At 66.7% G+C, this 55541-nt stretch carries 53 protein-coding genes (1 of these 53 cut by a window edge); 21 read left to right on the top strand and 32 right to left on the bottom strand.

From position 1 onward, the window contains the following. The 3 genes from BLU29_RS04665 to BLU29_RS04655 all read right to left on the bottom strand — a co-directional run. On the bottom strand, positions 1–896 hold the 5' portion of the coding sequence (locus tag BLU29_RS04665) for an ABC transporter substrate-binding protein (protein WP_231962312.1). It extends 199 nt beyond the left edge of the window; the window shows 896 of its 1095 coding nt (coding positions 1–896); the start codon lies at positions 894–896; the stop codon falls past the left edge of the window. A gap of 115 nt (positions 897–1011) precedes the next feature. Beyond that, on the bottom strand, positions 1012–2127 hold the full coding sequence (locus tag BLU29_RS04660) for an ABC transporter substrate-binding protein (RefSeq protein ID WP_091055523.1): 1116 nt from the start codon (positions 2125–2127) through the stop codon (positions 1012–1014). A 13-nt stretch (positions 2128–2140) separates the two neighbouring features. Then, positions 2141–3274 carry an ABC transporter substrate-binding protein gene (locus BLU29_RS04655; RefSeq protein ID WP_091055522.1) on the bottom strand — a complete coding sequence of 378 codons (1134 nt, stop codon included), beginning with the start codon at positions 3272–3274 and terminating at the stop codon, positions 2141–2143. Between the two features lie 229 nt (positions 3275–3503). On the opposite strand from BLU29_RS04655, the gene BLU29_RS04650 reads away from it, so the two are divergent. Next, on the top strand, positions 3504–4616 hold the full coding sequence (locus tag BLU29_RS04650) for an LptF/LptG family permease (RefSeq protein WP_091055520.1): 1113 nt from the start codon (positions 3504–3506) through the stop codon (positions 4614–4616). 6 nt (positions 4617–4622) lie between these two features. Here BLU29_RS04650 and BLU29_RS04645 read toward each other — a convergent pair whose 3' ends face one another. Then, positions 4623–5060 (bottom strand): diacylglycerol kinase, encoded by a 438-nt coding sequence (locus tag BLU29_RS04645; RefSeq protein ID WP_157693623.1) that lies wholly within the window; start codon positions 5058–5060, stop codon positions 4623–4625. 87 nt (positions 5061–5147) lie between these two features. Then, positions 5148–5651 carry a hypothetical protein gene (locus tag BLU29_RS04640; protein WP_091055516.1) on the bottom strand — a complete coding sequence of 168 codons (504 nt, stop codon included), beginning with the start codon at positions 5649–5651 and terminating at the stop codon, positions 5148–5150. A 162-nt stretch (positions 5652–5813) separates the two neighbouring features. Between BLU29_RS04640 and BLU29_RS04635 the strand changes: the two genes are divergently transcribed. Beyond that, on the top strand, positions 5814–6482 hold the full coding sequence (locus BLU29_RS04635) for an NAD(P)H-binding protein (RefSeq protein WP_091055514.1): 669 nt from the start codon (positions 5814–5816) through the stop codon (positions 6480–6482). On the opposite strand, the gene BLU29_RS18370 is transcribed toward BLU29_RS04635, so the two are convergent. Further along, complete coding sequence (locus BLU29_RS18370) at positions 6455–7237, bottom strand: hypothetical protein (RefSeq protein WP_091055513.1); 783 nt, start codon at positions 7235–7237, stop codon at positions 6455–6457. The genes BLU29_RS04635 and BLU29_RS18370 overlap by 28 nt on opposite strands. Before the next feature lie 126 nt (positions 7238–7363). Continuing rightward, on the bottom strand, positions 7364–7981 hold the full coding sequence (locus BLU29_RS04625) for a TIGR02466 family protein (RefSeq protein ID WP_091055511.1): 618 nt from the start codon (positions 7979–7981) through the stop codon (positions 7364–7366). Positions 7982–8083: 102 nt separating this feature from the next. On the opposite strand from BLU29_RS04625, the gene BLU29_RS04620 reads away from it, so the two are divergent. Further along, entirely contained in the window at positions 8084–9139 is a 1056-nt protein-coding gene (locus BLU29_RS04620; RefSeq protein WP_091055510.1) for a DUF481 domain-containing protein, read from the top strand. A 200-nt stretch (positions 9140–9339) separates the two neighbouring features. On the opposite strand, the gene BLU29_RS04615 is transcribed toward BLU29_RS04620, so the two are convergent. Further along, the gene (locus BLU29_RS04615; protein ID WP_157693622.1) at positions 9340–10782 is read right to left on the bottom strand and encodes a hypothetical protein; all 1443 of its coding nucleotides are present in this window, start codon (positions 10780–10782) and stop codon (positions 9340–9342) included. 372 nt (positions 10783–11154) lie between these two features. On the opposite strand from BLU29_RS04615, the gene BLU29_RS04610 reads away from it, so the two are divergent. Further along, entirely contained in the window at positions 11155–12213 is a 1059-nt protein-coding gene (locus BLU29_RS04610) for a DUF481 domain-containing protein (RefSeq protein WP_091055507.1), read from the top strand. A 72-nt stretch (positions 12214–12285) separates the two neighbouring features. On the opposite strand, the gene BLU29_RS04605 is transcribed toward BLU29_RS04610, so the two are convergent. The 5 genes from BLU29_RS04605 to BLU29_RS04585 form a co-directional block, all read right to left on the bottom strand. Next, on the bottom strand, positions 12286–13584 hold the full coding sequence (locus BLU29_RS04605) for a toll/interleukin-1 receptor domain-containing protein (RefSeq protein WP_091055505.1): 1299 nt from the start codon (positions 13582–13584) through the stop codon (positions 12286–12288). A 146-nt stretch (positions 13585–13730) separates the two neighbouring features. Next, on the bottom strand, positions 13731–14630 hold the full coding sequence (locus tag BLU29_RS04600) for an EamA family transporter (RefSeq protein WP_091055504.1): 900 nt from the start codon (positions 14628–14630) through the stop codon (positions 13731–13733). Between the two features lie 210 nt (positions 14631–14840). Continuing rightward, positions 14841–15950 (bottom strand): WD40 repeat domain-containing protein, encoded by a 1110-nt coding sequence (locus BLU29_RS04595; protein ID WP_091055502.1) that lies wholly within the window; start codon positions 15948–15950, stop codon positions 14841–14843. Between the two features lie 86 nt (positions 15951–16036). Beyond that, a complete protein-coding gene (locus BLU29_RS04590; protein ID WP_091055500.1) occupies positions 16037–17518 on the bottom strand; it encodes a GTP-binding protein in 1482 nt (493 codons plus the stop codon). A gap of 282 nt (positions 17519–17800) precedes the next feature. Continuing rightward, on the bottom strand, positions 17801–18301 hold the full coding sequence (locus BLU29_RS04585; RefSeq protein WP_091055499.1) for a UPF0158 family protein: 501 nt from the start codon (positions 18299–18301) through the stop codon (positions 17801–17803). An 83-nt stretch (positions 18302–18384) separates the two neighbouring features. Here BLU29_RS04585 and BLU29_RS04580 point away from each other — a divergent pair, with 83 nt between their 5' ends. Continuing rightward, the gene (locus BLU29_RS04580) at positions 18385–18873 is read left to right on the top strand and encodes a hypothetical protein (RefSeq protein WP_091055497.1); all 489 of its coding nucleotides are present in this window, start codon (positions 18385–18387) and stop codon (positions 18871–18873) included. Between the two features lie 101 nt (positions 18874–18974). Here the strand turns inward: BLU29_RS04580 and BLU29_RS04575 are convergent, their stop codons facing one another. From BLU29_RS04575 to chrA, 3 genes are all read right to left on the bottom strand, one after another. Beyond that, entirely contained in the window at positions 18975–20285 is a 1311-nt protein-coding gene (locus BLU29_RS04575) for a HipA domain-containing protein (protein WP_091055496.1), read from the bottom strand. Further along, complete coding sequence (locus tag BLU29_RS04570) at positions 20282–20659, bottom strand: helix-turn-helix transcriptional regulator (protein ID WP_091055494.1); 378 nt, start codon at positions 20657–20659, stop codon at positions 20282–20284. Before BLU29_RS04570 ends, BLU29_RS04575 begins: the two co-directional genes overlap by 4 nt. 144 nt (positions 20660–20803) lie before the next feature. Continuing rightward, positions 20804–22132: a chromate efflux transporter gene (gene chrA, locus BLU29_RS04565; protein ID WP_091055493.1), complete on the bottom strand. Its 1329-nt coding sequence runs from the start codon at positions 22130–22132 to the stop codon at positions 20804–20806. Between the two features lie 128 nt (positions 22133–22260). Between chrA and BLU29_RS04560 the strand changes: the two genes are divergently transcribed. Then, on the top strand, positions 22261–22497 hold the full coding sequence (locus BLU29_RS04560) for a DUF1653 domain-containing protein (protein WP_091055491.1): 237 nt from the start codon (positions 22261–22263) through the stop codon (positions 22495–22497). A 3-nt stretch (positions 22498–22500) separates the two neighbouring features. Here BLU29_RS04560 and BLU29_RS04555 read toward each other — a convergent pair whose 3' ends face one another. Further along, a complete protein-coding gene (locus BLU29_RS04555) occupies positions 22501–23070 on the bottom strand; it encodes a class I SAM-dependent methyltransferase (protein WP_091055489.1) in 570 nt (189 codons plus the stop codon). Between the two features lie 101 nt (positions 23071–23171). Here BLU29_RS04555 and BLU29_RS04550 point away from each other — a divergent pair, with 101 nt between their 5' ends. Beyond that, a complete protein-coding gene (locus BLU29_RS04550) occupies positions 23172–24056 on the top strand; it encodes an LppY/LpqO family protein (RefSeq protein WP_091055487.1) in 885 nt (294 codons plus the stop codon). 75 nt (positions 24057–24131) lie between these two features. On the opposite strand, the gene BLU29_RS04545 is transcribed toward BLU29_RS04550, so the two are convergent. From BLU29_RS04545 to BLU29_RS04515, 7 genes are all read right to left on the bottom strand, one after another. Continuing rightward, positions 24132–26435 carry a copper-translocating P-type ATPase gene (locus tag BLU29_RS04545; protein WP_231962311.1) on the bottom strand — a complete coding sequence of 768 codons (2304 nt, stop codon included), beginning with the start codon at positions 26433–26435 and terminating at the stop codon, positions 24132–24134. A 21-nt stretch (positions 26436–26456) separates the two neighbouring features. Beyond that, positions 26457–29702, bottom strand: coding sequence for a CusA/CzcA family heavy metal efflux RND transporter (locus tag BLU29_RS04540; RefSeq protein ID WP_091055486.1), 3246 nt, complete (start codon positions 29700–29702; stop codon positions 26457–26459). A gap of 10 nt (positions 29703–29712) precedes the next feature. After that, positions 29713–31344, bottom strand: coding sequence for an efflux RND transporter periplasmic adaptor subunit (locus BLU29_RS04535; RefSeq protein ID WP_091055484.1), 1632 nt, complete (start codon positions 31342–31344; stop codon positions 29713–29715). 116 nt (positions 31345–31460) lie between these two features. Next, positions 31461–31826, bottom strand: coding sequence for a hypothetical protein (locus tag BLU29_RS04530; RefSeq protein WP_091055482.1), 366 nt, complete (start codon positions 31824–31826; stop codon positions 31461–31463). A 103-nt stretch (positions 31827–31929) separates the two neighbouring features. After that, complete coding sequence (locus BLU29_RS04525) at positions 31930–32637, bottom strand: phosphatase PAP2 family protein (protein WP_091055480.1); 708 nt, start codon at positions 32635–32637, stop codon at positions 31930–31932. Between the two features lie 18 nt (positions 32638–32655). Then, positions 32656–34077: a pyruvate kinase gene (gene pyk / locus BLU29_RS04520; protein WP_091055478.1), complete on the bottom strand. Its 1422-nt coding sequence runs from the start codon at positions 34075–34077 to the stop codon at positions 32656–32658. Between the two features lie 5 nt (positions 34078–34082). Then, positions 34083–34877, bottom strand: a complete 795-nt coding sequence (locus BLU29_RS04515; RefSeq protein WP_091055477.1) for an MBL fold metallo-hydrolase — start codon at positions 34875–34877, stop codon at positions 34083–34085. Between the two features lie 181 nt (positions 34878–35058). On the opposite strand from BLU29_RS04515, the gene BLU29_RS04510 reads away from it, so the two are divergent. From BLU29_RS04510 to BLU29_RS04490, 5 genes are all read left to right on the top strand, one after another. Beyond that, entirely contained in the window at positions 35059–35565 is a 507-nt protein-coding gene (locus BLU29_RS04510) for a 6-carboxytetrahydropterin synthase (protein ID WP_091055475.1), read from the top strand. Positions 35566–35633: 68 nt separating this feature from the next. Next, complete coding sequence (gene folE2, locus BLU29_RS04505) at positions 35634–36605, top strand: GTP cyclohydrolase FolE2 (RefSeq protein WP_091055474.1); 972 nt, start codon at positions 35634–35636, stop codon at positions 36603–36605. A 49-nt stretch (positions 36606–36654) separates the two neighbouring features. Next, positions 36655–37029, top strand: a complete 375-nt coding sequence (locus tag BLU29_RS04500; RefSeq protein ID WP_091055472.1) for a GxxExxY protein — start codon at positions 36655–36657, stop codon at positions 37027–37029. Next, positions 37022–37768: an SDR family oxidoreductase gene (locus BLU29_RS04495; protein WP_091055471.1), complete on the top strand. Its 747-nt coding sequence runs from the start codon at positions 37022–37024 to the stop codon at positions 37766–37768. The genes BLU29_RS04500 and BLU29_RS04495 overlap by 8 nt, the downstream gene beginning before the upstream one ends. A gap of 177 nt (positions 37769–37945) precedes the next feature. Beyond that, a complete protein-coding gene (locus BLU29_RS04490) occupies positions 37946–38233 on the top strand; it encodes a hypothetical protein (protein WP_157693621.1) in 288 nt (95 codons plus the stop codon). Positions 38234–38240: 7 nt separating this feature from the next. Here BLU29_RS04490 and BLU29_RS04485 read toward each other — a convergent pair whose 3' ends face one another. Continuing rightward, complete coding sequence (locus BLU29_RS04485; RefSeq protein ID WP_091055468.1) at positions 38241–40340, bottom strand: HAD-IIB family hydrolase; 2100 nt, start codon at positions 40338–40340, stop codon at positions 38241–38243. 2 nt (positions 40341–40342) lie between these two features. After that, positions 40343–41638, bottom strand: a complete 1296-nt coding sequence (locus BLU29_RS04480) for a glycosyltransferase (RefSeq protein WP_231962310.1) — start codon at positions 41636–41638, stop codon at positions 40343–40345. A 297-nt stretch (positions 41639–41935) separates the two neighbouring features. On the opposite strand from BLU29_RS04480, the gene creB reads away from it, so the two are divergent. The 5 genes from creB to BLU29_RS04455 all read left to right on the top strand — a co-directional run bounded on the left by creB (position 41936) and on the right by BLU29_RS04455 (position 45755). After that, on the top strand, positions 41936–42625 hold the full coding sequence (gene creB / locus BLU29_RS04475) for a two-component system response regulator CreB (RefSeq protein ID WP_091055465.1): 690 nt from the start codon (positions 41936–41938) through the stop codon (positions 42623–42625). A 129-nt stretch (positions 42626–42754) separates the two neighbouring features. Beyond that, a complete protein-coding gene (gene creC, locus BLU29_RS04470; protein WP_091055463.1) occupies positions 42755–44119 on the top strand; it encodes a two-component system sensor histidine kinase CreC in 1365 nt (454 codons plus the stop codon). A gap of 193 nt (positions 44120–44312) precedes the next feature. Further along, complete coding sequence (locus BLU29_RS04465) at positions 44313–44567, top strand: hypothetical protein (protein WP_157693620.1); 255 nt, start codon at positions 44313–44315, stop codon at positions 44565–44567. Beyond that, positions 44564–45274 (top strand): inner membrane CreD family protein, encoded by a 711-nt coding sequence (locus BLU29_RS04460; protein ID WP_091055460.1) that lies wholly within the window; start codon positions 44564–44566, stop codon positions 45272–45274. The genes BLU29_RS04465 and BLU29_RS04460 overlap by 4 nt, the downstream gene beginning before the upstream one ends. 94 nt (positions 45275–45368) lie before the next feature. Next, positions 45369–45755 (top strand): hypothetical protein, encoded by a 387-nt coding sequence (locus tag BLU29_RS04455; protein WP_091055459.1) that lies wholly within the window; start codon positions 45369–45371, stop codon positions 45753–45755. A 72-nt stretch (positions 45756–45827) separates the two neighbouring features. Here BLU29_RS04455 and BLU29_RS17875 read toward each other — a convergent pair whose 3' ends face one another. The 4 genes from BLU29_RS17875 to BLU29_RS04440 form a co-directional block, all read right to left on the bottom strand. Beyond that, positions 45828–46628 carry a hypothetical protein gene (locus BLU29_RS17875; protein WP_157693619.1) on the bottom strand — a complete coding sequence of 267 codons (801 nt, stop codon included), beginning with the start codon at positions 46626–46628 and terminating at the stop codon, positions 45828–45830. Further along, complete coding sequence (gene ruvB, locus BLU29_RS04450) at positions 46625–47668, bottom strand: Holliday junction branch migration DNA helicase RuvB (protein ID WP_091055457.1); 1044 nt, start codon at positions 47666–47668, stop codon at positions 46625–46627. Before ruvB ends, BLU29_RS17875 begins: the two co-directional genes overlap by 4 nt. A gap of 172 nt (positions 47669–47840) precedes the next feature. After that, complete coding sequence (locus BLU29_RS04445; protein WP_091055456.1) at positions 47841–49130, bottom strand: UDP-N-acetylglucosamine 1-carboxyvinyltransferase; 1290 nt, start codon at positions 49128–49130, stop codon at positions 47841–47843. Between the two features lie 162 nt (positions 49131–49292). Beyond that, positions 49293–50288 carry a hypothetical protein gene (locus BLU29_RS04440; protein ID WP_091055454.1) on the bottom strand — a complete coding sequence of 332 codons (996 nt, stop codon included), beginning with the start codon at positions 50286–50288 and terminating at the stop codon, positions 49293–49295. Positions 50289–50484: 196 nt separating this feature from the next. Here BLU29_RS04440 and BLU29_RS04435 point away from each other — a divergent pair, with 196 nt between their 5' ends. Beyond that, positions 50485–50856 (top strand): dUTPase, encoded by a 372-nt coding sequence (locus BLU29_RS04435; RefSeq protein WP_091055453.1) that lies wholly within the window; start codon positions 50485–50487, stop codon positions 50854–50856. 494 nt (positions 50857–51350) lie between these two features. Here BLU29_RS04435 and BLU29_RS04430 read toward each other — a convergent pair whose 3' ends face one another. Together BLU29_RS04430 and BLU29_RS04425 are read right to left on the bottom strand one after the other, a co-directional pair. Then, positions 51351–52151: a tetratricopeptide repeat protein gene (locus BLU29_RS04430; RefSeq protein WP_091055451.1), complete on the bottom strand. Its 801-nt coding sequence runs from the start codon at positions 52149–52151 to the stop codon at positions 51351–51353. Positions 52152–52161: 10 nt separating this feature from the next. Then, entirely contained in the window at positions 52162–52629 is a 468-nt protein-coding gene (locus tag BLU29_RS04425; RefSeq protein WP_197677764.1) for a YiiD C-terminal domain-containing protein, read from the bottom strand. Between the two features lie 254 nt (positions 52630–52883). Here BLU29_RS04425 and BLU29_RS04420 point away from each other — a divergent pair, with 254 nt between their 5' ends. From BLU29_RS04420 to BLU29_RS04410, 3 genes are all read left to right on the top strand, one after another. After that, positions 52884–53234, top strand: a complete 351-nt coding sequence (locus BLU29_RS04420) for a YciI family protein (protein WP_091055447.1) — start codon at positions 52884–52886, stop codon at positions 53232–53234. A gap of 96 nt (positions 53235–53330) precedes the next feature. After that, positions 53331–53600, top strand: a complete 270-nt coding sequence (locus BLU29_RS18790; protein WP_091055446.1) for a YkgJ family cysteine cluster protein — start codon at positions 53331–53333, stop codon at positions 53598–53600. A 167-nt stretch (positions 53601–53767) separates the two neighbouring features. Then, the gene (locus BLU29_RS04410) at positions 53768–55162 is read left to right on the top strand and encodes a patatin-like phospholipase family protein (protein ID WP_157693618.1); all 1395 of its coding nucleotides are present in this window, start codon (positions 53768–53770) and stop codon (positions 55160–55162) included. Positions 55163–55541 lie beyond the last annotated feature (379 nt).

Here is a 55541-nt window from a genome sequence, read left to right as displayed (position 1 = left end):
GCGGCGTCGTAGCCGAGGGCGGCGATGCTGTCCGGGGTCTCGCCGTCCCAGCGGGCGCGGAACTTCCTGATGAAATTCTGCATCACGGGGGCGGTGGACTCGGGCGAGGCGTGGGTGGAATAGTAGGTGCCCTCGACGGCCGCGCCGCCGATCTCGATGAGCTGCGGGGCCTCCCAGGCGTCGCCGCCGAAGATGGGGCCGGTAAAGCCGAACTGTCGGGCCTGGATGCAGATGAGCGCGCCCTCGGTGTAGTTGCTCGAGTGGAAGATGCAGTCGACGCCCGCGGCCTTGATGGCGGTGAGCTGGGCGCGGAAGTCCTTGTCGCCCTCGCTGTGCTTCTGCTCGATCACGACCTCGCCGCCGGCCGCGGTGAATTTCTCGCGGAACACCTTCGAGATGCCGACGCTGTAGGCGTTGTTGACGGAGGTGATGATGGCGGCGCGTTTGGCGTGCAGAGTGTCCTTGGCGAACTTCGCCAGCACGGCACCCTGGAACGGGTCGATGAAGCAGACGCGGAAGATGTAGTTGCCGGTCTCGGTGACACGCGGGTTGGTCGACGAGATCGCGATCATCGGGATCTTCGCGTTCTGCAGGATGGGCGCGGCCTCGAGCGAATTGCTGGAGGGGTTGCCGCCGAGGACGGCGATGACCTTGTCGCGGGAGACGAACTTCTTGGCGATGGTGGCCGACTCGCCGGCCTTGGACTGGTTGTCCTCGGTGAGCAGCTCGACCTTGCGGCCGAGGACGCCACCGGTGGCGTTGGCCTCCTCGAAGGCGAGGATGGCGCCCTTGCGGGCGGCGATCCCGAACGCGGCCTCCTTGCCGGAGAACGCGCCGTATTCGCCGATCTTGATGGGGCCCTCATCGGCTGCGACTGCCGAAGCAGTGGCGGCCAAACTCCAAATGCCAAACTGCCAGAGGCCAAACAAAGGGGAAGAACGGAATTTAAACATAAGGGACGGACCTGGCTGCTTTGGCGTTTGGACTTCTGGCGTTTGAAAATTGGTGCCGTTACGGCGCGACGGTCTTGAAGAACTTCGCCTTGCCGTCCTTGATGGCGATGATCGTGGCGGACTTGGAGGCGTTGCGGTCCTTGTCGATCGTGGTCGTGCCGCTGATGCCGGGGAAATCCTTGGTGGCGGCGAGGGCGTCGCGGAGTTTGGGGCCGTCGGTGCCGCCGGCGCGCTTGATGGCGTCGGCGATGACGTAGACGGCGTCGTAGCCGAGGGCGGAGAAGGCGCCGGGGGACTCGTTGTTCCAGCGCGCCTTGTATTTGGCGGTAAAGGCCGCGACAACCGGGTCGGTGTTCTCGGCCGAGAAGTGGGTGGAGTAGAAGCAGCCGTTCATCGCCTCGCCGCCGATCTTGAGGAGCTGTTCGTCCTCCCAACCGTCGCCGCCGAAGAACGGCATGGTCAGGCCGAGGTCGCGGGCCTGGCGGACGATGAGGGCGGCCTCGGTATAGTAGCAGGGGACATAGACGGCGTCGACGCCCGCGGCCTTGACGGCGGTGAGCTGGGCACGGAAGTCCTTGTCGCCCTCGGCGAGGTTCTTCTCGGTGACGATTTCGCCGCCGCCGGCGGTGAAGGTTTCCTTGAAGAACTTGGCGAGGCCGAGGCTGTAGGCGTTGGAGACGCTGGAGAGGATGGCGACGCGCTTCACCTTCAGGTCCTGCTTGGCGAACTTCGCCATGACGGTGCCCTGGAAGGGATCGATGAAGCAGACGCGGAAGATGTAGTTGCCGGTCTGGGTGACCTTCGGGTTGGTGGCGGCGGGGGCGACCATCGGAATCTTCGCCTGCTGGGCGATGGGCGCGGCCTCGAGCGAGCGGCCGGAGGAGACCTCGCCGATGAGGGCGACGACCTTGTCGCGGGAGATAAGTTTCTTCACGACGGTGGCGGACTCGCCGGGCTTGGTCTGGTTGTCCTCGGTGGTGAGTTCGAGCGGGCGGCCGAGGACGCCGCCGGCGGCGTTGATCTCCTCGATGGCGAGGACGACGCCCTGGTGCGAGGTCTGGCCGAAGCCGGCCTCCTTGCCGGTGAGCGAGGCATATTCGCCAAGCTTGATGGGATCGGCGGCGGAGAGCGCGGCGGTGGCGGCGAGGGCGAGGAGCAGGGCGGGTGTTTTCATAGGGGAAAGGGGATCAGGGATGGACGTCCTGGACGAAGGCGTAGCGGCCATTTTTCACGGTGAGGACGACGGCCGACTTGGTGGGGTTGCGCTGGGCGTCGAAGGTGATGCGGCCGGTGGCGCCGGCGAAGTCCTTGGTGACGGCGAGGGCGTCGCGCAGCTTCGGGCCGTCGGTCGTGCCGGCACGCTTGATCGCGTCGATCAGGACCAGGGCGGAATCGTAGCCGAGGGCGGAGAGAGCGTTGGTCTCGAGGCCCCAGCGCTGCCTGAAGCGGGCGTTGAAGGCGACGACGGCGGGCGACTGGTTCTCCGGCGAGTAGTGGGTGGAGAAATAGGCACCCTCGACGGCCGCGCCGCCGATCTGGATGAGCTCGGGCGATTCCCAACCGTCCACGCCGAAGAGCGGCACCGTCAGGCCGAGCTCGCGGGCCTGCTTGCAGATCAGGGCGGCCTCGGCGTAGTAGCCCGGCACGAAGACGCCGTCGGCGCCGGCGGCCTTGATGGCGGTGAGCTGGGCGCGGAAATCCTTGTCGCCCTCGCCGTATTTCGGCTCGGCCGCGATCGCGCCGCCGTCGGCGGTGAAACGCTCCCGGAAGTATTTGGCCAGGCCGACGGCCTGGGCGGAGGAGACCGACGAAAGGATGGCCACCTGGTTGAGCTTCAGGGTCTCGTGGGCGAACTTCGCCATGACCGTGCCTTGGAAGTCGTCGATGAAGCAGACGCGGAAGATGTAGTTGCCCTTGGTCGTGACGGACACGTTGGTGGCGCCGGGGGAGACCAGGGGGATCCTGGCGTTCTGGCAGATCGGCGCGGCCTCCAGCGTGCGGCCCGAGGTGATCTCGCCGAGCACGGCGACGACGTTGTCGCGGGAGATGAGCTTCTTGACGACGGTGGCGGACTCGCCGGGCTTGGACTGGTCGTCCTCGGTGATCAGCTCGAGCCTGCGGCCGAGGACGCCGCCGGCGGCGTTGGCTTCCTCGATGGCGAGCAGGGTGCCCTTGTGGGCGTTCTGGCCGAAGACGGCCTCCTTGCCGGTGAGCGAGGCGAATTCGCCGATCTTGATGGTTTCCTGGGCGGCGAGGCTTGCGGCCAGGGTCCCGGCGCCGAGGGCCAGCCGGAACAAAAGGGACAGGGGACGGACGGACATAGGGGATGAGAGGATGTGACCTAAAAGAAGCCGGCGGGGGCTTTCAACCCGCAACTGCCAGGAATATGAGAGGGGCGGGAAGCAGGTCTTGTTCCCGGGGCGGAGTGAAGGTGGAACGCGGCCTCCGGACGCGTTTCAGGACTTCCGCTTTGAAAAACCCGTCCGGAGGCCGGGTTCCACCCTACAATATGTTGCGCCCCGGGCCGGCCTTGCTTGACTGCCCGCCGTCTTGAATCTCCTCGACCGCTACCTCCTCCGCGAATGGCTGAAGATGCTCGGGCTGCTGCTCGGCGCCACGCTGGGTCTCCTGCTCATGGCGGCGCTCTACGACAATTTCCACGAGCTGATCGAGGTGAATGCCGGCGCCGGGGACATGCTGCTCTATTACGCCACGCTGATGCCGAGCAACCTGTCGATCGTGCTGCCGCTCTCGATGCTGCTCTCGCTGCTTTTCGTGCTGGGCAAGCTGCATCGCAACAACGAGCTCACGGCGGTGCGCGCGGCGGGGCTGAACATCTTCGCCACGACGCGCGTGCTGTGGCTGGCCGGCGTGGTGCTCTGCGGCGTGTCCCTCCTGCTCAACGCCCGCGTGGTGCCGTGGTCGGTCGAGGCCTCGCGCAGCCTGCTCGAGGGCTTCGAGTTCCGGGCCGAGGCCAAGGCCCTGCCCGGCGGCACGCTCGGCGTGGTCTCGAGCGTGACCTTCGACAACCAGCGCGAGGGCCGCATGTGGTTCATCAACCGCTACAGCCGCTACTCCGGCATCGCCTACGGTGTCAGCGTGTCGGAACTCGACCAGGCGCACCGGGAGAAATCCCGCATCATGGCGCGCGAGGGGGCCTATGACGCCATCCGCCGGGAGTGGACGTTCACGGACGGGCGCGAAATGACGTTCGACCCCGAGCAGGGCGAGCTGATGCACCCGGTGGCCTTCGCCACCAAGACCAAGCCGCAGTTCACCGAAGACCCGACCCTCATGCTGCTCATCGACCGCAAGCCGGTCGACCTGTCGTTCAACGAGCTGCGGCGCATCGTCGAATATTTCTCCGCCGAGCACAACCCGAAGCTCATTCCCTACGAGGTGCGCTACTACGGGCTGCTGGCCGACACCCTCGGGCCGCTCATCATCCTGGCCATTGCCATCCCTTTCGCCGCCTCGGGCGTGCGGGTGAGCCCGGCGGTCGGCGTGTCGAAGTCGATCGGCTTTTTCTTCCTCTATTATGTCCTGTCCAACCTGGCCATCATGCTCGGGGGCCGCGGCTACCTCGAGCCGATGTGGGCGGCGCTGATGCCCAACCTGGCGATGACCGGCCTGGCGGCCTACTTCTTCGGCCGCATGCGCTGAGCGCGGCTATTGCAGGAATTCCGGCGGCCACCTGAGAAACTCAAGGGTCGCGATGCGGTGCCAGTTGGAATAGAAGATGACGCCCCAGACGACGGCGCAGTTGATGTAGGCGAGGAAGACCGCCGCGCTGCCCATGTCCTTCGCCCGCTTGGCGAACGGCCTTTTCTCGAGCGAGATGTCGTCGATCGTCCACTCGACGGCGGAGTTGAGCAGCTCGGCGATGATGATGATGGACAGGGAGGACAGCATCACGGCCGTGGACACGGCCTTGACCGGCAGGATGATGGCGAACGGGGTCAGGATGGCCACGAAGAGCAGATCCTCGCGGAAGGACGGCTCATGCCGCACCGCCGCCCAGAAGCCCTCGACCGCATACTTGATCGACGAGAGGAAATTCCGGAAATCGCGGCGCTTGTTTTCGGGCTGAGGAATGGGCTCGCTCACACCGGCAGTCTCGCCGACCCCGGCACCGCGGACAAATCTTTTTTGGAGGGCCGGACGCGGGCCCTCCACGCGGAATCCAGAAACGGCCTAGGCGCTCAGCAGGCGGAAGCCCGTCGGCTCGGTGAAGCCGAGGGAGCGGCAGGCCTGGACCACGGTCTCGTCATGGCAGCCGATGAACTCCAGCAACCGGCAGACAAAGCGGCGGCGGGTGGCGTCGTCGATCGTCAGGACGGCCCAGAATTGGGTGCCGTCGATCTGGCGGGCGTGGTTGCGGGCGCGCACCTCGTTGATCTCGTCGCGGTTGAGCATCAGGTAGCGCAGCCCGCTTTCCTGATGCGAGATGAAGTCGGCGAAATCCGTGGCGTAGTTTGTCGCGCACCACGCGAGCAGGGCGAGGTAGCGCTCGACCGGGTCGGCGGCGGCCGGAAAGTCGGCGCCGGTGAGATAGAACAGCAGGTGGTCGCCGCCGAGGGGCGGCCGGCCTTCATTCACCATGGCGGCGATGACCTCGGCGGGAGACAGGTTCTTGGCCACCGCGAGCCGCTGCAGGGCCGCGTAGGTCTCATCGTTCAACTCGACGAGCTTTTTCATGGGCGCAATCTACGCGGCAAACGCGCCCGTGCAACCCCGGAACGACGAATTCCCAAAGATTGGGACGAAAAAGCGGCGGCATGCGGCCGGCCACTTTTTCCCAAAACCGGGACGCGATTCTTTGGCGTGCCTTTTCCCGCCGCTCCACCAGTCTGCAATGGCATGGGCACGGCACTGATGGCGGGCGCAAGCGGACTGGTGGGCGGGTTGCTGCTGGAGCAATTGCTCGCCGCGGCGGAATATGACCGCGTGATCGCCATCGGCCGCCGGCCGCTCGCCGTGGCGCACCCGAAGCTCGTGCCGGTGACCGCGGACTTCGGATCGCTGGACCAGGTGACGGCCGATCTGCGCTGCGCCGACGCCTTCTGCTGCCTCGGCACCACCCTCAAGGCGGCGGGATCACGCGAGGCCTTCCGCGCGGTGGACCACGCGGCGGTGCTGGCCTTTGCCTGGGCGGCGCAGCGCGCGGGCGCGCAACGTTTCTTCGTCGTGTCGGCTCTCGGGGCGGACGCGAAGTCGCGCTTCTTCTACAACCAGGTGAAGGGGGAAACGGAGGAGGCGCTGGAAGTGCTCGGGTTTTCCACGCTGGCGATCTTCCGGCCGGGCCTGCTGCTCGGGCGGCGCGCCCGGCCGCGGACCGGCGAGCGGGTGATGGCGGCGGTGCTGTGGCTGGCCGAGCCGCTGCTGTTCGGCCGGCTGCGCAAATACCGGGCGATCGAGGCCGGGGTCGTGGCGCGCGCGATGTTGCGCTGCTCGTTCGGCCGGCCGGGACAGGGTGTGCTGGTCTTCCCGTCCGACGAGATTCAGGACTTGGGCGGGTTCGGCACCTGAGGCTCCACCGTTTCCTTGGGGGCGTCCGCGGGTGGCTTCACGACACCGAGATGAAAGGTCTTTTTCTCGCCCTTGGCGCCGATCCGGAGGACCAGGGTGGCGTCGGCCTCGCTCAGGGCGCCGGCGAGCTGCGAAGTCATCGGGTCGGTCTCCAGCGACTGGCCGGGGGCCAGGGTCAGCTGCTCGGGCCGGACGGCAAAATTGCCGAGCGGCGAGACAAAGTCGTCGATGACCAGCGTGACGGGTGCCGGGCCCTGGTTGGTGAAGCGCAGGTGGATCATCACCGGCCGGCCATGAGCCATCATGCCCGCGCGCGGGCCGGCGCCCGGCCGCGCACCGCCCTCACCTCCGCCCCCACCGCCACCGCCTCCGCGCCGGCCGCGGCCACCGCCGCCGCCACCTTCGCCAAAGGGCATGCCACCGCTGATGTTGCCGCCCATTCCTCCGGAGCCGCCGCCAAGGTTCATCTGACCGTGGCCGCCGCCGCGCGACTGGCGGTCTTCACCGCCGCCCTTGCCGCTTTCGCCGTCGGCGACATCGGGCACCCCGTCGGTGCCAACCTTGACCTCGGCCAGGATCTGGCCGTCGAAGAAGGTTTCCTGCCCCGCCATCGGCGTGGGCGGCTTGCGGCCGCCCGCGAATCCGTCCTTGTGCTCGGCGGGGCCGGCGTCGGGTTCACTGCTGCAACCGGCGAACAACAACAGCAGGACAAACGGCAACGCGACGAGGCGGCCGGGGAGGGTGGTGGTAGGCATCGGGTTTTTTGACGCCGACCGCCGGAAAAAGTTGCGCAGATTTTCGCGTATCGCGGCCCGGCTCCAGTTGCAATTGAAGCGCACCCAGCCAATCCGGGCGCCGGGAAAGCGGTCCGGTTTCGCCAGTCAGGCCCAATTGTAATTGAAGCTCACACTTATCCGCTCCGCGCTGGTGCGGTTGGCGGCGACCTCGTGGCGGAGCCAGCTCTCGAAGAGGATGACGTGGCCGGCCCTGGCGGGGTAGGTGATGTGCGGCCGGCTGGCCGGACGGGCCTGGGCGGTCTTGGGCGGCGCGGCCATGAACTTGCTCAGGCGGGGATCCTCGAACTTGAGCCCCGGGCAGCCGCGGGGCGTGGCGACGTAATAGGTGCCGCTGATGAACGACAGCGGGTGCAGGTGCAGGCTGTGGGCCGCGTGCTCGGGCATGATGTTCACCCAGAGGTCGGTCAGCGTGACCGTGCGGCCGCGCAGGTCCATGTCGAGCTGCGCGGCGAACTTCCGCACATGGGCCGTGAGCTTGCGTTCCAGCCCGGCAAAGGTGGAGGAGAACTTGTGCAGCTGGTTGAGCGACGCGTAGGAGGTGTAGCCACCGGGATAATGCTTCGCGGACCACCGGCGGCCGGCGGCATCGTAGTCGCGGAGTTGGTAGCATTCGTCGGCGAGCCCGGCGTTGAAGCGCTCCAGCCCGGCGCGCAACAGCGGCTCGTGGTAGATCAAAGTGGGGAACCAGGCGCGGGTCGGCATGCGGGTAACCAACTGACGGCCCGGCGAAAGCGCAACCCGGAAGCCGCCGGCCGGCTTTGAGGTTGATAGCGCCCCGCCGGTTGGTTGAACCTCCAACTCACCATGAAACCCACGCTCCTGAAAAATCTCTTCCGCCTCACCCTGGCCCTCGCGCTGGCCTCGGCCCTGCCGGCGGCCGACCGCATCGAGCTGGCCGACGGCTCCGTTGTCTACGGCAAGCTCATCGGCGCCGAAGCGGGCAAGTTCAAGGTCGAGACCGCCTTCGCCGGCACGATCGAGATCGCGCAGGACAAGATCAGGAGCTTCACCACCGACGAGGCCGTGAACGTCCAGCTTGCCACCGGCAGCACGGTGCTCGGCCAGGTGCAGGTCAGCCCGGCGGGCATCGCGGTCGTGGCCAAGGACGGTCAGGTCACCGCCGACCCCGCCAAGGTCGCCGCCATCTGGCGCGCCGGGGTCGACAGCCCCGAGACCCGCCAGCTCAAGGAGCGGGCCGTCAAGGCCGAGCGCAAATGGGCCTACGAGGCCTCCGTCGCCATCAACGGCCGCACCGGCGGCAGCGAGCGGTTCGCCGGCGCCTTGGGCCTGAAGGCCACGCTCGAAAGCGCCCAGGACAAGCTGATCTTCGTCCTCCAGGCCGAAAAGGCCAGGGACAACGGCGTCGAGACCGCCAACCGGCAGTTTGCCGGCGCCGACTATTCTTCGTTCTTCGACGAAAAGGATGTCTGGTATGCCCGCACCTCGATCGAGAAGGACAAGATCAAGGACCTCGACCTCCGTTCGACCACGGCCTTCGGTGTCGGCCGCAAGCTCATCAAGAAGAAGCTGCAGGACCTCGAGCTCCGCGCCGGCGTGAGCTATATCTACGAGAATTATGCGAACGGCACCAAATTCGACTCGCCCGGCCTCGATCTCGCCCTGATTCACGGTTACACCTTCCACAACGGCCGGCTGAACAATTTGCTGGGCTACACGCCCGCGTTTAAAAATTTCAGCAATTATCGCGTCCATCACGAGACGACCTACGAAATGCCGATCACGGCCTCGCTGTGGAAGCTGAAGACCGGCATCAGCAACGACTACACGAGCATCCCGCAGCCCGGCATCAAACGGCTCGACACGCTTTACTTCACCAGCCTGATCCTGAACTGGAAGTAAGCCCCGCCTTCGCCCTATCGGGCTACGGCGCGGCAAGCCGCCTGTTTTCCGAAGCAGGGCCTTCACCGGCCCCGCTTTTTTATTTGGCGGGATCTATTGTAGGAGCCTGCTTGCAGGCGATTCAGCACACAATCCTTTGGCACACGTTGCGTATCGCCTGCAAGCAGGCTTCTACAAATCAGCCGCAACCAGCACGGAGTTTACTTGGCCGCGTCGCGCTGCTCGAGCGCGCCCGACAGCGCCACCGCCGGGCCCCACCAGCCGCGCCGCCGCAGCGCCTCGGCCCAGCGCACCGGTCGCAGCAGCGAGACCAGCGCCATCAGCACGCAGCCGACGGCGAAGAACCGCAACACCAGCCACGCGACGCTCTCCCACGTCCCGCCGCTGCCGAGCAGGATGGCGGCGACGACCAGCAGCGGCAGCCAGAACTGCCACCGGCCGAACTCGCGCAGGCGCCGGGTCCAGCCCGGGGTTTCCTTCCCGGCGGAAGCCGGCGCGGGGCTCCGGGCCGGGTTCTTTTCAATGATGCGTTGCAGCGCCGCCGGCGGCCGGCGCAGGTGCCAGGCCGCGAGGGTGACGCTCATGGCCACGGCCGCGTGCAACACCGCCCACGCGCCCACCAGCCAGGGCAGCCCCGGGGCGGTGATGTGCCAGCGGTCGGCCAGCCACAGCACCACGGTGTCGTAGGCGCGGACCAGTTCGTGGCCCATCATCAGGTATTGCAGCAGGAAGCCCTGCAGTGCCGCCCAGGCGCCCACCAGCGCGCCGCCGAGGCCCAGCGCCAGGAAATTCCAGCCGCACGCCTGCACCGCGCCGCCGAACAGGAGGCCCTGCATGATGATGGCGATCATCGGGCGCACGCGGTTGCCGGCGGGCGAGAGCGCCTTCAGGCCGCCGGAAATGAACGGCACCCAGACCACGCGGCCCGGCTGGCCGAGCCCGGCGCCGGCGAACGCCATCATCGCCGCCTGCAGCGACGACATCACCAGCCCGCTCAACGGGATCTTGGCCGCGTGCAGCGCCGAGCCGACGGTCATCTCCAGGCCGCCCGCGGCGCCGCCGAACAGGCCGATGCGGGTCCACTCGCCGAAATCCTCGCAGACGCGCTGCAGCCGCTCGAGCGCGTCCGGCGACTGCGCGGGGATGCGCACGTCGAACTTCCGCCCGAGCAGCGCCTCGATGCTCCCGACGAGGTCGTCGCGCACGGTGACGACGACGACGCGGGGGTGCGCCGCGACCAGCAGCGGCCAGACGGGCATCAGGCCCAGGCCGCGGAGCTCGAACTTACCGAATTCGTCCAGCAACAGCAGCGCGGGCGGCGGCAGGTGGCGCAGGCGTTCCGCCCAGGCGTGCAGTTTTTTTGCCGTGCCGGGTTCGAAGAAATACGGCGGGACCAGCGCATCGTCGCGCATGGCCCACGGCACCTCGATGTCGCTGCCGATGAGGCGCAGCCAGTATTCGGTGGCGCCCACCCGGGGCGTCGGGCGGTGGCCGGCGATGGACAGCACGCCCTCGACCCGCTGGCCGTGGGCAAGTTGGGCGGCGGCCAGTTCCGCCATGACGCGGGTCTTGCTGGTGCCGGGGCCGCCCGTGAGGGCGATCAATAGACTGGTGGAAGGGAGGGAGGCGGCCGAATTCGGCATGAGGGAGGTGACGCGGGCAGCAAAGCGCTCCCGCCGCGTCTGGCAAGTGTTGCCTGTGTCAAAACCGCCACGCGCCCGCCGCGGCGGGCAGCACCTGCGGGAACTGGTGGAACATCCGGGCCCGGGCGACCACCTGCACGAGGTTTCACCCCCTGCCGTTCGCACCGATCCAGGCGAACAACAGGCCGGCAAGGGAAAGCTTGCGGCGCACGGGTGGAGCAAGAGAAAGCCCGGGCACCGCGGCAATTCCTTTTCGGGCATCCCTTGCGGCTATCAGCAGCCCGGCACGGGCCACTGGCGGCGTGGAAAATTTATGCCACCGGCCGCCGAAAAAACTTTGAAACAACCGCCAAGTGAATACGTCGAATCGGCATGAGCCGCACTTTGCTGGGAAATTTCATCGTCTGGTTTGTCCTGGGGCTCGCCGTCGCCGGCCGGGCGGCCGAATCCGAGGCGTCCGCGCGCGATGTGCTGGTCTACAAGGATGGCGACCGCGTGCAGGGCCGGCTGCTCCGGCAGGAGGGCGACATCCTGGTGTTCCAGTCCGATCGTTTCGGGGTCCTGCAGGTGCCGGTGGATCGCGCCGTGGTGATCAAGGCGGAAACTCCCGTCGCATCCGTGGCGGCCACGCCGCCGGTGGCCGCGGTCCCGCCAGTTGTCCCGGAGCCGCAGGAAAAAAAGGCGGCCGAGCGCGCCGAGGCGGAGCGGGTTTCCCGGTGGGAGATGTTCTCACCCGCGGTGCTGACGGCCAGGCTGCGCAACTATTTCGGCCCGTGGCACGGGCGGCTCGCCTTCTCGACCGAAGTCGTGTCGGACACCGCGGACCGGAGCACCCTGTCGCTCGAGGGCCGGCTGGGTCGCAAGTGGACCGCCAACGAGGTGCAGTTGAACGGTCGCTTCGATTACAGCGAGACCAACAAGCTCACGACCACGGACATCGTCAAGGGTGACGGGCTCTGGCGGCATGATTTCACGAAGAACAGCTTCATCCAATACCGGCCCACGCTGGAGTGGAACCGGGCCAATTTTAAGCTGGGGGTGCCGGCCGACTATGTGCTGCTCCAGCAGGAAATCGGTACGGGCATCAGCCTGCTGGCCACGCCCGCGCGCAAGCTGCGCGTCGGTGTGTCGGAAAATTTGTTCGATGTCTGGAACACCTCGCCGCCGGCCTCGCACAGCTCGCGCACCTCCGAGTCCGCGTTCGTCGAGACCGAACTGCGGCTGCCGTGGGGGATGCTGCTCACGGAGCGCGGCGTCTACTACTATTCCTTTTCCTCCCGGAACGATGGCTGGGAGAACCGCCTCGAACTGACCAAGAAGTTCACGGAGACGTTCAGCACGGCGATCCGGCACGAGATCCGCCGGGGCAGCCCCGACGGCACGGCGCAGGACTACACGCGCCTGAAGCTGCTGCTGGGCCTGGACTTCTAGGCGGGCCCGGTCGCGCGCCGTTTGCCAAGCCTGCGGACAAAGGGGGGTTGCCCCAGGCCGGCCGCGTGCCGGTCAGGTGTTCGGGGTCGGCGGCGGCGTAGGGGCGGGCGGCTCGAGCCGCTTGATCACCTCGGCGGCGATGCGCTGGGCGACGGCCTCGGGCTCGTTCTTGGCGGTCTCAAAGGTTTCCTTCCAGACCAGCTGGTTCGTGGCCACGTCGAACAGCCGGGCGGTGAACGCGGGCGGCGTGCCGGGCAGGAGCACCCCCGCGTGGCCGGTGAGCACGAAACGGCTTTTCATCCGCACGCCGCGGCTGACCACCTCGGCGTCGAGCGCGTCCGCCTTGAGCGGCAGCGGGCTGAGGCCCCACTGCGGCTTGCCGTCCTTTTGCAGCTGCGTGCAAACCTCACCGAAAACCTCCTCGGCGTAGTCCCCGTTCTTCTCGCCCGCGCCGCTGAAGGTGACCAAAGCGACGGGCCGGCCCGTCTGCAGGGTTTCCGCGGCCGCGCCCATGACCGACTCGATCGCGCCGGCCACCGTGCCCTTGGCCCGCCTGGGGCGGTTGGGGTTGCCGACGTTCCACAGGGCCTTGTTCACCTCGGCGGCCGCTTCGGATTTGTTCTTGTCGGCGACGACCGCCGGCTGGCGATCCTTGAAGATCCAGGAGATCAGGTTGAAGATGATCACGATCGCCGCGATGACGCGGACCAGGCGCGGCAGATGGTTCCACAACGAATGGATCAGGTGGCCGAACCAGAGCACGAGGTCGTAGATGAACCGCGCCCGGTGGCCGGGCTCGGGAAACGCGGGGAACTTCGGGAAGGGCGGCGGGGGCTCGGCCGCGCGGCGGGACTTGCGCGAACCCTCGGCCGCGGGGGGCGCGAGCGGGGCCGCCGGGGCGATGGCGACCGCCTCGCCGCGCGCGAGTCTCTTCGCGAGGTCCATCAATGCGGGGGTCGGCTGGCCGCCGGGCATGCGCAGCCACTGGACGGTGAAGAATTTCTCCGGCACACGGGCGCCGGCATCGCGCGTATCGTCGATCACGACGGGCACGAGGAACATCACGTCGTCGGCGAAATCCAGCGTGCGCTCGACGGCGAGACGCCACTCGCGGCGGAAGTAGCCCTCGCGCCGCACCTCGGTCGTGGCCGAGATCACCGGCATGAAGTAGGTGCAGGTGCGGATCTGGTTGCGGATCTTGGCGTCCCACGCCTCGCCGCCGCCCAGCTCGTCCTCGTCGAGCCAGACTTCCAGCCCCGCCGCCGTCAGGCAGTCGCGCAGCAACCGCGCCGCCGCCCGGTCGGCGGAGGCGTAGCTGATGAAAACCGACGGCAGCGGCGGTGGCGTAGGGTCCTGGGCGTCGCCCGGCATGGTGGCGAAAACCTCGCCGAGGGGCCCGGGCGGGTCAAGGCAATGCCAGTCCCGCCGGCTGTGGTGGAGCCCGACCTCCGGGCGGGCTGGAGATTTGCGCCGGTCAAACCGGCCCGGAGGTCCGGTTCCACCTCAAGGCAAGGACGTCAGACGGTCTTCGGGCGGGGCACGGTGCGCAGCAGGCGCGGGCCGAAGATATTGACCGCGAGCCCGGTCAGCACGAACCCGGCCGCCTCCAGTTTCCACGCCGGCAGGGCCTCGCCGAGGAACAGCGCCGAAGTGAGCATGCCGACCACCGGCACGAGCAACGCGAACGGCGTGATGGCCGAGGCCGCGTGCCGGGCCAGCAGCCAGCTCCACAGCGAGTAGCCGACGTGCGTCGAAACGTAGACGATGAACGCGAGCGCCAGCGCGGCGGTCAGGCCGACGTGCGCCAGGCTTTGCCCGACGACCGCGGGGCCTTCCAGCGCGAGCGAGGCGGCGCCCATCGGCAGCGGCACCACGAGCGCGCCCCAGACCACGAGGGCCAGCGGGTTCACCTGGCCGAGGCGGCGGGACATGAAATTGCCGTAGGCCCACGAGCACGCCGCCAGCAGCACGCAGACCAGGCCCGCGAGCGACACCTCGCCGCCCGAATGCACCGCCACCACGACGAAACCGGTGACCGCGATGAGCGTGCCGGCGATCTGCATCGGGCTGATTCGCTCGCGGAGGAAGACGGCCGAGAGCGCCAGGGTCACGAACACCTGCAGCTGGAGCATGACGGAAGCCAGGCCGGCCGACACGCCGAGCTTCATCCCGAAGAACATGAAGCTGAACTGCAGCGCGAACATCGTGAGGCCGTAAAGGAACAGCTGCCGCCACGCGATCGCCGGCCGCGGCAGGAAGAACGCCAGCGGCAGCGCCACGAAAACAAAGCGCAGCGTGCACAGCAGCAGGGGCGGCAGGTCGTGCAGGGCCAGCTTGATGGCGACGAAGTTGCTCCCCCAGATCGTGACGGTCAGGAGCGCGAGCAGGACGTGGCGGAACGGGAGCGAGGCGGGCACCCCACCAGCGTTTGCCGCCGGCCGTGCGCCGCAATGCGTTTCCGTGTCCGCGGCATACTGCTTTCGCCCAATCCCACCGGCACAGTCGCCCGGACCGGCACAGTCAGAGGGCAGAGGACGGAATACAGAGGACGGTTTGCTGTAGCGGCGCTCTATGAGCGCCGGTTCCCGGATTCGGCGGTCATAGACCGCCGCTACAGGGTCGGCCAATCAGGCCGTCTTAAAGACGTAGACCACGCCCTTCTCGGTGCCGACGGCCAGCAGCGCGTCGTCGGCGGACCAGGCGAACTTCGTCGCGGCGGAAGGCATCTTCGCTTCAGCGACCATCGGGTTCTTGCGCGTCGGGCCCCACAACGTGAACACGCCACTGGCGTCGCCGGTGGCGAGCAGGCTGTGCTGGTTTTGAAAAGCCACCGCGGTCGTGCGGGCGGTCTGCGGCAGTTGCAGCGGCTCGCGACCTTCGGGGCCGGCGCCGGCGCAATCCCACACGCAGACGTCCTTGCCGCCACCGGTGGCCAGCCACTTCGAGTCCTGGCTGAAGGAAAGCTCCTTGAGGCGCGTCTCGTAGCCGCTCATGTGCAGCTCGAGGTCTTCGGCCGGCACCCAGAGGTGGACGGCGTTGTCGTGGCAGCCCGCGACGAGCCAGCGGCCGTCGGGCGACCAGGTGAGCGCATAGATCGCGTTGCCGTAGGGAAATTCCTTCTGCGCGGTAAACGCTGTCGCATCCCACACGACGACGTGGCCGAAACACGCGGCGGCGCAGGCGGAGCCATCCGGTCGCCACGCCAGAGCGGAGATGGTCTTCGGTGCATCCGGGAAAGCGTGGGCGACCGAGCCGTCGGGTTTGAGCGCCACGAGCCGCTTCCCGGCGGCGGCGAAGAGGTAGGGCGAGTCCTCCGGACGAGCCGGGCTCGGGTGCGGCTCGTCGGGGACGACTCGCCCTACCGGCTGCCACGCGAGATGCTCGACCCAGGCATTGCCGAGTTTCACCTCGGCGGTTTGGGTGCCGGTTGTCGCATCCCAGAAGCGCACGCAGCCGTCTTGTCCGCCGGTGGCGAGGAGGTAGGGCGAATCCTCCGGATGAGCCGAAGGTGCGCCCGGCTCGTCAGGGACGACTCGCCCTACCACCGGCATCCACGCCAGGCAGTTCGCACCGTCGGCATGGCCGGAGAGGGCGTGCCGCACCGCGCCGGTCGCGGCGTCGTAGAGCGTGATGCCGCCCGCGGCGGACGCGACGGCGAGGAGCGCCCCGTCCGGCGACCAAGCGAGGTCGATGGCGTAGTCGTCGAGGGTCGCGGCCCAGTGCTTGGAAAAATTCATGCTATTTGAACCACAGAGGCACAAAGGCACAGGGAAGAGCAATCCTGTAGCGGGATTGGTTCCTTTGGGTCTCCGTGCCTTCGTGATTAGCCTGCCAGGCAGGCCTTGAAGCCCTCGGTCAGGGCGGCGCGGTCGAGATTCTTGCCGATGAAGACGAGCGTGTTGGTGCGGTTCTCGCCGTCCTTCCACTCGCGGTCGAACTTCGCGTCGAAGAGCATGTGCACGCCCTGGAAGACGAGGCGCTTCTTCGTGCCCTTCACGACAAGCACGCCCTTCATACGGAAAATATCGCCGCCCTTTTCCGCGAGCAGCTTCGAGATCCAGTCGTTGAGCTTCTTGCCGTCGAGCTCCCCCTCGATGCTGATGCCGACGGACGACACCTCCTCGTCGTGCGAGTGCTCATGGCGGAAGGTCCGGTCCCAGCCGTAGCGGACGATGGTTTTCCCTGGAGCCGCAGCGACCTCGCTGCGGTCGGAACGCGGCGGGGTCGCCGCGGCTCCAAGTTTATAAAGGTGCGTCGGCACATCGTGGCCGGTGAAGAGCACGTAGTGGCCGGCTTTTTCAATCTTCACGGGAAAGTGGCCGCTCTCGTCCTTGAGCTTCAGGCGGTGCATCTTGCCGTCGGCGGCGACGGTCTCGCCGGGCAGGGTGATCTTCTCCCAGTCGGAATAGGCGATCACCGTCTTTTTGATGGCTTCCTCGTATACTGGAGGCACGGCGACCTCGCCGTGCGCCGACCGCGGCGAGGTCGCCGCGGCTCCAAGGGGATAAATCACGACGTCGAGGGAGTTGTGGTCGCAGCCCGGTGCGCATTCGTGGTGATGCTCGTGGTCGTGGCCACCGTGATCATGCGCGCCGATGCCGAGGTCGTAGGTGCCGGGCTGCAGCTCGTAGGCCCCGGCCCACTCGAACGGATACTCGGTCTCGAGGAACTGCGGGTCGACCTCGACGGCGCGGTCGAGGTTGAAGCCGCCGACGTTGAGCACCTTGTCGATGGCGATCTCGGCGTTCTTTGTGCGATGGATCTTCGCGACGCCGTTGATGCCGTGCAGGCGTTTCTCAAGGACGTCGAGCTCGATGGGCGTGACGAGGTCGGTCTTGTTGAGGATGATGACGTCGGCGAAGCCGACCTGCTTCATCGCCTCAGGCGAGTCGTCGAGGTGGAGCAGGATGTGCTTGGCGTCGACCAGGGTGACGATGGCATCGAGGGCGAACTGCTCCTTCATCTCCGGGTCGGTGAAGAAGGTCTGGGCGACGGGCGCCGGGTTGGCCAGACCGGTGGTCTCGATGAGAATGGCGTCGAGCCGGTCTTTGCGCTTCATCAGGCGGCCGAGGATGCGGAGGAGGTCGCCGCGGACGGTGCAGCAGATGCAGCCGTTGTTCATCTCGAAGATCTCCTCGTCGGACTGGATGACGAGCTGGTTGTCCACGCCGACCTCGCCGAACTCGTTTTCGATGACGGCGATCTTCTTGCCGTGCTGCTCGGTGAGGATGCGGTTGAGCAGGGTGGTCTTGCCGGCGCCGAGGAAGCCGGTGAGGACGGTGACGGGGATGCAGTTGTCGGACATGAGCGGATTTTAAAGTTAGCGGGGCACCGATGCCGGCTGCTGTCGGCCCGGTGTTTGTCCGGGCCAGTCGCCCCGCAAAGAGGACAGGGAATGGATAGCAAAGCCGGGACCGGGCTGTTTGCAACCCGGGGTTGGCGTTAAGCCACCAACACGAAGTTTTCCGTCGGCACGTTTGCGCGGATAGGCGGGCGCCGGTCGGGCGGGCCAGGGCGATTTGAAAGGGGGTGCGAAGAAAACCTGTCCGGAGGCCAGGTTCCACCACATCAAGGCCTGGTTCGGGCCTTAATCCGGCCCGGTCCTGCGGGGCGTCTGATCCACCGGCACCTGATGGACTGTGGCCCAGTCGAGCATAAAGCGGTTCAGGGCTGCGTCGCGGTGGCGATACCAGGCGTCGAGCAAACCGAGCCGGTGGGCGGTGTCCTTGAAATGGCGGAAGGCGCCCTTGCCCTTGATGGCGCGCCAGAGCTGATCGGCGGCCATGGCATCCGCGACCGTGCCGATGAAATGCTCCATGTGCCGGTATTCGTGGAAGTCGAACTTGTCCGGCAGGGCGAGATACCGTCCGCCACCGGCGCAGATTCCCCGGGCATCCGGCAGCTCGTCCTCCAGCCAGTCCGATGCGAGGTCGGGCACGGCGTTATCGCCCGCCTTTTCGACGGCGCTGATCACCTCGGCATGAACGATGACGACACGGCCGGTTTCCCGATCCAACCATGCGCCCGACTCTTCCGGAATCATGTCGAGGGCATCGGTCAGATCGGTGAGTTTGACGGTCGGTATCATGGGGGGCTCCGCCGGCCAGGGAATCCGGGCCGCCGGACGGAGAAAAATTGTGTCGGGATCGTATTTCCCGCAAACCCGGAATCATGCTGACCATCAGACCAACGCAGATGCTGGCGCGCAGGCTGGGCATCGGGGTGCCGGCCGCCGCGCCCGTGGTGACCAACCGGGTGGCGGACTGGTACGCGCATGAATTCCGGGTGGCGCGACAGCGGTATCTGCTCTTCTGCAACACGGCGTCGGTTTATCCGGTGGTGATGATGGCCGGTGGTGTGACCGACGGGCTGAGCCTGGCCGAGCGGCTGATGGGCGGCCTGCAAACCTGTCTGCGCGGCGGGGAGCTGGAAGCCCAGTTCCAGCGCCGGATCCTGATCGAAAGGCCGGTCATCCAATGGGCGCCGATCCCCGGAAAGTCCGTGCTGGGCAGCATCAACGAACTGGTTTTCGCCGCGAAACTCGGTCTGGAAAGCCAGGACTACGGTCCCGCCGGGCTGTCGCGCTGGCTCGCGGAAACGCCCATGAAGATCCTGGGAGGAAATTCCCCGTGTCGGGTGTTCCCGAAGCTGGGCGGGTGAGCGAATGGTGGAACCCGGCCTCCGGACGGGTTGGTTTGACAGGCGGGGAAGCAAACGCGTCCGGAGGCCGCGTTTCACCTTGCTCAACGTATGATCCCGTCTCAGGCGTCCGGCAATGACAGCCGCAGGTGGCCGTTGATCCGGTCGCGCCACGGGACCGCGACCTTGGCCTGTTCGGCGAATTCCGGCCAGCGGGTCACGGCGGCGCGGACCTCCCCGAGGATCGCCTCGGCGCGACCGCGTTTCATCAGGGCGGTTTTCGCGCAGGCCTGGAAGTCGGCCAGCGTGAAGCCGTCGCGCTTGCCGTTGAGCGTCATCTGGTGGCGGTCGGTCCAGGCGCCGGCGGGGTTGTAGCTGTAGCTCACGTCGAACGCGGGGGAGAGCGACCAGCGGCCGGCCTTGTCCATGAGGAAGGCGATGTTCTTCACGTGGTCGTCCTGGTTGCGCGCGGTGATGTTGAAGGCCATCCGGCGGAACTGCTCCTCGACGGACTCCATCGGCAGGCCCAGCTGGCGGATGGCGAGGAAGGCCTGTTCGTAGGCGAAGGCGCCGGCCGAGTTGAAATCATAGTGGGCGAGCGCGCAGAGCGACTGCATGTGCAGCTTTTGCCCGCCCTCGAGCCGGTCGAAGCGGCGCGTCATGAAATGCCGGCGCCCGTTCTCCTCGAGGAGGCGGCACTCGCTCATCGCGATGCCGGCCGCGCGCGCCATCAGCGAGTAGGCGAACTCGATGGCGCCGTAACCCTTGGGGTCGTCCAGCTCCTTGTCGCGGTTGCCGGAGACGCCGTCGAATTTCAGCAGCCAGCAGCCGAAACCGTGGCCGGCCGCGACCTGGCCGGAGCGCACCTCGTTCGTCTGCGCGTTCCACGCGATGACGGCCTTGGCGCGCGCGCCGCCGGCGGAGGTGCCGATGCGCAGGATGTCGTTGAGCGCGGCTTTCCGCTCGGGATCGGCGAAGGTCGCCTTCAGGTCCGCGCGCTGCGCCAGCACCTCGGAGGCGAGCTCCACCAGCGCGTCGATCTCGATCTTGTGCGCCGTGGCGGCCCGCGGGCCGGCCGCCGGGGCGAACTCCAGCGCGCCCATGCCGCGGGCGCCCGTGTAGCAGAGACGCTCCACCGCGTTGAAACTCGCCGGCGTCCGGCCCTGCGCGGCGAGCCAGGCGTCGATCAGCGTGTTCCCGAACTTGTCCGGCAGCGAGTCCGCGAGCAGGCCGGGCAGACCGTGAAAGGTATTGAGCGGCAGTTCCGGGAAACGGTAGACGCGATCCCCGAGCGGCATGGTCAGCGGCGATACCTCGATGCCGCTCCGCGCGAAGGCCGGGTCATACTGGAAATCCGCGTGCCCGCCCCCGTCCTCCAGCGACACGGCGCCGATGCGGCGGCCCCAGAGCCGGACCTCGGCGATGGTGCTCATGACTTGTCACCCCAGGTCCAGGCACCGGTGGGAGGAGGGGCGGGGTCGTTGACGGCGGATGGCGAGGCGGACGCGGTGGAGGCGCGCCGCCGTTTCCGGCCGCCCAGTTTCAACTGCGTCATCGGGCTGGGCGCGGATTCGGGGATCAGGGTTTCCAGGCGCTCGACCAAGCCCAGCACCCGGCAGACGCGGATGAAGGCGGCGAGCTGCGTGCCGGCCTGGCCCGACTCCAGGCGCTCGACCGTACGTTTCGAAACGCCGGCTTCTGTGGCGAGCTGCGCCTGCGTGAAGTTTTTATCCAGCCGGGCTTCAGCCAAGCGGCCGCCCAACTCGGTCAGCAGGGTTTCATCGGTTGCCTGATTGGTTATCTTCATAACTCGTCATATATGGCTAATCGTGGCCATAAATCAACATAGTTCGCCTTTAAAGGCGAGTTACGTTGATATAGTTATTCGCCATATAAGACGAATAATAGTCATGTTTACCCCTAACTCGTCATTTATGGCGAGCAGCAAAGCTCAGATCAACAGGTGCTTCAACAGGCCAAGACCGGCGCCGGCGAGGACGACCGGAATGAGGCCGGCCTTGAAACGCTGCAGGGCGACGAAGGCGACCACCGCGACCACGGCTACAAACCAGTCCACCCCGCCACCGGCCGGCAGGATCACATGCAGTCCGAACCAGACCGCCAGGTTGAGGACGACACCGACGACCGCAGCGGTGACGGCCGACAGCGCGCAGGTGAGCTTGGTCTGGTGGCGCAGCTGCTCGAGGTAGGGGGCGCCGAGGAAGATCCAGATGAAACACGGGACGAAGGTCACCCAGGTGGTCAGCGCCGCGCCGAGCGTGGCCGCGAGGAGCGGCGACAGGGCGCCCGGGTGATTCCAGCCTCCGAGGAAGCCCACGAACTGCAGCACCATGATCAGCGGCCCCGGGGTCGTCTCGGCGAGGCCGAGGCCGTCGAGCATCTGCGGGGCCGTCAGCCAGTGGAAGTTCTCCACAGCCTGTTGCGCGACATAAGGCAGCACGGCATAAGCGCCGCCGAAGGTGACCAGGGCGGCCTTGCTGAAGAACAGGCTCTCCTGCACCAGCGTGCCCGACCGGCCCGTCGCGAGGCCGGCGAGCAGCACGGGCAGCCACCACAGCACGAGGCCGACGGCCAGCACGCGGACGCCGCGCAGCAGGGACGGCTTGGTGTGCGCCGGTGCGGCGTGGGTGTCATCGATCACGGCGCCGCGGTCGCCCGCAGACTTCGCGCCATGTCCCTTGACGACGTTGAAGATCTTTTCCCAGCGAAGTCCGCCGAGCCCGCCGATGAGTGCGGCGGTGATGATGATCACGGGGAACGGCGCGTGAAAGAAGAAGATCGCGACGAAGGCCAGCGCGGCGAGCGACCACATGATGGCGTTCTTCAGCGCCTTCGACCCGATGCGCAGCACGGCCGCGGCGACGATGGCCAGCACGGCGGGCTTCAGCCCGGCGAAGATGGCGGCGAGCCAGGGCAGGTTGCCGTAGGCGACATAGACGAAGCTGAGTCCCCACAGGATGAAAACCGAGGGCAGCACGAAGAGGATGCCGGCGGCGAGGCCGCCCCAGGTGCGGTGGAGGAGCCAGCCGCAATAGATCGCGAGCTGCTGCGCCTCGGGGCCGGGCAAAAGCATGCAGTAGTTGAGTGCGTGCAGGAAGCGCTCCTCGCCGATCCAGCGCTTCTTCTCGACCAGCTCGGTGTGCATGATGGCGATCTGGCCCGTCGGCCCGCCGAAGCTGATGAAGCCGAGCTTCAGCCAGAAGCACAGGGCTTCCTTGAAGCTCGGGTGGACAGCGGGTGCGGCGGGTATTTCGGACATGCGGCTGCGGAGAACTACGCGGCGCCCTGCGGAGCGTCAACCGCGGCGGAATCCGGCCCAGTCACTTTCCGCTGAAATCAGGCGCTGACGGGCTTGGCATCCCCGGGGATTTGGCCTGTGCTGGAGGGATGCGAGACGCCCCGCCCAAGCCCGCCGAGCCCCGGCCCGGGCTTTACCGCCACTACAAGGACAACCCGTATCGCGTGGTCGGCCTGGCGCTGCACAGCGAGACGCGCGAGTGGCTCGTGGTCTACGAGGCACTCTATGGCGACGGCGGGCTCTTCGTCCGCCCGGCGGCGATGTTCACCGAGACGGTGGAAGTGGGCGGCAGGCGCCTGCCGCGGTTCGCGCGGGTCGGGGACTGACAATCAGGCCCGACGAAGCTTCAGGCCGAAATGCCAGGGCGGCAGATCGAAGCTGGTGCCCTCAACCGCGAGCCCCGCTTCAGGCGCCCATGCCGTGATCTTTTCCGGGTGGGGCCGGATGTCGAGGGACGGGCCCCGAGGGGTGGGAATATCGCTGCGCCAGTGAATGACGGCCACGAGACCACCGGGCCGCACCACCTCGCGGGCGGCGCGCAGCAGGGCGACGGGTTCCTCGGCGTGCAGGATGTTGAACAGAAGCGCGGCCGCGCATGAGCCCGCGGGTCGGCCAAAGCCGGCGGCCAGCACATCGCGAGTTACCGCCTTGATGTTGGCCAGTCCGGCTTCGGCGGCTCGTTGGGCGGTGAGGGCCACCATGGCGGCGTCGATATCAAGCGTGTGCACGGTGCCGCCGATGCGCCGGGCCAGCGGCAGGGTGAACGTGCCATAACCGCAGCCGAGTTCCACCACCTCGGCGGTGTCCGGGCCAAAACCGAACGCGTCGAGGATGCGCGGCACATCGAACAGCGTTTCCCAGAAATCCTGCGGCGGCATGCCGCTTTCGCGAAGTTTCATCAGTTGAAGCAGTGAAACTGGGCAGGGCCGGTTCGCTGGCAAGCGCCGGTTAACAAGACAGCGGGATTGCATGCGGGCGGGAAGCGGGCTAGCTTCGGGGCATGTACTCACGCTTCTTTCTGTGTTTCGCCCTGCTGGTTGCAACCGCCGCGGCCGCGCCCTTGGACAGTGCCCGCATCGAGCAGCTCACCGGCCTGAAGGGCTCGTTCAACCCGGCCAAGGATGTCTTCAAGGTCACCTATCCGCGCGGCGACATCGGCGCCAAGGTGGAGGGCCGGGCGCTGGCGCCGTTCATGGGCTTCACCTCGTGGGCGGCCTTCAAGGCCGGCGGGAAGGCCGAGGCGATGGTGATGGGCGACCTCGTGCTGCAGGAGGACGAGGTCAATCCGGCGCTGAGTGCGGCCTTGGGCGCGGGCCTGGAGGTCACGGCGCTGCACAACCACTTTCTCTTCGATTCGCCGAAGGTCTATTACATGCACATCGGCGGCGACGGCCCGGTCGAGACGCTCGCCGGCGGCGTGAAGACCACGCTGGCCGCCGTGGCCGCGGTGCGGGCGTCGTCCCCGGTGCCCGCGCATGATTTCGGGCACGGCATGCTGCCGGCCGAGAACACCATCGATACCACCGCGCTGGCGGTGGTTTTCGGTCAGCCCGGCCAGGTGAAGGACGGCATGGCCAAGTGGGTCTGGGGCCGCGAGGTGACGATGGACTGCGGTTGCGAGGTCGGGGCTGACATGGGCGTCAACACCTGGGCCGCCTTTGCCGGCACTCCGGCCGATGCCGTGGTCATGGGCGATTTCATCGTGAAGGAAAGCGAGCTCACGGCCGTGCTCAAGTCGCTGCGGCACGACGGCGTCTACATCGCCGCCATCCACCACCACATGCTCGGCGAGACACCCCGGATGATCTTCCTGCATTACTACGGCCGCGGGCCCGCCGCCCAGCTGGCGCAGGCGGTCAAGACCGCCCTCGGCCTGACGCACTGACCGCGCCGCCAAGAACCGGAACGTCCGGCGGCCTGCAGCGAGAAGCGGGCCAGGCAGCGCAAAAGTGGTCGATGCTCAGAGTCGCAGGCGGTGCAGGCGTAGGGCGTTGGTGATGACCGAGACGCTGCTGAAGGCCATCGCCAGGCCCGCGATCATCGGGTTGAGCAGGAGGCCGAAGGACGGGAAGAGCACGCCCGCGGCGAGCGGGACGCCGAGGGCATTGTAAATGAAGGCGAAGAACAAGTTCTGCCGGATGTTGCCCATCGTGGCGCGGGAGAGGCGGATCGCCTTGGCGATGCCGCGGAGGTCGCCTTTCACGAGGGTGATACCCGCGCTTTCCATCGCGACGTCGGTGCCGGTGCCCATGGCGATGCCGACGTCGGCCGCGGCGAGGGCGGGGGCGTCGTTGACGCCGTCGCCGGCCATGGCGACGCGCGCGCCGCCGACTTGGAGAGCCTTGACCCGCTTGATCTTGTCGGCGGGTTCGACCTCGGCTTCGAATTCGTCGAGACCCAGCTTCCGGGCGACGCTGCCGGCCGTCGCGCGGTTGTCCCCCGTGGCCATGACGAGCTTGACGCCGAGTTGATGCAGCAGGGTGATGGCCTCGGGGGTGGATTCCTTGATCGGATCGGCCACGGCCAGCAGGCCGGCGGCCCGGCCGTCCACCGCGGCGAAGAGCACGGTCTTGCCCTCGGCCTGCAGCGTTGCGGCCCGCGCGGTGAGCGAGGCCGGCACTTCGATACCCTCGGCGGCGAGGAACTTGACCTTGCCGACCAGCACGGCGCGGCCGTTCACACGGCCGGCGACGCCTCCGGCAGTGACTGACCGAAAATCGGAAATGAGTGGCAGCGTGAGCTTGCGCGCCTCGGAGCCGCGCACGATCGCGGCGGCTAGCGGGTGCTCGGAAGCGCGCTCAACAGTCGCGGCAAGGGTGAGCAGGCCGGCCTCGTCCAGGCCCTCCGCCGGAATCACGTCCGTCAGGGTCGGGCGGCCCTCGGTGAGCGTGCCGGTCTTGTCCACGACCAGCCACGAGACCTTGCCCAGCAACTCGAGCGACTCGGCGTTCTTCACGAGCACGCCCTCCTGGGCGCCGCGGCCGACCCCGACCATGATGGACATCGGCGTGGCGAGGCCGAGGGCGCAGGGGCAGGCGATGATGAGCACGGCGACCGAATTGACGATGGCATAGGCCAGCCGCGGCTCGGGGCCGGCAAAAAACCAGACCAGAAAGGTGAGCACGGCGCTGGCGAGCACGGCGGGCACGAAGATCGCGGCGACGCGGTCCACCAGACCTTGGATCGGCGCGCGGCTGCGCTGGGCGTCGGCGACCATGTGCACGATGCGGGCCAGCAGGGAATCGGCGCCGACCTTGTCCGCACGGAAGACGAACCCGCCGGTGCCGTTGACCGTGCCGCCGGTCACGCGGTCACCGAGCGTTTTTTCCACCGGCAGAGACTCGCCCGTGATCATGGACTCATCAATGGAGGACGAGCCTTCCTCGATGACGCCATCAACCGGCACGCGCGCGCCGGGCCGGACGCGCAGCCGGTCGCCGGCGTGTACCTCGGCGAGGGGGATTTCTGCCTCGGCGGAACCGTCGAGGCGAATGGCCGTGGGCGGGGCGAGATTCAGCAGCGCCTTGATCGCGCTCGAAGTGCGGGCCCGGGCGCGGAGTTCTAGCACCTGTCCAACCAGCACGAGCACGATGATGACGGCCGCGGCCTCGAAATAGAGATCCACCCCGCCGTGGCCTTGCATGTTGGCCGGGAACCACCCGGGCAGGAAGAACGCGACGAGGCTGTAGAGCCAGGCGGCGCCGACACCGAGCGCGATCAGGGTAAACATGTTCCAGTAGCCCGAGCGCAGGGACCTGGCCCCGCGCACGAAGAACGGCCAGCCGGCCCAGAGCACGACGGGGGTGGAGAGGAGGAGCTGCGCCCAACGGCTGAGCGGGCCGCTGGCCAGATGGCTGTAAGCCGGAATCAGGTGGACCATCGCGAGCAGGAAAACCGGCAGGGCCAGGGCCGTGCCGATCCAGAGCCGGCGCGTCATGTCGCGCAGCTCGGCATTCTCCTCCGCCGCATCTTCCGCGGTCGCGGTTTTCGGTTCCAGGGCCATGCCGCAGATCGGGCACGCGCCGGGGTGATCCTGCTCGATCTGCGGATGCATCGGGCAGGTGTAGATCGTCCTGTCCGCGGCGGGTGCGACCCAGGCGGGGTTCCGCTCGAGGGCCATGCCGCACTTGGGGCAGTCGCCGGGCTGGTCCGCAACCACGCCCTCGCACATCGGGCAGTAGTATTTCGCGTCCTTAGCCGGCTGAACGCCGGGGTCGTGGTGATGCGGGTGTTCGCCGGGTGGGTGCGAGGGTGAAGATTTCATCGGATGTGACTACGGATGACCCTAAATGGCGGGGGTGGTGACCTCGCGTTCCCGGAGCCACGCGAAAATGACGGGCGTGACGACGAGGATGTGGACGAGGCTGGAGAGCATGCCGCCGATGACCGGGGCCGCCAGCGGCTGCATGATCTCCACGCCGGTGCGCTGGCTCCAGAAGATGGGCAGGAGCGAGGCCACCGTGGTGGCGACCGTCATGACCTTGGGGCGCAGGCGGAGGCGGGCGCCTTCCTTGATGGCGGCGATGAGCGCGGCGTGCGTCAGCCGGCCGCCGAGTTCGGCGCGTTTCTTCGCCACGGCCTCCTCCAGGTAGACGACCATGATAACGCCCGTCTGGATGGCGGTGCCGAAGAGGGCGATGTAGCCGACCCAGACCGCCACGCTGAAGTTGAAGCCGAGCGCGGCCTGCAGCAGCACGCCGCCGGTGAGGGCGAACGGCACGGCGAGCAGCACATGCGCGGCCTCCGGGATCGACCGGAAGGTCATCACGAGCAGCACGAAGATGATCAGGATCACGGCGGGGAAAACGTAGAGCAGCGTCTGCCGGGCACGGATCTGCTGCTCGTATTGACCGGAATATTCCACGGTCATGCCCGGATCGAGCGTCACATCCCGGCTGACGCGCGCCTTGATCTCGTCGACGAAGCCGCCGAGATCGCGGTCGCCGACGTTGGCCTGCACGAAGACGCGCAGGCGGCCGTTTTCGCTCTGGATTTCGCTCGGGCCGACGACGCGTTTGATGTCGGCCACCTGGCGCAGCTGCACGACGGCGCCGGATGGCGTGGTCAGGGGCAGTTCGCCGATGCGGTCGAGATCGGCGCGGTCCGCCGCCTCGAGGCGCACCGACAGCGGCCAGCGTTCGCGGCCCTTGAGGGTGGTGCCGACGGTTGTGCCGCCGAGGCCGGCTTCGACGTAGCTGAGGACGTCCTCGACGCGCAGGCCGTAACGACCGAGGTCGGGGCGGCGCACGGCGATCTCGAGGTAGGGCTTGCCCAGCACGCGTGACGGCGCGACGCCGGTGGCGCCCTGGATCTGCTCGATGATGCGCTGGACCTCGAAGGCCTTGGCCTGGAGCGCGTCGAGGTTGTCGCCGAAGATCTTCACGCCGACCTGCGCCCGGATGCCGGTGCTCGTCATCAAAATGCGGTTCTCGATCGGCTGGAGGAAGCCCGGCACGTAGCCGGGGACGTTCATGAGCTTGGCGGAGAGTTCCTCAATGATCTTTGCCTTGGTCATGCCCGGGCGCCACTGATTGGTGGGTTTCAGCATGATGGTGGTCTCGATCATCTCGACCGGCGCCGGGTCGGTGGCGGAGTCGGAGCGGCCGAGCTTGCCGCCGACGGATGCGACCTCGGGTGTCTGGCTGATGACCTTGTCCTGCCAGCTCATGATGCGCTGCACCTCGGTCAGCGAGGTGGCCGGCAGCAGCACGGGCATGAAGAGCAGCGAACCCTCCTCCAGCGTCGGCATGAACTCACTGCCGAAGCCCGACGTATGGCGGGCGATCGACGCAGGCAGGCGGTTGTTGATGGCGCGCGGCAGGCCGAAGGCGATGACGGCCGACACGGCGAGCAGCGACGCGGCCAGGCCGAGCACGGTCCGGCGGTGGCCCAGCGCCCAGTTGAGCACGGGGTCGTAGATCCGCAGCAGGGACTTCATGAGCCAGTTCTCGCTCTCAGGCTTGAACGGTCCGCGCACGAGGATGGTGCAGAACACGGGCACGGCGGTGACCGCCAGCAGCACGGCGCCGATCAGCGCGAAGGATTTGGTGTAGGCGAGGGGATGGAACAGCTTGCCCTCCTGCCCGGTGAGCAGGAACACCGGCACGAAGGCGAGGATGATGACCATCATCGAGAAAAACATCGGCCGGCCGACCTGGGTGGCGGCCTCCAGGGTGAGGTCGAAGACCTCCTTCGCGGTGAGTTCGGGGTAGGGGCGCTTGCCCTCAAGCGCCCTTGGGCCGTTGGGGGCAACGGCCCCTACCTTGGCCTCGAGGGCGCGCTCGCAGTGGCGGATGACATTTTCCGTCATCACGATGCCGGCGTCCACCAGCACGCCGATCGAGATGGCGATGCCGGTGAGCGACATGATGTGCGACGGGATGCCGAACCGGTCCATCAGGATGAACGAGATCAGGATGGAGGCCGGCAGCGGCAGCGTGACGATCAGGATGCTGCGGAAGTGAAACAGGAACACGATGTGCGCGAGCGTCACGAGGATGATCTCCTCGGTGAGCGCGTGCTTCAGCGTGTCGATGGCGCGGCCGATCAGATCGCTGCGATCGTAGAACGGCTCGACGGTCACGCCCTTGGGCAGACCCGGGGTGAAGGCCGCGATGCGGGCCTTTACGGCCGAGATGACCGACCAGGCGTTCTCGCCGTAGCGCATGACCACGATGCCGCCGACGACCTCGCGGCCGTTGACGTCGAGCGCGCCGCGGCGGAAATCGCCGCCGATGCGGACCGTGGCGACGTCGCGCACGTAAAGCGGCGTGCCGCCACGCGGCTGGAGCACGATGGACTCGAGGTCGGCGGCGCTGTGCACGAGGCCGAGGCCGCGCACGATATATTCGGCGCCGTTCTCCTCGATGGTCTTGCCGCCGACATTGCGGTTGCTCCGGGCGACGGCGTCCATCACCTCGCCGAGCGTGACGCCGTATTGCCGGAGCTTGAGGGCGGACACCTCGACCTGCCACTGGCGGACGAAGCCGCCGACGCCGGCAATCTCGGCCACGCCCGGCACGGCCGCGAGCTGGTGGTGGATAAAGGTGTCCTGCAGCGCGCGGAGCGAGCCGAGGTCCTGCGTGCCGGACTCGTCCTTCAGGTAATATTGGTAGACCCAGCCGAGGCCGGTGGCGTCGGGCCCGAGCTTGGCGGCGACCTCGGCAGGCAGCAGGGCGCCGAGGGAGTTGAGCCGCTCGAGCACGCGGGTGCGGGCGAAGTAGGGGTCGATCTTGTCCTCAAAGATGACGGTGAGGAACGAGAAGCCGAACATCGAGGTGGCGCGGACGGTTTTCACGCCGGCCAGGCCCTGCAGGGCGGAGCTCAGTGGGTAGGTGACCTGGTCCTCGACCTCCTGCGGGCTGCGGCCCGGCCAGTCGGCGTAGACGATGACCTGGTTTTCCGACAGGTCGGGGATGGCGTCGATGGGCACGCGCTGCAAGGCGACCACGCCCCACGCGCAGAGCGCGACGAACGCGCTCAGCACGATGAACCGGTTGTGCAGCGACCAGCGGATGATGTGGTTGATCATGGCTGGGGACTCAGTTGAGTTCTTCGCCGCACGTCAGCATCGCGGAGCCGAAGAAGGGGTTTTTCACGTCAGGAGTCCGGCTGAGCCAGCGGCCGGTGCCGAGCACGGGCGCCATCGGGCATTGGAAGACATGCAGACCCTCGCGGTGGTGCAGGTGTTGCTCGCGGGCGACGTCGGCCAGGGTCGTGCTGAACGGCTCGAAGTCCCGGCGGGCGGTGCGCAGGTCGGGCCGGTCGCGGAGGGTGTCGGCATATTGCGCCAGGGGGCTGTTGGCGGCCACGGTGAGGTAAGCCGACAGGGCGGCGCGCAGGGCCGGTCGTTGCTGCTGGTAGGCGCTGAAGTCTTCCGCTGCGAGCGCGGCGGCGGCATCGGCGGCCGCGAGCGCAAGCGCCTTGAGCTCCGCATAGCCCGTGTCAGCTGGCTTGGATACCACCGGGGCGGGCGACGGTGCGGCGTGATTGTGCGCCGGATCGTCGCCCGTGATGGCCGCGCGGGCGAGCTGGGCCTGACCGTCGAGGAGCAGCCCGCCCTCGGTCACGACATGGTCGCCCTCGTGCAGGCCGGCCAGGATCTCGACGTCGTTGTCGCCAATGCGACCGAGCGAGACGCGCCGGGCGAGGTAAGCCCGGTCGGCCTGCTGGAGGAAGACCACCGGTTCGCCGCCATGCTGGAGGACGGCGCTGCGCGGGGCGATCAGCACATCGGCCACCTCGAGCCGGACCCGCCCGGTGGCCGTCTGCTTGTGGAAGAGCGCATGGTCGTGATTGGCCAGGACCACGCGCACCTTGGCGGTCCGGGTCATTTCGTTCAGGGTGGGATCGATGAAGGCGATGGGGGCGGTCAGCGTGCGCCCGGCCAGGGAGGCCGTGGAAACCTCGACCGGCTGGCCGGGGCGCAACCACGCGAGGTCGGGCTCGTAGGCATCGAAGACGAACCACATGGAGGAAAAGTCGGCGATTTCGAAGAGCCGGGTTTCCTTTTCCGACTGGTCCTTGTTAAGTTCCTGGCCCTCGTAAACATGGCGGGCCACGACCGTGCCGGACATCGGAGCGCGGATGTTGACCATCGCGGTGGGCTCACGCGTGTGCTCGAGAATGTCGACCTCCTCCTCGGTCAGGCCCAGATCCAGGATGCGTTCACGGGCCGTGGCGCGCTCGGAGACGGTGAACGCGTTGTTGCCGGCCCGGAGCCGCTCAACATATTGGCGCTGGGCCGTGAGCATCTCGGGGCTGTAGACCGTGGCGAGCGGTTCGCCGGCCCGGACCTCGGCGCCGACGTAATTGACGAACAGCTTCTCGACCCGGCCCGGCACGCGGGCGGCGAGGATGCGGTGGCGCGTGTCGTCGTCGTCCACCATGCCGGTGATGCGCAGGGTGCGCACGAGCGGGGCGCGGCGCACCTCCGCGGTCTGCACCCCGACGACACTGGCGGCGGCCGGCGTGAGGGTGACGAGATTGGGATCGGCCGCCGCGGCCGTGTCGCCCGCCGGCACGGCGACGAGGGCCATGCCGCAGATGGTGCACTTGTCACCCGGCTTGTCGGACTTGATCCACGGATGCATGGCGCACTGGTAAACGGCGGCCGGCGCCGCGGTCAGGACGGCGGCGGCGAAGAGAGAGAGGAAGAGAAGGAAAGTTTTCATGGCAGGCAGGAGGAAGGCGGACGTGGGCGGATATTCTTACGCGGACACACCGCAACACGGCGGGACCGGTAACGAGGGCGGGTCCGCGGCAACGCGCGGACCCAATCAGCCCGGGCTCAGAGCAACAGACTGCAGTGTTCCCGGAACAGGGGCACACCCGCAGCAGGGGCCACCGCCAGCATCACCGGCAAGGCCGGGACGGAGCTGACGCGGGGCAGGAACTGCACATAAAATTTCTCGCGGATAACGGTGGGCGCCGGCGCGGCACGCCTGACGGCGACGCGGACAACCTGGGCCGGGCTTTGCAGCTGGTAAACCGGCCGGGCGGACAGCGGCGGCGGGGCGCAATCCGGCATGCCGCACGCGCCCGGCAGGTCGCAGCAACCACAGGTCGCATCCTTCGTCCGGGGCAACTCCACCGGCGACACCTGCGCGAGCGCTGTGCCGAAGGCCAGGAGGAGGAGCCAGACGAGGCGTTTCATGCCGGAAGGACTGATAGACGTCGGAGGCGGCGGTGCAAACGAATATTCCCTTTATACCAAAACCTGCTCCGGAATGGCCAATAAATGCGCGGGCACGGCCGGTTCAGGCCGCTTTTTTATGCAGGTGCGCCCGAAGCTCGGCCCGGACCTCCTCAAGGTCGTGTTGCAGCTTCGGCGATTTGAGCAGATCGCGCGCGACGGCTTCGCCGAGAATTTTGCCCGCGGTGACGTCCGCGGGGTAGTGGGCGCCGCCGACGAGCCGGCTCCAGCGGATGAGCGCCGCCTGCCGCTCCCAGTCGTGGGCGAATTCGGGCAGGGTCGCGCTGAGCAGCGCGGCCATCCACGACGAGGTGTAGGCATGGCCGCTGGGATAGGAGGCGTTGTTCGGCTTCTCGACGGCCGGATGCAGGTCGGGGTTGAAGATGTAGGGCCGGGGCCGGTTCCACGCGGTCTTGGCGGCGTCGATCACGGGCCGGGTTTCGGCGTTGGCCTGCCGGAAGAAGGCGCGCGTGCGCGGCAGGGCTTCCGCCGTGCACCACTCGCCCAGCACCGGGGCCATGAAGGTAAACTCGTCGAGCGACTTCTCGTAGTGTTTCGCCAGCACCACTTGCTCCGGCGTGCGGTGCAGATCGAGCTGGACGACCATTTCCTGGTCGGCGCGGCCGGCGACGGAATCGTCGGCCGGCGGGGGTGAGACCACGGCGCGCCAGTCAAAACCAGCGGCGTTGAAATATTCCGGGGCGGCGGGATCGGCGGCGCGGGCGGCGAGGACGAACGCCAGCGCCACCAGCAGGCGGGTGGTGAGTTTCATGCGAGAGGTGACCGGGCACTATTCCACCGTGCGGAGCTGGATGCTGTCAATCCGGCGATCCTTGGCCTGCACGTCCGAGACGATGACAAGCTTGTCGCCCGGCGTGATGCGGCCGAGCTTGAGCAGCGCGGCGGTGGCGCGCTCGATGGTGGCCTCGGGGTCGCCGAAGGGTGTGAGCAGGAAGGGCTCGACGGAGCGCACGATCTTCAGGTGACGCAGGGTCTCGGGCGAGTCGGTGACGGCGAGGATGGGCGCGCGCGGCGGGCGGTGCGCGGCGATGCCGGCGGCGTTCGTGCCGTGGCGGGTGAACACGAGCATGAGCGAGCGCGGGAACTCGTTGGCGAGCACGACGGCGGCGCGGAAGACCTTCATGCGTTCCTGGATGAACACGGCGGGCTCGGGGAAGTCGGCGGCCTGCTCCTCCTCGACGCGCCGGGCGATGGTGTCGAGGATCGACACGCACTCGAGCGGGTATTTGCCGATGGTGGTTTCGCCGGAGAGCATCACGCAGTCGGCCTGCTCGTAGACGGCGTTGGCCACGTCGGTGATCTCGGCCCGGCTGGGCATGGGCTGCCCGATCATCGACTCGAGCATGTGGGTGGCGATGATGACCGGCCGGCCGATGGAGAGGCAGAGGCGCACGGCGCGACGCTGGATGACCGGCAGCTCCTGCAGGGGAACCTCGATGCCGAGGTCGCCGCGCGCGACCATCAGGACGTCGGTGGCGCGGATGATGTCGTCGAGGTTGTCGATGGCGGACTGGTCCTCGATCTTGGCGATGATGCGGGCGCGGGAATTGTTTTCCTTGAGGAACAGGCGCAGCAGCTCGACGTCGGTGGCCTCGCGCACGAACGACAGCGCGACGAAGTCGATGCCCTCCTCGATGCCGACGAGCGTGTCGCCGCGGTCCTTCAGGGTGAAGGAGGGCAGGTTGACCTTCACGCCCGGCAGGTTGATGTGGCGGCGCGAGGTGAGGGAGCCGGGCGTGAGCACGCGGCAGCGGATATGGGCGTCGTCCTTGGAGAGCACCTCCAGGCGGATGAGGCCGCTGTCCACCAGCACGGTGTCGCCGACCTTGATGTCGTTGACGAGGTCACGGTAGTTGACGTCGACGGAGCGGATCTCGGCGTCGCGCTCGCCGCCGGGCTTGACGGTGAAATCAAAAATCTCGCCGGGCTTGAGTTCGATGGGCACCTCCAGGTCGCCGGTGCGGATCTCCGGGCCCTTGATGTCCATCATGATCGCGACCTCGCGGCCGGCCGTCTTGGAGGCGGCGCGGATGCGGCGGATGATCAGGCGCGTCCAGTCGTGCTTGGCGTGCGCCATGTTGAGGCGGACGACGTCCACGCCGGCGGTGATGAGCTTGACGAGCATCTCCTCGCTCTCGGTGGCGGGCCCGAGGGTGGCGATGATCTTGGTGCGGCGGAGCTTGGCGGCCATGGTGGTCAGCAGTCGAAGAAGGGGGTGCCGGCGCCGGGGGCGACGACGGAGAAGCCGCAGGCGCGCGCGGTCAGCACGGCGCCGCAGGCGGCGGCGACGGCGGCGGGCGAGTTGCAGTCGCGGGAGAGATGGGTGAGAAACACGTGGCGCCAGCGCGGGCTGGCGACGCTTTCGAGCAGTTCCCGGGCCGCGGTGTTGGAAAGATGGCCGTGCCGGCCGCTGATGCGCTGCTTGGTGGACCACGGGCGCTTGGTGTCGGCCTCGAGCATCAGCGGGCAGTGGTTGGCCTCGACGACGAGCACGTCGGCCTCGCGGATGCGTTCGCGCACGTGGGCGGGGGCGTGGCCGAGATCGGTCAGCCAGGCCAGGCTCCGGCGCGGTGAGAGCAGGTCGTCCTCGCCGTGGGCGATGAGAAAGCCCACCGGGTCCTGGGCGTCGTGCGGCACGGCGAAGCTGCTGACCTCGAGGTCGCGGAAGCGGAAGGTGCCGCCCGTCTCGAACAGCTGCCAGTCCACGCGGTGCTTGAGGCCGGCCTGCAGGGCCGAGGCGGTGGCGCGGTTGGCAAAGACCTTGATGCCCGGGAAGCGGGCCAGGCCGGTGAGGCCCGCTGCGTGGTCGCTGTGCTCGTGGGTCAGGAAGATGGCGTCGATGCGCTCGAGTTTCTCGTCATGTTCGGCCAGCAGCTCGGCCAGCCGCCGGGCGGAGAAACCGGCGTCGACCAGCACGCGGGTGTTGTCCGTCTGGAGCAGCGCGGAGTTGCCGGCGCTGCCGCTGCCGAGGATGCTGAACCGCATGGCCATTTCGCCCGATTGAACGCCCGCCGGGGTGGCGCGGGCAACGGTTAATTTGCCCTATGCCGTGGAGAAACGGGTGGTCCGCCTTCGCTCCGCCCCGCGGAGCTTCGGCGCGACACTCCGGCGCTCTGGAACCGGGCGTCGGAGGGGTTGACGCGCGCCGGAAACTGGCTTGCCTTGACCCTCCATGCCGAAGCAGGCCTCCAGTCGCAAAACCACCGCGTCGTCCGCGGGCGAGGTGTTCATCACCCGGCAGGTGCATTTCAACTCGGCACACCGGCTGCACAACCCGCGGCAGAGCGCGGCTTGGAACCGGAAGCAATACGGTCCTTGCAACGAGTTGCACGGCCACAACTACGTGCTCGAGGTCACCGTGCGCGGCCGGCCCGACCCGGTGACCGGCTACGTGGCCGACCTCGGCTGGCTGAAGGACGTCATGAACCGCGCCGTGGCGGACAAGTGCGACCACCGCAGCCTCAACGGCGGCGTGGATTTTCTCCGCGGCATCATCCCGTCCACCGAGAACCTCGTGATCGCGTTCTGGCGCCAGCTCGCGCCGCATATCAAGTCCCCGGCCGCGCTCCACTGCGTGCGCCTCTACGAAACCCCGCGCAACTTCGCCGAATACTTCGGCGGAGATGATTCCGCCGCCGATCGTTCTCCTAATCCTTCTCGTAATCGGCCTGGGTCATAACCGGAAACAGGAGAACGATTAAGATTACGAGGAACGAGAACGATCAGGAACGACCCGCCCCCCACGCCATGAAACAAATGTATCTCCACCGCTCCAGCGGCGGGCAGGAACCGCCGATCCAGCGCGGTTACGACCGGAAATTCAAGCCCACCGCCGCTTACCGCGCCACGTTGCCCGACATGATGGAGGTCGCCCACGAGGCCATCCAGGGCGCGCACGTGCCAATCCAGCAGGTCGGCATCCACAACTTCAAGCTGCCGCTCAAATACCGCACCAAGGCCGGCAAGGTCCTCACGCTCGAGACCAGCGTCACCGGCACCGTGTCGCTCGAGGCCGAGCTGAAGGGCATCAACATGAGCCGCATCATGCGGACCTTCTACGAGCACAAGGACGAGGTCACCACCGGCGAGTGGATGGGCAAGATCCTCAAGGCCTACCTGCGCAAGGTGGAGACAAAGGACGCGCGCCTGAAGATCGCCTTCTCCTACCCGATGCTGCGGCCGAGCCTGCGCACGAATCTCGCAGGCTACCAGTTCTACTCCGTGGCGTTCGAGGGCGTGATGACACGCGACGGCCGCTACCGCCGCTTCATCCACTTCGACTTCGTCTACTCGTCGGCCTGCCCGTGCTCCGCGGAGCTGACCGAGCACGCCCGCGCTCAGCGCGGCGCCTACGGCGTGCCGCACTCGCAGCGCAGCAAGGCCCGCATCACCCTGGAGGAGGTCGAGGGCAGGAAGATCTGGATCGAGGACGTTCACGCCCTCTGCCTCAAGGCGCTCCAGACCGAGACGCAGGTCATGGTGAAGCGCGAGGATGAGCAGGCCTTCGCCGAGCTCAACGGCGCCTACCTGAAGTTCGTCGAGGACGCCGCGCGGCTGCTCTACAAGGAGTTCGACGCCGACCAGCGCATCGCCGACTTCCGCATCGCCTGCTCGCACCTCGAGTCGTTGCACTCGCACGATGCGGTCAGCGTCATCTGCAAGGGCGTGAAGGGCGGCTTCACCGCCGACTTCATGGACTTCGGCTCGCTGCTGTGCTGAGGTAGGAATTCTCCGCGGATGACGCGGATTAACGCGGATAAGGAAGCCGATGATTCACGAAAAACTCAGTGGGGAAATCATCGGTGCTGCCATGGCGGTGCTCAATGAGCTGGGGCCGGGCTTGGACGAGAAGCTTTACGAGCGCGCATTGGTTATCGAATTGCGAAAACGAGGACATGCCGTGGACCAGCAGAAATCATTTCCCGTGCATTACTCAGGCGAACTGATTGGTAACCTGATTCCTGACACCATGGTCGACGGCTTGGTCATAGCGGACCCCAAGGTGGTTGAGGCATTCAATGAAACCCACACGCGTCAGATGATTGGCTATCTGGCCATCACCAAGCTTAAGCTGGCCCTGTTGCTGAATTTTAAGCACGCCAAACTCGATTGGAAACGTATTGTCCGGGAATCCCATGACTAATCCGCGTCTATCCGCGCTATCCGCGGGAAATTTCGAACCCGTCATTCTCATCACCGGCGCCTCGCAGGGTATCGGCGCGGCCATCGCGCAGGTGTTCGCCGCCGAGCTGCCCGGCGCCCGGCTGGCACTCGTGGCGCGCAACGAGCAAAATCTCCGCGCCACCGCGCGCGAGTGCCTCAAGCTCGGGGCCGAGGTGGAACTCTTTCCCTGCGACGTGACCAAGGAGAAGGCCGTCGCCGCGATGGCCCGCGCCGTGGGCAAGCATTTCGGCCCGGTGGACGTGCTCATCAACAACGCCGGGGCGTTCACCATGGCGCCGTTCGCGAAGACGAGCGCGGCCGCGTTCGACGACATGATCGCCACCAACCTGCGCAGCGCGTTCCTGGTTACCCAGGCTTTCCTGCCCGCGATGACGAAGCGAAAGCGTGGCGACGTGTTTTTCATGAGCTCGATCGCGGGGCTCGGCGCCTACCCGCAGGCGGCGGCGTATTGCGCCGCGAAATTCGGTGTGACCGGCCTCGCCAAGGTGCTGCGCGCCGAAACGAAGGACGCGGGCGTCCGCGTGTGCTGCGTGCATCCCGGTGCGACCTGGTCGCCGTCGTGGAGCAAGTCCGGCGTGAAGCCGCAGCGCATCATGCCGGCCGAGGACATCGCGCGGGCGATCCTGGATGTTTACCGCCTCAGCCGCCGGACGGTGGTCGAGGAGATCGTCCTCCGGCCGCAGCTGGGCGACCTGTGAGGTGGAGCGCCTTGACCCCAAGGCGCTGATGGATTCGCGCCCTGGGAAAACGCGCCGAGGTCAGCGCGTTCCACCCGGGCTACAGGCGGGGAGCGAAAAAGTTCCGCGGGGAAGATTTTTCCCGCGGAAAAAATTCCGGGACCGCACCCGCCGTCCGGCCGGGCTGTCGCTAGCGTCATGACAACCTTGCACGCTTACGGCTTCCTGCTGCTGGGTGGGGTGTTGCACCTGCTGCCGCTGGTGTCACCGGCCCAGTTCCCGCCCGACAGTCTCGACGGGGCGAACACCAGTGCGCTCTGGCTCCAGTGCATGGGCTGGGTCAACGGCGGCATTGGCACGGTCTATCTCTGGCTCCTCGAGATGCGGCCCTTCGTGGTGCATGTGCTCGCCTGGCGGCCGGCGCTGGACTTCTACGAGGGACTGGAGTCGTCCCTCGCCGACGAGCACGAGCGCGGCGCGGCGTGAGGTCCGGTCAGGCTTCGCCGAGGTTCTTGGGATCGGCCTCGACCTCCTGGCAGGCGCGGATGAAGGACGCGGCGCTCCACGCCTGGAACGCCTTGCCCATGGGCCGGCCGGTCGTGCCGTGGGCCCACTCGTTGAATTCCCACTCCTGGTCGCGGCCGAGCTGGTTGAGCTGGGCGAGCCGCACCAGTTCGCGGCAGGCGACCTCGTGGAAGCCGAGCCGGTGGATGAAGCGCACCCACATGCCGCCGATGAACGGCCAGATGCCGCCGTTGTGGTAATGGTGCGGCAGGTTGAGCAGGTTGACCGTGTAATAGGCGCGCCAGTCGGGGTCGCCCGCCTGCACGACCGGATAGAGGTTGGCGACGGGCCACGGCTGGTTCACCCCGACCCCCCACATGAAACGGAACGCGGTGCGGGCGCGGTCCACGTCGAGCAGGTTCATGAGGAACGCGAGGACGTTGGCGTAAACGTCGCAGCGCCAGTTGAAGGCGAAGGGCGTGATCTCGGCCAGCAGGTATTGGGTGTCGCCCAGGCCGCTCTGGCGGTCGGCGAAGCGGTTCTGGTTGGCCGGCGGCCCCGCGGGGTCGCCGGCCTTGGTGGTGGGCCAGAAGACGTCGAGCACGCGGGTGCGGATGCGCTGCGACCAGCGGAGGTAGTCGGTGGCGCGCGCGTGCTGGCCCATCAGCTCGAGGATGCGGCCGTAGCAGACGTTGGCCCGATACCAGAGCACCTCGTCGTAAAGCACGTTGTAACTGCGGCCGAAGAGGTCGGTCCAGTCGCCGGCCTCGGGGATCTCGAGCAGGCCGTCGTTGTTGCTGTCGTGTGCGCTGAGCCAGTTCATGATGGACTGCAGGCGGTCGGCGTGCCGGTAGAGCAGGGAGTGGTCGCCGGTGCGCATGGCGTAGTTGTGCACGGCGATGAGGAGCCAGAGGCCGCTGTCGATCGAGCAGATGCTGCCGACGCCGGAATAGTCCGGCTGGCCGTCGTCGATGCGCACGTTGGCGGGGATCTGGCCGGTGGGCGTGGTGGCGCTGAGCAGCGTTTCCAGCGTGCGCACGCCGGCGGACAGCACCTCCTCGTCCTGCACCTGCAGGGTGTTCCAGACCGTGATGGCGCCGTCGCGCGCCCACACGCTGCGGTAGTTCACGTCCGTGCCGGTGACGGTGTTGTCCGCGAGGGAGCAGGCGGAGAAGCCGAGCGGCGTGATGTTCTTCTGCAGGGCGAGCAGGGCCTGCTCGTAGGCGGTGGCGAGGAAGACCTTCTCCTTGTCGCTGAGCGAGCCGAGCTTGGTGCCGGTGAAGAGCATCCGGAAGCCGGGCTCCATCTTGGCGCGGGTCTGGCGGGTCTTCTCCTTGGTCGGCAGCACGCAGACGACGCCGTAGTGGCAGAGGCCGTCGAGCACGCCGTCGGCCAGGATCTGGCGCGAGCTGTAGGTTGGCACATCCACCGTGGCCTCGTAGAGCTCGGGCAGGGCGTTCTCCACGATGATGCCGCGCACGCCCGGCAGGCGGAACATGCTGGCGTCGTTGCCGGTGTCGCCGGCGACGAGCACGGTCTCGAGGGGGATCTGCAGCCGCGCACACAGCCAGCGCAGCGCCCCGCCCTTGGTGGCGTGGCGCGGCAGCACGTCGAGGTCGCGGCCGCTGGAATAGACGAGCTTCACGCCGAGCCGGGCCTCGCCGAGCCGGCGCCGGAGTTCGCGGATGTCCTCGGGCCGGGCCCCGTCGAGGAACCAGCTCGACTTGAACTCGTGCTGGAACTCGTCCGGCTGCGGCCGGACGCCGGGAAACTGCGCCACGAGTTCCCGCACCCGCACCCGGTCCCAGCCGTCGGCCAGGTGGACGTGCAGCTCATCGAGCATGCGGCCGGCCGGCACGTCGAACACCTGCGTGCCGACACCGCCGATGTAGTAGTCGGCCGGCGGCAGCGTGCCGTCGTCCACGAAGCGGCGCAGGTCGTCGACGAGCCGCCCGCTGTTGTAGACCAGCAGCGGGCGGGCCTCGGCCGCGAGGGCGGTCCAGGCCGTCTTGAAGCGCTGGCTGGACTCGGGATTGCCGAGCAGGGTGCCGTCGAGGTCGGCGCTGAAGAGGCGGATGGAAGGGCTCATGCTCAGTCCCCGTCGTTCCACGGTTCGTCCCATTCGTTGTCGGAGAAGGCGAGGGTGGTGGCGCGCGCCTCGATGAGGCTGACGAGCTGCTGCGCGATGCCCGTCCAGGTGAAGAGGCTGCGGGCCTTGTGCGCGCCCATCCGCGAGAGGCGGGCGGAGAGGCGCGGGTGCTTGAGCACCTTCACGATGGAGATGCCGAGGTCCTCCGGGTCGAAGGGGTCGGCGTAGAGCGCATGCCGGCCGAAGGTGACGGCGCGGTAGAGGCCGCCCTGGGTGGTGACCACCGCCGGGGTGCCGCAGGCCATCGCCTCGATGGCCGTCATGCCAAAGGGTTCGTAACGGCTGCTGAGCACGAAGACGTCGGCCGCCCGGTAGTGATCCGCCAGGTCGGCGTCGGCGATGAAGCCCGCGAACTTCACGCGCTCCGCCAGGCCGAGGGTGCCGGCCTGCGCCTGGAGGTCGTCGAGGAGCGCCTGCTCCTTGGCGTTCGGCTCAAGACCGCCGACGGCGAGGTGCAAGACGGCGTCGGGCAGGCGGGAGGCGACGATCGCAAAGGCGTTCAGCAGCAGGTCGTAGCCCTTGTTGCGGGCGAGCCGGCCGATCGCGAGGATGACCCGGCCCCGGAAGCCAAGCCGGGTGCGGACGGCCTCGCGCGAGGCGGCGCTGACCGGAAAGAAACGGTTGTCGTCGTAGCCCGGCGGGATCATGGCCACCTGCGCGGCGGGGGCGCCGTAGTCCTTCACGATCATGTCCACCTGGTCGGGCGTGGTGGCGATGACCTGGGCGCAGGTGCGGTAGAGCAGCCGCTCCTCCTTGATCCGTTGGGTGAAGTTATACTTCTGCTCGAAGTTCGCGACGTCGTCCGGGAAATCCTTTTCCATGAGCTGTCTTTTCCAGGCGCCCAGCGAGTGCGGGGTGTGCACATGCGGGACGTCCAGTGCCTCGGCCAGGCGCTGGGTGGCGAAGCCGGCGTCCCAATAGTGGCTGTCGAAGAACTGGTATTGGAGGGCGTGCTTTTTGATGAAGCGGAGGGCGTGCTCGGCCCATTCGCCGAGGTGGCGGACGAGGTATTCCTTGTCGAGGAAGTTGCGGCCGCCGCACGGCACGCGGAGGACGCGCACGCGGTCGTTGACCACGTCGATCTCCGGCTGGTCCTCGAAGCGGCGCGTCCAGATGTCGACCTCGAAGCCGAGCTGGGCGAGTTTTTTGGACAGTTCGAGGACATAGACCACCTGGCCGCCGGTGTCGGCCGCCCCCAGCGGGGGTTCGGCGGCGACGTAGCCGTGGGTGGAGACCATGCCGATGCGCGGTAACGCAGACTCAGGATTCAATCCTAGCATGATGGTGATGGATTTGGCCCCCGCCGGCTGAGTCGCCGGCGGCAGCGGGTTGGCGTTGACGCGGCCGGGACCGCGGCCCCGGAGGTTCCGGGGCGGTGACGCCGTCCGTCTTTCTCGCCGGGTGCACCGGGGGTGGCTCGGGCTGGAAGGGGCGGACGACCCCGTTTCACCGACAGGCGCGGCGGCGGGAGGTGCCCCATTATTTCCCGGCGCGGGGCACTTGCCTCCCGCCGGACGGCCCCGCAAAGTGCCGCCATGCCGCCGTCGCGCCAGACCATCCTCGTCGTGGAAGACGAGGCCGCCATCGCCGAGACGATCGTCTATGCGCTGGCGACCGAAGGTTTTGCGCCGGTCTGGAAAACCACCGGGCGGGAGGCGCTGGCGGTGCTGGCGAAGGAGCCGGTCGCGTTTGTCGTGCTCGACGTCGGCCTGCCCGACATGAACGGCTTTGATGTCTGCCGCGAACTGCGCCGGCGGCACGCCGTGCCGGTGATTTTCCTGACGGCCCGCAGCGGCGAGGTGGACAAGGTCGTTGGGCTGGAGCTCGGCGCCGACGATTATCTGGCCAAGCCCTTCAGCCCGCGCGAACTCACGGCCCGCATCCGCGCCGTGCTGCGCCGGAGCAACCCCGACCGGGTCGGGGCCGGGAATGCGCCGGCCGGCTGGACGCATGACACGGCGAAGTGCCGGATCAGCTTCCGGGGGAAACCGCTCGACCTGACCCGCAACGAATACCGTCTGCTTGGCGCGTTGCTGGCGGCGCCCGGCCGGGTGTTCAGCCGCGAGCAGCTGATGACGGCGGCGTGGGACGATCCCGGCGCTGCGCTCGACCGCACGGTGGACGCGCACATCAAGATGCTCCGGGCCAAGCTCCGCGAGGCCGGGCCCGAGGCCGACCCGATCGTGACGCACCGCGGGCTGGGTTATTCGCTGCGGGAAGCATAAGACCATGCACGGCAACGGACCTTCTACACCAAGGCCGCAAAGGTCGCGAAGCCGGCCTGCATTTCAACAGACGGATCCTTTGCTGCCTTTGCGGCCTTGGTGTAAAATCAGATTGGTCGTATTCCTGGCATGAAGATCCGCACGGCGATCTTCTCCGTCTACGTGGGGGCGACGCTCATCGGGTTTGCGGCCGTGATGGCGCTGGTGCTGCGCGACGTGCGCTTGCGCTACGTGGAATCGATGCGGCGCACCTTGGGCGACACGGCGGCGCTCATGGCGGGCTTCGCCGCGCCCGGCGCGCCGGGCAACGATTGGGCCAAGCGACTGGCTGCGATGCCGGCGCAGCCCAACCTGCTCCGGGTGTTTGCCTGCGACCGGACCGGCCGCGTGCTGTTCGATTCGGCCGGGCGCGACGTGGGCCGGACTTATGCCTGGACGATGACCGGCGGCGGCCGCGTGGCATCCGAGAATTACACCGTGACCAACGTAGCCGAGGTCGGCAACGAGCTGCGGGTGGCGGCGCCGGTGCGGCGGGAAGGCGCCCTAGTGGGCTGGGTCGGAGTCGGTCGGCCGCTGGCCACCGTGGCCGAGGGCATCAGCCACGCCCGCTGGCAACTGGTCTGGTCGGCGGGCGCGATCGGCCTCGTCATGGTGGTGGCCGGCTGGTGGATCGCCGCGCGCCTGACGCGTTCGCTTGAGCGCCTGACGGCCTACGTCCGGAATGTCCGGGACGGTCGCGGGCCTGCGCCGCCCCAATCGCGGGCGACGGAGATTGCCGAGCTCAGCCGCGCGTTCGAGGAGATGCGGGACGCGCTCGAGGGCCGGCAGCACGTCGAGCGCTACACGCAGGCGCTGGCCCACGAGGTGAAGGCGCCGCTGGCGGCGATCCGCGGCGCGGCCGAATTGCTGGACGAGGCCATGCCGGTGGAGCAGCGGCAGAAATTTCTCGGCAATATCCGGAGCGAGTCGGCCCGCATCCACCGGATCATCGACCGGCTGCTCGAGCTTTCGTCACTCGAGGCGCGCAAGCAGCTGCGCCAGACCGAAACCCTGTCCGCCGGCCGGGTGGCCGCGGAGGCGGTCGACGTGGTGCGGCCGGCCGGCGCGGCGCGCGGGATCGGGTTGAAGCTCGCGGCCGGGGGCGAGACGACGATCCGGGGCGAGGCGGTCCTGCTGCGCGAGGCGCTGGTCAACCTGCTGCAAAACGCGCTGGAGTTTTCGCCGGCCGGCGGCGAGGTGACGCTCACGGTGCGGCCGGGACCGGGCCGGGTGGAGTTTGTGGTCGAGGACCGGGGACCGGGGGTGCCGGACTACGCGCTGGCGCGGGTGTTCGAGCGGTTCTATTCGCTGCCGCGCCCGGGCTCCGAGAAAAAGAGCACCGGTCTCGGGCTGGCGCTGGTGCGCGAGATCGCCCACCTGCACGGCGGCGAGGCCACGCTCACCAACCGGCCCGACGGCGGGGCGTGTGCAACGCTATGGGTGCCGGTCTCCTGAGGGATTGCCACAAAAAGGCACAAAAAACACTGCGGGCGGATGAGACCTGCAAGGCGCCTATAGGCGCGCGGTGGAATTCCGCTGTCGGCCGAAATTATCTTTGTGCCTCTTCGTGGCCAATGATTCGAATGAATTCCCGCCGATTTCATTCGGACTTCACACTGGCTTCACACAGGCCGGGCAGGATGGTGGCATGGATACCGCACAATTTGTCCCTTCCCCCTGGTTCAAACGCTGGGGGTGGCTTTACCGGCCGGTGCACCCGCTCGGTTTTGTCACGGTCCTGGCCGCCCTCGCGTTCGTCGCCCAGGTCTTCTTGGCCATCGACCGCCAGTCGCACTCGGTCAGCGACACCCTGTATCGCTTCTACACCTACGCGGCGCCGACCTTCCTCGGCCTGATGTGGATCGCGTCGCGCACCAGCGATGAGAACGGGGGTGGTCGATGAACGCCGAACCTCCCGTCATTTCCGCTCCAGCCCGGAGCCGCAGCCAGGTAACCGTCAAACTGCTGCTGATCGGCATCCTCGTGCTGCTGCTGCACGTGCCGCTCAACCTCGTCAACAACCTGCGGCAGGAACGCAGCGCCAACCGCGAGGCCGCCCACGCACGGCAGGCCGTGGCGGTGCTGGTCCGCGGCGGGGAGGACCGCCGGGTGGCCGCCCCCGAGCCGGACTACAATCCCGCCGTCGCCGCGGCCGAGGGCTACCGCATGGTCGAGCGCTCGCTCAAGCACAGCGTGTTGGTGCTGACGCTCGTGTTCACGGCGTTCTTCCTGTTCGAGACCCTCGCGGGTCTGCGGTTGCACGCGGTGCACTACGGCCTGGTCGGCGCGGCGCTCTGCCTTTTCTACCTGGCCTTGTTGGCGCTCGGCGAGGTGCTGACGCCGGGCTTGGCGTATGTCGGCGCCGCGGTGGCGTCGTCGCTGCTCATCGTCTGCTACAGCATCTCGATCCTGCACAGCTATGGCCGGGCCTCCTCGATCGCGGTGCTGCTGGCCGTCGAGCACAGCGTGCTCTACGTGGTGCTGCGGATGGAGGACTACGCGTTGCTCGCCGGCACGGCGGCGCTGTTCGCCGCCCTGGCCGGGCTGATGTTCTTTACCCGCAACGTCGACTGGTTCGCCCAGGAGGCGGGCAAGGAGGCCGCGCCTTAAAGCTGATTTCTCCCGCCCGCGTCGCGGGCCAGGGAGTTGTGCGACGCCGGCCGGTGCTCTTGAAAAGCGCCGGCCGGCCCAAGCCGGAAACAACATGAATCCAACTCAACCCGATCCACCGTCGCCGGCGATCATCAAGGATGCCCTGAAGTTCTGGGAACTGGGCCGCCTCGGCTACAACGCCGTGCTCGCCATCGTGACCGTGACGTGGGTCGTCCTCACCTGGCCGCATTTCGCGCCCGCCTTCACGTGGCGCGGCGGCCTGCTGCTGCTGGTGCTGGCGGCGATCGCCAACGTGCTCTACTGCGCGGCGTATCCGGTCGACCTGCTGCTGCAGCACACCGAACTGCGCCCGCTCTGGCGGCAGTGGCGCTGGCTGCTCTGGGTTTCCGGCACGCTGTTCGCCCTGATGCTCACCTGCTACTGGATTGCCGACGAAATCTATCCCTACGTCGAGGAGGCCACGCGACCGCTATGGTAGCATGCGGCCTAAAGCAGTGTCTGCTGGTTTGATCCGCGTGGACTTGATGGTGGAGGAAATGAGATCGTGGCGTTAAGAAACAGGCAGATTTAGGAACTCAGAGATTTTTCTTCCCCCGCTTGTATTCAGTGTTAGGTGTGCGGCGCGGCTTTCTGAGGAATTATAGACGACGATGTTTCTGTGATGCGGTAAATCCCACTCGCTGCCCTTTCGCGTGACAATAATGGTTGCCGCACCACTACGGGCTTTGGGAACCAGCACATCGTGAACGTAGGTTTTTGCTAGCTTGGCACTCAACAAGGAGTTTTTGACGGAGGCTGGTAAGTGGAAGCTTCTGGAGTGATAAGGATAAAGCTCTATGCAGGCTAGATTCCTGGAAACAAAGCGCAGTGCGTCTGTCCAGCTGAAGCGGCGATGCTTGCAAGCCGCCATAAGCACCTTGTCTAACTTTGCGCTCCAATATCGATAGCCACCGGTCCAAGCGAATCGCGGGTTCAGACTAATCATCGGGAAATCATTGGGATGAATTCTCTGTCTCAAGGAATCTACTAGGGCTGATCGAAAATCTGAACAATGTGTTTCCGAGTAATAGTCCACTTCACTGAATCCAGGATTCAGCATCAATATGAAGACTTTGGCGCTTTGGAGGTTTCCCACAAAAGGGACGGGTATCAGCCCCAAATGCAGCATATGCGCTTTCTCCGGCTGAGAGAAGTTGGGATCGGCAATGTAGCTGTCAAAACTTGAGTATTGATGGACAAGAGATCTGCCCTTGTAGGGTTCGAGGAGTTTTTCATCTCCGTTAAGAATGTTGCTCCCCTTTCTCGGGGAGAATCGATTCCACGCCTTGAGGAGCGGATGATGAGCCTTCACAGCAGCGTCTGCTGATCACCCGTAACGGCTTTCAGCCCGATGGCGCCGTAGCCCTTCGCCGTGAGGATGCGGCCCTGCGCCGTGCGGGCCAGGTATCCTTCCTGGATGAGGAACGGCTCGTGGACTTCCTCGAGCGTCTCCGCCTCCTCGCCGACGGCGATGGCGATGGTGCCAAGGCCGACGGGGCCGCCGGCGTAATTCTCCGCCATCAGGCGCAGCACGCGCTTGTCCATCTCGTCGAGGCCGGCGGCGTCGATTTCTAAAAGTTCGAGCGCGGCGGCGGCGACGGGCTGCGTGATCCGGCCTTGGGCTTTCTCGGAAGCATAGTCGCGGCAGAAATTGACGAGGTTGTTGGCGATGCGCGGCGTGCCGCGGGCGCGCTTGGCGATTTCCTGCGCGCCGCCGTCGTCGAGCTCGACCTTGAGCAGGCCGCAGCTGCGGCGGACGATGCCCTCGAGCGTGCTGCGCTCGTAGTAGTCAAGGCGGGTGTTGAGCGTGAAGCGCGAGCGCAGCGGCGCGGTGAGCAGGCCGGAGCGGGTGGTCGCGCCGATGAGCGTGAACCTCGGGATCGAGAGACGCACGCTGCGGGCGTTGGGTCCCTGGTCGATCATGATGTCGAGGCGGAAGTCCTCCATCGCGGAGTAGAGATACTCCTCGACGGTCTTCGGAATGCGGTGGATCTCGTCGATGAAGAGGATGTCGCCCTCCTCCAGGTTGGTCAGCAGGCCGGCGAGGTCGCCCGCTTTCTCGATGACGGGGCCGGAGGTGACGCGGACGTTGCGGCCGAGCTCGTGGCCGAGGATGAAGGCAAGGGTGGTCTTGCCGAGGCCCGGCGGGCCCGAGAGCAAAATGTGGTTCAGGGCCTCGCCGCGCCGCTTGGCGGCGCCGACCATGACCTTGAGGCGCTCGACGGTCTTGGGTTGGCCGGCGAAGTCGGCGAACGAAAGCGGGCGCAGCGCGGCCTCGGCCGGCGAAACGGGGGACGTCAGGGCCGTGGTGAGAAAGTCGGAGCCCTTGGGGTTGGAGTCGTTCTGAGCCATAAGGTGTTTCCGATCCGATTACACAGAGGGCACAGAGCCTGACGCACAGAGGACAGGGAGGCTGTGCAGCAAGTGGCGGTTTAGTCGGAAACGACTCATTAAACAGGGAAGGGGTTTTTGCTCTGTGAACTCTGTGGGCTGGGCTCAGTGATCTCTGTGAAATGGATCAGAATCACTTCCACTCCACTTCGGCGCCGAGGCTGCGGAGGTTCTCCACGAAGTTCGGGTGGGCGCGCTTGATGGTGTCGGCGTTCTTGACCACCGACTTCCCCGGGATGCTGGCGGCGACCATGTAGAGCGCAACGGCGGCGCGGATGATGTAAGGCGCCTCGGCGTTGGCCGGGCGCAGCGGCTTGGCGCCGAAGACCGTGATGCGATGCGGGTCGCTGACGACGATGTGCGCGCCGAACTTCGACAGCTCGGACATCCAGGTGAAGCCGCCCTCGTAGACCTTGTTCCAGAACATCACCGTGCCCTCGGCGCGGACGGCCAGCGCGATCATGACCGGCAGCAGGTCGACGGGGAAATACGGCCACGGCGCGGCCTCGATCTTCGGCAGCAGGTTCGAGGTGAAGGGCTCGGTGACGACCAGCTTCTGCTTCTTGCGGACGAAGGCGGTGTCGCCGTCGTATTCCACCTTCACGCCCAGCTTGGCGAAGGAGCGGTTGATGAGATCGAAGTGCTGCGGCACGGAGTTTTTCACGCGCACCTCGCCGCCGGTGATGGCGCCGAGCGCGAGGAAGGTGACGACCTCGTGGTGGTCGGTGTTGATGGTGAACACGCCGCCCTTGAGCTTCGCCACGCCGGTGACGGTGAGCTGGCTGGTGCCGAGGCCGGTGATCTTCGCGCCCATGGCGGCGAGCACGGCGCAGAGGTCCTGCACGTGCGGCTCGCTCGCGGCGTTGAGGAGGACCGACTCGCCCTCGGCGAGGACGGCGGCCATGACGAAATTCTCGGTGGCGGTGACCGACATGTAGTCCGGCCAGTGGCGGGCGCCCGTGAAGCGGCCCTTGAGCGACAGCTTCAGGTCGCCGTTGTGCGTCACCTTCGCGCCGAGTTTTTCGAGGATCTCGAGGTGCGGATCGAGTTCGCGGATGCCGAGCGAGCAGCCCTTGGCGTTGGTCGGCAGCGTGATCTTCTTCATGCGCTGCAACAGCGGCGCGAACAGCAGGACGGACGAGCGCATGCCGGCGGGCAGCTCGCCGTTGAGGCGGCCGGCGTCGAAGGCCGAGTGATCGAGCGCGATGGTGCCGGCGGCGCGGTCCCACGCGACCACCGAGCCCTGCTCGGCGAAGAAGTTCACGAGCTTCTCGACGTCGGTGATGTGCGGGACGTTGCGGAGGACGACCTTGGCGTCCGTGAGCAGCGTCGCGCAAAGAATGGGCAGGACGGAGTTCTTGTTGCCCGACGGTGTGATGGTGCCGCTCAGGGGTTTGCCGCCGTGGATGATGAGATCGGACATCGTCGGAAAGTGTGGGAGCCTGCTTGCAGGCGAGGCCTTGGTCGTTCGCGGCCATGGTCGCCTGCAAGCAGGCTCCTACAACCGGCAAAGAAAAAGGCGTCCGCGGAAGCGGACGCCTTTGAATCGATTCGCGCGGGGCGCGCGGAGCAAGGTTTAAGTGGCTCAGATGCCGCCCTGGCGGCTGCCTTCGCCGCCGCCGCCGGAGCGCTCGCCCCGGAAGCCGCCGCGACCACGGCCACCACGGCCGCGACCACGGCCACCTTCGCCGCCGCCCTGATAACCGCCACCCTGGCCGCCGCGATTGCGGCCGCCCCGGTGACGACGCTGGCCGCCTTCGCGCTGGAACTCGCCGTGGGCGCTGGGCGCCGCGGCGGGTTGCGGGGAGGAAGAACCGCCGAAGAGGGACTTCAGCCAGCCGAAGAAACCGCCGGATTTGGCGGGAACCTCCGCGGAGGTCTCGAGGGCGCGCTCGGGAGAACCATGGGCCGGACGATCGCTGCGTTCGGGACGCTCGCTCCGCTCACGCGGGGCGCCGCCGTAGTTGCGCGGGGTGGGCACATAGGTGTGGCCCGGGCGCACATAGAGGAACTGCGGGGGAATCGAGGCGATGTCCACCGGCTCGTCGGCCGGACGCTCGCTCCGCTCTTCGCGGCGCGGACGGTCCGAACGGGGCTCGCGGGCGGGCTTGAAGCCTTCGCTCTCCCAGGTCTGGGCGGGCGCGGTCTTTTGCTGGGCCGGCTCGAGGATGTTCAGTTCCGCGGGCTCGTCCTGGTGGACGGGAGCCGCGGTCGGAGCGACATCGGCCACGGGGGCCGAATATTCGCGGGTGGGAGCCTCCGGGGCGCGCGGAGCGCGGACCGGGGCGGGGGTGATGGCGAACGGCGCCGGTTCAAACGGCGCCGGAGCGGGAACGGACGCCGCCGGCGTTTCGGCCGGGGCGAACGGATTCTGGTATTCACGCGGAGCGTTGACGACTTCGATGGCGGTCGGCGTGTATTCAGCGGCGGCCGCGGTGGAGGCGGCGGGACCGGCAGCCGGGCGTTTACCGCGGGCGAGGCCCGAGCCACGGGTGGAGCCGAATGTAGGGAACGCGGCGTCAGGCGCCGGGGTGGTCGCGGTGGCTTCGGCAGGAGCACCGGACGATTCTGTGGAGGACATGTCTATCTATGTTGTTGGTTTGAAAGCGCCTGCCAAGGGGTGGCGGCGCGGGTAGTGGATGCCAGCCGGAGCTCGAAAATCTTGCTCAACAGCGGCAATAACGCGCCAACGTCGGTTATTCACAGCAGCAGGGCAACTTAATTTTCCCGGGCGGCGGGCTTGCCAGCCGCCGGAGGGGCTCCCACGCTCCCCAACCATGGACAAACTTGAGGAGATCTTTCGTATGCAAGATGCGCTGAATAAGCGCATTGGAGTGAATCTGCCCCCGCCGACCGACGAGGAAAAGGCGAAGTGGATCCTTAATTATACCCGGGCCATGCAGCAGGAGACGGCCGAGCTGATCGACAGCGTGCCATGGAAGTGGTGGGCCAAATACCAGAAGTTCGACGAGCAGAACGCCAAGGTCGAAGTCGTGGACCTTTTCCACTTCCTGGTATCGCTGGCGCAGACCCTCGGCATGACGCCGGACGATGTCTACCAGGCCTACGTGAAGAAGAATGCCGTGAACCACCAGCGGCAGGAGAGCGGCTACGTCAAGAAGGACGAAGCCGACTCGAAGCACATCTGAGGCCGAGTGGGGCGAAGGTGGAACGCGGCCTCGGCACGCGTTTTCAAAATTCGTGGGTGACGAAACCCGTCTGGAAGCCGGGTTCCACCTCAATTCCATTCCAAGACGAGAAGCGACACGCCCTGCCGCGGGAGCTTGAACTCCAGCGCGGCGTATTGCTTGGGATCGGGAGCGACGGGCGAGCCCGTCGAGCTGGCCGAGGAGCTTCTGGTCGTCCTTCATCGTGGCATAATTCGGCTCGTCGGCGCCGAAGTAGCGCCAGAAGGTGCGCAGCGGTCCGGCGGTTGACGCGGCGCCGACGTTGATCGTGACGAGAAATGCGGCCGGGGCGGTTTCGGCAAACGCCGGACCGACAAGCAACGCGGCGGCCAGGGTCAGGACCGGATGGGTTTCATGGGCGGGGTCCGCCAAGCCAAGCAGGCGTCGCGCGGCGTGCGAAGCCAAAGTGTTCTTGCAGTTGGAGCCGTGCGACCTGACTTACTGCCAGTCGAGCGCTATCTTTTCTTGGGACGTGTCAACTCGTTGTATTTATTTACGTCAGCTTGCGCCCCATCCATATCGCCGGAAAGGGATCTCAGGTTGGCGCGGTCCTTGTAGTATCGGGCATCTTCAGGTGTCAGCCGGATAGCTTCATCCAAGTCCGTCAGTGCGGCCTCCACGCGCGAGGGATTCGAGGTGTCGGCAACCTTGACCTCGCTTCGCTGCCAATAGGCTTCCGCGTGAGTGGGAAAGAGTTTTATGGTTTCGTCTGCGCGAGCGAGTGCTACGGACAGGCTTCCCATAAGGCGCAAAGTATAGACACTCCAGACATAGGCCTCCGGCTTGTCCGGGCTGAACAGCAGGGCTTTGTTGAAATCCGCCAGCGCCCCTGGGTAATCGCGCGTGTGAACGCGGGCATTGCCACGATACATATAGCTTTCGGATTGTGCGGGCTGCAGTTCGATCAGTTTATCAAAATCGCGGATCGCCGATGCATGGCGATCGGTTGCTGCCAAAAGCTTCCCGCGCATGACGTAGTAGTTGGCCTCAGTAGGCTGCAACCGAATGGCTTCGGCGTAATCGACCAGTGCCCCAATGGTGTCGCCATTTTTCTCTTTGGCCATGCCTCGTAGAGCATACCCGTTGCCCACATTCGGATGGAGTTCGATAATCCGATCCAGCACGACGATGGCTCCCATATAGTCGCCGCGTAGGTATTTCTCTTGGGTCTTTTGCAGCAAGTCGGTCGGGATTTGTGCGCGACCGCATATTGCGACGAGGGTAAGAATGGCCAGGTATTTGGGTGAGATATTCATGGTGCCCCTTTCACACCACCGCCACGAAGGTGCCGGAAAACTCGACGGCGGGCTTGCCGTCCTTGCCCTCGACGACGGCCTCGAGCTCCATGCGGGCCTTCTTGTGGCGCTGCAGGTCGCGGATGAATTCCTTCACCACTGCGGCCGGCGGGCGGATGCAGATGGCGCGGAGGGTGCCGGTGACCGGGGCGCGGTAATAAGCCTGGCTGCGCTTCACCACGACGTGGCCATCGATGCCGGCCTCGCGCAACAGCGTCCAGAGCCCCGCGTAGCAGGCGAGGGTGGGCAGGGCGTGGAGCGAGCCGCCGAACGCGGTGCCGAGATGGTTCACATTCCGGTCGAGCGGCGCCTCGAGCACGAGCCGCCTGGCGTTGCTCTCGGCGACGTGCAGGCCCATGGCGCGCGTCAGCGGGATCTTCTCGTGCAGGAAAGCCTCGAGGCCTTTCGCCGACATACTTTCGGGAACCAGATCGCTCATGAATGGAAGAAAGGGATTACCACGGAACACACGGAATACACAGAAAGGTTTTGGCCACAAAAAGGCACAAAAGTGCACAAAAAGAAAGGCCCCTTGCTTGAAGATTTTTCGTGCGTTTTTGCGCCTTTTTGTGGCCATGGAGTTTTTCGCTTTCGGGGGATCCGGCGCACAGCAGGGCAAAAGACACAAAAACGAGCCGGCCTGTCCGGAATCGCCTTGGTCGTTCGTTGTATTAATGAACCCTCCAAAAAATCATGACGCACTCCTCCCAATATCTCCTGCTCCTCCACCAGCCCGGCACCGGTCCCGGCCCCACGCCGGAGGAGCTGCAAAAGATCATGGCGCGCTTCGGCACATGGATGGAGGGACTCTCCGCCAAGGGCATCGTCGCGGGCACCAACGGGCTCGAGCCCACCGGCAAGGTCCTGCGCGGGCCGGGCGGCGCGGTCATCACCGACGGACCCTACGCCGAGGCGAAGGAGATCGTCGGGGGCTACATCCTGATCAACGCGGCGAGCCTGGACGAGGCGGTCGCCATCGCCCGCGGCTGCCCCGGACTCGACCACCGCCTCGCGGTGGAAGTGCGCCCGGTGAAGCCGCGATAACATCAAGCCCGATCCTTTTCACCACGGATTGCACGGATCAAAAGAGAACGAGAACTTCATCCGTGTATATCCGGGTCATCCGTGGTTAAAAAGATCATGGATTGCCGGCCTAACTGCGGCGCGTGCTGCATCGCTCCCTCGATCTCTTCGCCGATCCCCGGCATGCTGCACGGCAAGCCGGCGGGGATTCCCTGCGTGCAGCTGCGGCCCGACATGCGGTGTGCTCTATTCGGAAAGCCAGAGCGACCGGCCGTGTGCGTGAATCTCCGACCTACGCAAGAGATGTGTGGGACCTCAAGAGAGGGGGCCTTGGACTATTTGCGCGCCTTGGAGCGCGCCACTTCGGTGGAGCAGGGTAGGGGGTAACTCGCGTTCGCCAGGCAAGGGGTAGTGGGTCAGTTTGATGGAGGTCGGGCTTTATGCCCGGCATACCACGCGGTCTGTCGGGGATAAAAAACCCCGACCTACAACAGCGAACAAACCAAACTGCCCCGCTATCAGGCGAGGCCTGGAATGGACAAAACGTCAAGTTCATGGCTTTCTCGGCGGGCTCGATGACGAGAAAGGCTTTCAGTGCGGCCTGCCTTCTGGTGCTGTTTCTAACAGCGTGCGTTCATGCGCCGCTCAACAAGATGCTCACCCCGGACGCGGCGTCGAACCAGGTCGGGTTTGTCCCGCGTCCGCCACAAGCGGATGACGACGGTGTGGTAATCATGTTATTTTTCTCCGGGGGCGGCACCCGGGCCGCGGCCTTCTCTTACGGCGTGCTCAAGGAGCTCTCGCTGACCCCGGTGCCAAATTCCCGGCCGCCGCGCCGGCTGCTCGACGATGTGGAGGCGGTGGCCGCGGTATCGGGCGGGAGTTTCACCGCCGCCTACTATTGCCTGTATCATGACCGGATTTTCGAGGACTACGAGTCGCGTTTCCTCAAGAAAAACGTCCAGGGTGCTCTGGCGTTGCGCGTGTTGAATCCTTTTACGTGGCCCAAGTTGCTGTCGCCTTACTACGGGCGGAGCGACCTGGCCGCGGAATACTACGACAGTCATATTTTCTCCGGGGCCAAATTCGGCGACCTGATCAAGGCCGGAGGCCGGCCCTACCTCGCCATCAATTCGACCGATATGGCCACGGGCGAGCACTTCATCTTCAACGACACCCGCTTCGGCCTGATCAGCTCCGATCTGAATGACTATCCCATCGCCCGGGCGGTCGCGGCGTCCTCTGCCATCCCGCTGGTCCTGACCCCGTTGACCGTGAAAAACTATGCCGGTGCACCCGGTGCGGCAAAATCCGATTTCCTGATCCGGAAACCGGACGCGGCCCAGTTGTCACATCGGGAGAGGCAGGTTCTCGGCATCCTCCATTCCTATGCCGACGCGAAGAACCGGCCATACATTCACCTGGTTGATGGCGGATATGCGGACAATCTTGGCCTGGAGAGTCTCCTGGATGATGCCATCGGCGTCGGCGGCATAGCCAAACTTCTCGCCCGGGGAGGCATGCGCCAGCCAAAGCGCCTGGTCGCAATCGTCGTAAACGCCGCCGCCTTCCGCGGGGAGGAATGGAACAAGCGTGAAGCCGTTCCCAGCATCCTGACGTCAATCCTGACCCTGGGGGATCAGTCGGGAGCGCGGGCCGATTACCAGGAGCTGGAGGATTTTCGCGATGCCTTGGAGGACTGGAAGAAAAGCGAACGGGAGAAACAGACCCCATCGGATATCCCGCCCGACTACTATCTGATTCACGTTGGATTCGACGCCATTCGGGACAAGGAGGAGAAGTCCTTTTTTCGGAGCCTGCTGACCACCTTCAATCTCCCTGATGCCACGGTCGATCGGCTCACCGCCGCCGCCGGTGAAATCCTGCGCGATTCGCCGGAATATCAGCGGCTTTTAGCCGACTTGAAAACGACCCGCCGATCGGATTAGGCGGGCCGTGTTCCAACATGACGGGCGATTCCCTCAAGGCTTGGCAGATTCGACGCCCCGTTCGCGTCCAATGGCAGCGCTCTGTGCCAGTGTCGCCAACCCGGAGAACCCAGGCGCGATCCAGGCAGGGCCTTCCTTGAGCCCAAGGGAATTCATCGAAGCGTAACGCGGCGCGGCATGATATGCGGTGCTTGAGCGAGACGGGCCAAAAAGATATATTGGAAACACATAGCAAGCCGGCGGAGATTCCCTGCGTGCAGCCGCGGCCGGACTTCCGCCGCGCGCTGTTTGGCAAACCCGAACGCCCGGTGGAGGGTGCATGAGCCTGCGTCCGACGGAAAGCATGTGCGACACGAAGCGAGACGAGGCGCTGGCTCAT

Origin of the sequence: Opitutus sp. GAS368, from assembly GCF_900104925.1 — a bacterium.
Lineage (GTDB): Bacteria > Verrucomicrobiota > Verrucomicrobiia > Opitutales > Opitutaceae > Lacunisphaera.
The sequence above is the reverse complement of the archived record's forward strand: the minus strand, read 5'-3'. Positions and strand labels throughout refer to the sequence as shown.

Excerpts from the sequence above, each read along its gene's own strand:
- BLU29_RS04570 (WP_091055494.1), bottom strand. The coding sequence starts at position 20,659 with ATGAAGATAACCAATCAGGCAACCGATGAAACCCTGCTGACCGAGTTG.
- BLU29_RS04460 (WP_091055460.1), top strand. The coding sequence starts at position 44,564 with ATGAACGCCGAACCTCCCGTCATTTCCGCTCCAGCCCGGAGCCGCAGC.
- BLU29_RS04555 (WP_091055489.1), bottom strand. The coding sequence starts at position 23,070 with ATGAAACTTCGCGAAAGCGGCATGCCGCCGCAGGATTTCTGGGAAACG.
- BLU29_RS04485 (WP_091055468.1), bottom strand. The coding sequence starts at position 40,340 with ATGAGCCCTTCCATCCGCCTCTTCAGCGCCGACCTCGACGGCACCCTG.
- BLU29_RS04425 (WP_197677764.1), bottom strand. The coding sequence starts at position 52,629 with ATGAGCGATCTGGTTCCCGAAAGTATGTCGGCGAAAGGCCTCGAGGCT.
- BLU29_RS04495 (WP_091055471.1), top strand. The coding sequence starts at position 37,022 with ATGACTAATCCGCGTCTATCCGCGCTATCCGCGGGAAATTTCGAACCC.
- BLU29_RS04535 (WP_091055484.1), bottom strand. The coding sequence starts at position 31,344 with ATGAAAACTTTCCTTCTCTTCCTCTCTCTCTTCGCCGCCGCCGTCCTG.
- BLU29_RS04420 (WP_091055447.1), top strand. The coding sequence starts at position 52,884 with ATGACGCACTCCTCCCAATATCTCCTGCTCCTCCACCAGCCCGGCACC.
- BLU29_RS04620 (WP_091055510.1), top strand. The coding sequence starts at position 8,084 with ATGAAACCCACGCTCCTGAAAAATCTCTTCCGCCTCACCCTGGCCCTC.
- BLU29_RS04640 (WP_091055516.1), bottom strand. The coding sequence starts at position 5,651 with ATGAAAAAGCTCGTCGAGTTGAACGATGAGACCTACGCGGCCCTGCAG.
- BLU29_RS04585 (WP_091055499.1), bottom strand. The coding sequence starts at position 18,301 with ATGATACCGACCGTCAAACTCACCGATCTGACCGATGCCCTCGACATG.
- BLU29_RS04575 (WP_091055496.1), bottom strand. The coding sequence starts at position 20,285 with ATGAGCACCATCGCCGAGGTCCGGCTCTGGGGCCGCCGCATCGGCGCC.
- BLU29_RS04525 (WP_091055480.1), bottom strand. The coding sequence starts at position 32,637 with ATGAAACTCACCACCCGCCTGCTGGTGGCGCTGGCGTTCGTCCTCGCC.
- BLU29_RS04445 (WP_091055456.1), bottom strand. The coding sequence starts at position 49,130 with ATGTCCGATCTCATCATCCACGGCGGCAAACCCCTGAGCGGCACCATC.
- ruvB (WP_091055457.1), bottom strand. The coding sequence starts at position 47,668 with ATGGCTCAGAACGACTCCAACCCCAAGGGCTCCGACTTTCTCACCACG.
- BLU29_RS04545 (WP_231962311.1), bottom strand. The coding sequence starts at position 26,435 with ATGAAATCTTCACCCTCGCACCCACCCGGCGAACACCCGCATCACCAC.
- BLU29_RS04660 (WP_091055523.1), bottom strand. The coding sequence starts at position 2,127 with ATGAAAACACCCGCCCTGCTCCTCGCCCTCGCCGCCACCGCCGCGCTC.
- folE2 (WP_091055474.1), top strand. The coding sequence starts at position 35,634 with ATGAAACAAATGTATCTCCACCGCTCCAGCGGCGGGCAGGAACCGCCG.
- BLU29_RS04410 (WP_157693618.1), top strand. The coding sequence starts at position 53,768 with ATGGCTTTCTCGGCGGGCTCGATGACGAGAAAGGCTTTCAGTGCGGCC.
- BLU29_RS04530 (WP_091055482.1), bottom strand. The coding sequence starts at position 31,826 with ATGAAACGCCTCGTCTGGCTCCTCCTCCTGGCCTTCGGCACAGCGCTC.
- BLU29_RS04500 (WP_091055472.1), top strand. The coding sequence starts at position 36,655 with ATGATTCACGAAAAACTCAGTGGGGAAATCATCGGTGCTGCCATGGCG.
- BLU29_RS18790 (WP_091055446.1), top strand. The coding sequence starts at position 53,331 with ATGGATTGCCGGCCTAACTGCGGCGCGTGCTGCATCGCTCCCTCGATC.
- BLU29_RS04490 (WP_157693621.1), top strand. The coding sequence starts at position 37,946 with ATGACAACCTTGCACGCTTACGGCTTCCTGCTGCTGGGTGGGGTGTTG.
- BLU29_RS18370 (WP_091055513.1), bottom strand. The coding sequence starts at position 7,237 with ATGCCTACCACCACCCTCCCCGGCCGCCTCGTCGCGTTGCCGTTTGTC.
- BLU29_RS04605 (WP_091055505.1), bottom strand. The coding sequence starts at position 13,584 with ATGCCGGGCGACGCCCAGGACCCTACGCCACCGCCGCTGCCGTCGGTT.
- BLU29_RS04465 (WP_157693620.1), top strand. The coding sequence starts at position 44,313 with ATGGATACCGCACAATTTGTCCCTTCCCCCTGGTTCAAACGCTGGGGG.
- BLU29_RS04560 (WP_091055491.1), top strand. The coding sequence starts at position 22,261 with ATGCGAGACGCCCCGCCCAAGCCCGCCGAGCCCCGGCCCGGGCTTTAC.
- BLU29_RS04455 (WP_091055459.1), top strand. The coding sequence starts at position 45,369 with ATGAATCCAACTCAACCCGATCCACCGTCGCCGGCGATCATCAAGGAT.
- pyk (WP_091055478.1), bottom strand. The coding sequence starts at position 34,077 with ATGGCCGCCAAGCTCCGCCGCACCAAGATCATCGCCACCCTCGGGCCC.
- BLU29_RS04510 (WP_091055475.1), top strand. The coding sequence starts at position 35,059 with ATGCCGAAGCAGGCCTCCAGTCGCAAAACCACCGCGTCGTCCGCGGGC.
- chrA (WP_091055493.1), bottom strand. The coding sequence starts at position 22,132 with ATGTCCGAAATACCCGCCGCACCCGCTGTCCACCCGAGCTTCAAGGAA.
- BLU29_RS04595 (WP_091055502.1), bottom strand. The coding sequence starts at position 15,950 with ATGAATTTTTCCAAGCACTGGGCCGCGACCCTCGACGACTACGCCATC.
- creC (WP_091055463.1), top strand. The coding sequence starts at position 42,755 with ATGAAGATCCGCACGGCGATCTTCTCCGTCTACGTGGGGGCGACGCTC.
- BLU29_RS04515 (WP_091055477.1), bottom strand. The coding sequence starts at position 34,877 with ATGGCCATGCGGTTCAGCATCCTCGGCAGCGGCAGCGCCGGCAACTCC.
- BLU29_RS04440 (WP_091055454.1), bottom strand. The coding sequence starts at position 50,288 with ATGTCCTCCACAGAATCGTCCGGTGCTCCTGCCGAAGCCACCGCGACC.
- BLU29_RS04480 (WP_231962310.1), bottom strand. The coding sequence starts at position 41,638 with ATGGTCTCCACCCACGGCTACGTCGCCGCCGAACCCCCGCTGGGGGCG.
- BLU29_RS04580 (WP_091055497.1), top strand. The coding sequence starts at position 18,385 with ATGCTGACCATCAGACCAACGCAGATGCTGGCGCGCAGGCTGGGCATC.
- BLU29_RS04430 (WP_091055451.1), bottom strand. The coding sequence starts at position 52,151 with ATGAATATCTCACCCAAATACCTGGCCATTCTTACCCTCGTCGCAATA.
- creB (WP_091055465.1), top strand. The coding sequence starts at position 41,936 with ATGCCGCCGTCGCGCCAGACCATCCTCGTCGTGGAAGACGAGGCCGCC.
- BLU29_RS04655 (WP_091055522.1), bottom strand. The coding sequence starts at position 3,274 with ATGTCCGTCCGTCCCCTGTCCCTTTTGTTCCGGCTGGCCCTCGGCGCC.
- BLU29_RS04550 (WP_091055487.1), top strand. The coding sequence starts at position 23,172 with ATGTACTCACGCTTCTTTCTGTGTTTCGCCCTGCTGGTTGCAACCGCC.
- BLU29_RS04435 (WP_091055453.1), top strand. The coding sequence starts at position 50,485 with ATGGACAAACTTGAGGAGATCTTTCGTATGCAAGATGCGCTGAATAAG.
- BLU29_RS04625 (WP_091055511.1), bottom strand. The coding sequence starts at position 7,981 with ATGCCGACCCGCGCCTGGTTCCCCACTTTGATCTACCACGAGCCGCTG.
- BLU29_RS04590 (WP_091055500.1), bottom strand. The coding sequence starts at position 17,518 with ATGTCCGACAACTGCATCCCCGTCACCGTCCTCACCGGCTTCCTCGGC.
- BLU29_RS04635 (WP_091055514.1), top strand. The coding sequence starts at position 5,814 with ATGGGCACGGCACTGATGGCGGGCGCAAGCGGACTGGTGGGCGGGTTG.
- BLU29_RS04610 (WP_091055507.1), top strand. The coding sequence starts at position 11,155 with ATGAGCCGCACTTTGCTGGGAAATTTCATCGTCTGGTTTGTCCTGGGG.
- BLU29_RS04540 (WP_091055486.1), bottom strand. The coding sequence starts at position 29,702 with ATGATCAACCACATCATCCGCTGGTCGCTGCACAACCGGTTCATCGTG.
- BLU29_RS04615 (WP_157693622.1), bottom strand. The coding sequence starts at position 10,782 with ATGCCGAATTCGGCCGCCTCCCTCCCTTCCACCAGTCTATTGATCGCC.